The organism is Actinomadura sp. WMMA1423 (assembly GCF_006547145.1).
GTDB lineage: Bacteria > Actinomycetota > Actinomycetes > Streptosporangiales > Streptosporangiaceae > Spirillospora.
In genome coordinates this window covers 3031771-3086776 of record NZ_CP041244.1, presented here as the reverse complement: position 1 = coordinate 3086776, position 55006 = coordinate 3031771, and the positions used below count along the sequence as shown (strand labels likewise).

Genomic DNA, 55006 nt, shown 5'->3' with positions numbered 1-55006 from the left:
CCGGAGCTCCGGGGTGTCGTCGTGCCGGTGCACCGAGGCGGCGTGCTCGGCGGCCGCGCGGACGACCTCGTCCTCCTCGCCGCTGATGGTGAGCGTGCAGCCCGACTCGCTCGGCATGTCCCTGCAGTCGGCGACCTTGCGCATGCTTCCCCCTCGCCGGCCCGGCGCCCGCACGCGAGGTCACGCGCGGCGCTCCGTCCGGCTGTCGTTCCCGCCGCACCGTCACATCCTTACAATCCACTCTAACCGGTGCATATCCCCACGTCAGGGGGAAGATGTCCGACACGCGGTGTACGGTGACGCCTCCAGCGACGAGAGGGATGTGCCGATGGACTGGGTCGAGTCCGGAGGGGGGCCGCTGCTGGCCGCGCCCGCGTCGCAGCTCGCCCGCTGGGAGGGCTCCACCGACGACGAGGGCCCCGTCGAGAGCTGGGGCGACTACGGGCGCGCGTGCGCGGTCGAGGGCTACATCGGGCTGGTCGGCGTCGGGGCCGGGCAGGGCCTCGTCCTCGGCGACGAGCCCGCCACGACGACCTACCTGCCCGACGAACGCCTCTTCGTGCGCTGGGCGGCGGCCGACTCCGAGGCCGAGCTGGTCGAGGCGGCCAGGAAGGCCGTCCACGACGTCGCGTGGGAGGAGGAGCTCGGCTGGGACGTCGACGGCCCCGTCGTCCTGTTCGACTCGGCCTGGCCCGGCGCGACCCCCGAGCCCGGCAACCACCTGAACATCGACCTGGCCCCCGGCAGCTACCGCGTGCGTGCCGCCTACGCGCGCGACGAGCGCACCTGGATGATCCTCGTGCACCTCCACCCGGTGCCCTAGCCGGCCATCGCCGCCAGGCGGCGGGCGAGCCTCGCCGCGGCCTCCCGCAGCTCCGCGGGCTCCAGCACCTCCGCCTCGAAGCCCAGCCTGACGACCTGCACGGCGAGCCAGTCCAGGTCCGCCCCGCCGACGACGAGGACGCACCAGCCGTCGCGGTCGTCCTCGACCCGCCCGACCTGGGGCGGGATCAGCTCCCGCACCTCGCCCGCCCGGGCGTGCACCCGGATCCGCGCGAGATGCCGGTACGGCGCCTCGGTCACGGCGCTCTGCACGTAGGCGACCGGGTCCGGATGCTCCCTCGGCCGGAACCGCCAGGTCGTCGCCACCGCCGCGCGCATCCGGTCCAGCCGGAAGGTGCGCCAGTCGCCGCGGTCGACGTCCCACGCCATCAGGTACCAGCGGCGCCCGGTGGCGACCATCCGCACGGGCTCGACCGTGCGCTCGGCCTCCCCGCCGCCGCGTCCGGGGTAGCCGAACCGGACCCGCACCCCGTCGCGGCAGGCCCGCGCGAGCGTCACCAGCAGCTCCGCGTCGATCTCGACCCCCGGCCCGACGAGGGTCTCGGTGGCGCCGTGCACCGCCCGCACCTCGGCGCGCAGCCGGGGCGGCATGACCTGGTCGAGCTTGGCCAGCGCCCGCAGCGCCGCCTCGCCCGCCCCGGCGACCGTGCCGCCCGACGCCATCCGCAGCGACACCGCCGTCGCGATCGCCTCCTCGTCGTCGAGGAGCAGCGGCGGCAACCGGGTGCCCGCCCCCAGCCGGTAGCCGCCGCCCACGCCCGCCGTCGCGTGCACCGGGTACCCGAGCGCGCGCAGCCGCTCCACGTCGCGCCGCACCGAGCGGTCGGTGACGCCCAGCTCGGCGGCGAGCGCGGCGGCGGTCCAGGACGTCCTGCGCTGGAGCAGCGCCAGCAGCCGCAGCACCCGCTCGGTCGTCCCCTCGACGCTCACGCGTGCATCGTCCCATGAAACACGGACCGAACCTGTCCGCTATTGCCGCGACACTGCCCCCATGACCGAGACGTGGAACCCACTGCTCCGGGACCAGATCACCTGGCACTGGGACAACCAGCTTCGTCCGCGCCTCAGCGGACTCACCGACGAGGAGTACTTCTGGGAACCGGCGCCCGGGTGCTGGAGCGTGCGCCCGCGCGGCACCGGCACCGCCCCCGTGCGGGCCGGCTCCGGCGCTATGACCCTCGACTTCGCGATGCCGCCACCCGACCCGGCCCCGCTCACCACGATCGCGTGGCGGCTCGCGCACGTGATCGTCGGCGTGCTGGCCATGCGCAATGCCTCCCACTTCGACCACCCGCCCACCGACTACGAGTCGTTCGAGTACGCCGGGACGGCGAAGGAGGCGCTGGCCCAGCTCGACGCGGAGTACGCGAAGTGGCTGGCCGGGGTCGAATCGCTCGGCGAATCCGGCCTCGCCCGCCCGTGCGGGGAGGCCGAGGGCCCGTACGCCGAGCATCCTCTGGCAGCGTTGGTGCTGCACATCAACCGGGAGCTGATCCACCACCTGTCCGAGGTGTGCCTGCTCCGCGACCTCTACACGCACACCCGACGGGAGGCGAGCTGACATGGCCCGCGACGTACAGATCACCTTCGACTGCGCCGACCCGGCCGCGCTGGCCGCCTTCTGGGCCGAGGCCCTCGGCTACCAGGTGCAGGACCCGCCCGCCGGCTTCGCGTCATGGGACGAGGCCCTGGAGGCGATGGGCGTCCCACCGGAGAACCGCAACGACGCCTCGGCCGTGGTCGACCCCGAGGGCGCCGGACCTCGGATCTTCTTCCAGCGCGTCCCGGAGGGCAAGCAGGTCAAGAACCGCGTGCACCTCGACGTCCGAGGCGCCCCCGGCCTGGAGGGCGACGCGAGGATGGCCGCCCTGGAGACCGAAGCCGAGCGCCTGGCGGCCCGCGGCGCCACCCGCGTCCAGCGCCACGACCCGAAGCCCCCGCTCGACGCCGGCCACATCCTGATGACCGACCCCGAAGGCAACGAGTTCTGCCTCGACTGACCCCCTAGGGGAGGGCCAGGCGTCGAAGAATCCCTGGGAAGGCCGACTCGACTCCGGCGCCGCCGCAGGACGCGCGCCGTCAGCCGCAAAGGGGACCTGCGCAAATAATGAAGGCCCGGCATCGCCGGGCCTTCATTGCTGCTATCGAACCCCGAACTTCTCAGGGCTCGACTCTCGCCGGCCGTAGAGGCCGGCTGTTGTGCGATGGCGGGGCCTGTACCGCCCCACCATCGCGAGACATTCAGGCTGTCACGCTTTGTACCACGAGCCCCAGGGCTTCGCGTCCCCGCAGCTGCAGACCGCTCGCGTCCGCTCCATCGTCTGGAGCCCGTCTGTGTGGTTCGGGACGATCTTCCTATCGATCTCGATGGTGCTGTACCGGTGGACGTGCTGCTGCTCGTTCTTGGCCATGTACCACCCCTAGGTCTTTCGTTCGAACGCTCGCCGAGCGAGGTAGCCCAGTCTTTGGTGACTGCGCCAATGACGATTATGTGGATCTGCATTCATAGTGCAAGTCCAATAGAGGGTGACGAATGCCATAAGCCAGATATTTATCACCTAATGGCAAGCAAAGGCGCTTAATGAGAAAGAACCACTCTTTTGTTAACTTGGAATATAAAATACATTGTTTGAGGTGATTGTCGCCAAGGCAGGGCTGTAATGGCCCCGGCTCGCCGTTGTCCGTCTGCGGCGCCCATGGGACGGCGGTGGAGTGGTGATCAAGGCGGTCGGCCCCTGGGTGCCGCCGGCGCACGGTGCGCGATCAACTGCCTCCGCGCCGTGGACCGTCCGCTGACCACGTCTCCCAGGGGGCGGCGATCGGCCTCGGAATGCTGGCCGCCCATGGATGAGGCATCGCATCGGGATCTTCTGTGGCGTCTTAACCGGTAATATCGGCCATTCGGTGGCACAGGGGGCAACTGACCCGGTCATGCCGACAAAGTGCACCATTCCGGGACGACGGGAGCGGGAGTGTGTCGCCATTGGACGCCAGGGTTCGGGTCCGGATGACCGCGCGGTCGATCGACGAGCCGAACCGCACGTCGAGCAACCTCGAGCTGTTATTCGACCTCACGTTCGTCGTCGCGGTCGCGGCCGTCACGGCCCAGTTCTCCCACCACATCGCCGACGGACGCGGTCTCGCCGGGCTCGTTCCGTTTCTGCAGATCTTCTTCGCCGTGTGGTGGGCCTGGATGAACTTCACCTGGTTCGCGTCGGCCTACGACACCGACGACGTCGCCTACCGGCTGCTGACCATGGTGCAGATGGGCGGGGTCCTGGTCCTCGCCGCGGGTGTCCCGGCCGCGGCCGAGCACCCCGACTACCGTGCCGTCGGGGTCGGCTACCTCATCATGCGGGTCGCCCTGGTCGCGCAGTGGCTGCGGGTCGCCGTCGAGGACCCGCCGGGTCGCCGCGCCGCGCTGCGGTATGCCGCCGGCATCGGCGTCGCGCAGGCCGGCTGGCTCGTCTGGCTCGCCACGGCGCAGGCGGGCGGCTTGGCGGCGTCGCCCCAGCTGGCGTTCTTCGTCGGTCTGGCCGCACTGGAGCTGGCAGTGCCTCGGTGGGCGGAACGCCCGGCCTCCATCAACTGGCACCCGCACCACATCGCCGAACGCTACGGCCTGTTCACGCTCATCCTTTTCGGAGAGAGCGTCTACGCCGCGACCAACGGGGTGAGGGGAGCGTTCGAGAGGGCCGAGGCGATGGGGCCCCTCATCGTCGTCGCGGGAGGCGGCCTCATCCTGCTGTTCGCTCTCTGGTGGCTCTACTTCCTCGCTCCCGCGGGGGAAGGGCTCAGCGAGCGTCGTCACCTTTCCTTCCTGTGGGGATACGGGCATTACGGCGTCTTCGCCAGCCTTGCCGCCCTCGGTGCCGGACTCGAGGCCGCGGTCGAGCAGATCGGCGACCACGTTCGGGCCGCGCCCGTCGGCGTCTGCTACGCCGTCGCGATCCCGGCCGCGCTGTGCGTCGTGCTCCTTTGGACGATCTATACGCCGATCCTGGGCGAGCCCCTCTTCCATCCCGCCGTGGTGGTGTGCGGCGTCATCGTCGTCCTGATCCTGCCCCCGGCGGCCTCCCGGACCGGAGCGCCCGCGGTCGTCGCGGCGATCGCGACCGTCTGCGTCCTGACGGCCATCCTCGCGATCGTCTTGAGCGGCCGCAGATCCCCGCAGCGGGAAGGCAGGACGGTGCTCAAGACCGAGGACGGGATCCGGTAGGCCGGGAACGGCTGCCTTGGCGGACGAGGCCGAGCGCCTGGGCCGGCGCAAGGGCGGCATGATTGGGGGATGCGGTCTTGGTGGGGTTGGGGGGATTCGGGTAGTGCGGTCGTGGGGGCGGAGCGGGCGGCGCTCGTAGGGCGGGTGGCCTCGCTGTTGCCGGGGGCCGAGCTCGTCGACCATCCGCCTCCCCCGGTCGGTGAGCTGGGGGTGGGGGCGCCGCGGGTCGCGGCGCCCTCGGCGATCGCCGATCTCTGCTCGGACGAACCCGTCGATCGGCTCGGGCACGCGCGAGGCAAGGCGTTCCGGGACGTCGTCCGCAACCTCATGGGCGAGGTGGGACGGGTCCCCGACCTGGTGGTCCGGCCTCGGGCCGAGCGGGATGTGGCCGACGTGCTGGACTGGTGCACCCGCGCCGGGATCGCCGTCATCCCCTACGGCGGCGGCAGCTCGGTCGTCGGGGGCGTCGAGCCGCGGCTGGACGGGGAACACGCCGGAGTGGTCAGCCTCGACCTCGGACGGCTCGCCGACGTGGTCGAGGTCGACGCCGCGGCCAGGGCCGCCCGGATCCAGGCGGGAATCCACGGCCCCGCGCTGGAGGACCGGCTGCGGCCGCACGGGCTGACCCTGCGGCACTTCCCGCAGTCGTTCGAGTTCTCCACCCTCGGCGGATGGCTGGCCACCCGCGCGGGCGGCCACTACGCCACCGTGCTCACCCACATCGACGACCTGGTGGAATCCCTGCGCGTGGTGACGCCGGCCGGGGTGAGCGAGTCCCTCCGGTCGCCCGGGTCGGGTGCGGGCCCGTCCCCCGACCGGCTCTTCCTGGGCTCCGAGGGGACGCTCGGGGTCATCACCGAGGCGTGGATGCGGCTCCAGGAGCGGCCGCGGTGGCGCGCGGGGGCGTCGGTGCTGTTCGCCCGGTACGAGGAGGCCGTGGGCGCGACGCGGGCGCTGGCGCAGTCCGGGCTGAATCCGGCCAACTGCCGTCTCCTGGACCCGATGGAGGCGCTGCTCAACGCGGGCGCCGACTCACCGGGCGGCGTGCTCGTGCTGGGCTTCGAGTCCGCCGACCACCCGGTGGACGCGGCCCTGGAGCGGGCGCTGGAGCTGTGCCGCGACCACGGGGGAGAGCCGCAGCCGCGTGCGGCGCGGGACGCGGCCGAGACCTGGCGCGCGGCGTTCCTGCGCATGCCCTACCAGCGCGACGCCCTCGCCGCCCACGGGATGATCGTGGAGACGTTCGAGACCGCCTGCACCTGGGGCGCGTTCGCCGAGCTGCGCGAGGCGGTCATGGCGGCGGCGCGGGAGGCGATGCGGGCCGCCGGCGCCGAAGGCGTGGTGACGTGCCGGTTCACCCACGTCTATCCGGACGGCCCCGCCCCCTACTTCGGCGTCTACGCGAGCGGCCGGTGGGGCTCCACCGTGGCCCAGTGGGACGAGATCAAGGCGGCCGTCTCCGAGGTGCTGTCGGACCGCGGGGCCACGATCACCCACCACCACGCCGTGGGACGCGACCACCGCCCCTGGTACGACCGGCAGCGCCCGGACCCGTTCGCCGCGGCCCTGCGCGCCGTCAAGTCCACCCTGGACCCCGGCGGCGTCCTGAACCCCGGAGTCCTGATCGACCCCTCCTGAACGGCGGCACGGCGCGGCCGCCACCAGCGGCGCGCTGGTCGCCCTCCTGAGCGCGCAAGGAGCCTTAGGCCGGCTCGCCGACGTCGCGGGCGATCCACGCCGGTGTGTCGAAGCGGACCGGCTGCGCGCCCGCCAGGGCTCTGAGGTGGTCTTCGAGCCGCTCCAGCTCGGCCGCGCCGATCCGCTGCGCCCACTGGTCGCGGAGCTCCTCGAAGATCGCCTCACCCTGGCGCAGCACGTCGAAGCCGAGTTCGGTCACCCGAAGGCGCTTGCGGCGGGCGTCGCGCGGGTCGGTGTCGCGGGTGACGTACCCGCGCTCCTGCAGGACGGCGATGGTCCTCGCGGCCGACTGCTTGGTGATCGACAGGCGGCGGGCCAGCTCCGAGGCGCTGTCGGCGCCGGCGGCGATGGCCCGTATGGCGAAGTCGTGAACAGGACGCACGTCCTCGTGGCCGCGGTCGGCCAGCTCGGCGGTGGCGGCGTCCACGAGCGTGCGGAAGCCCCCGAGCAGCAGCAGCGCGAGATCAGCGCCGGAACGAGACATGCGAGAAGGATATGACCGTGGACAAAAGACAGCCTGCCTGTCTATATTGGACAGCCAGGCTGTCGAAATGAGGAGAGACATGGCCACCGCACCAGCGGGCCTCACCGTCCCCGAGATCACCCACCACCGCGCCCACGTCAACGGGGCGACCCTGCACTACGCCGCCGCCGGGACCACCGGGTCCCCGGTCCTGCTGGTCCACGGGTTCCCCGAGACCTGGAGGGCCTTTCGCAAGCTCATCCCCCTGCTCGCCGGCGGCCACCGGGTCTTCGCCGTGGACCTGCGCGGCTTCGGTGACTCCGACACCGCGCCGGGCGACTACGACAGCAGGACCTCGGCCGAGGACCTGCACCAGCTGATCGCGCACCTCGGCCTCGGCCCGGTCCATCTGACCGGGCAGGACATCAGCGGCGCGGCAGCCTTCCGGTTGGCCGCCACCCACCCGGAGGACGTGCTCAGCCTCACCGCGATCGAGACGGGCCTCCCCGGCTTCGGCTGGGAGATGCTGGCCGACGTCGCTCACGGCGGCGCCTGGCACATCGGTCTCCTCGCCGCGCCGGGCATTCCCGAGATGCTTCTGGCCGGCCGCGAGCGCGAGTTCCTCGCGCAGTACGCGTTCCCGTCCATGACCGCCGTCGCGGGCGCGGTCACCGATGCCGACATCGACGACTTCGCCCGCGCCTACGCGCGCCCGGACGGCTGGCGCGGCGCGACCGGCATCTACCGGTCGCTGCTTCGAGAAGGGCCCGAGCTCAAGGCGCTCGCCGAGTCCCCCGGGCTGAACGTGCCCGTGCTCGCGATCGGGGCCGGCGGCGGCGCGTTCACGGCCAGGAGCATGTCCCAGGTCGCGTCGGCAGGGGTCAGCTCCGTCCAGCTCGAAGGCGTCGGCCACTACGCCGCGTTGGAGGCCCCCGAAGAGCTGGCGAAGGCCGTCCTCGACTTCGTCGACGACATCGACGCCGCCTAGAAGACTGCTGAAGATCTTGGGGTTTTGGTCCCGCCGCGGATGCGGCGGGGCCAGTGTGTTGTGGTGTGGTGATGGGTGAGTGGGCCGGGGAGACGGTCGGTCCGGATGTGTGGGAGACGTGCCGGGAGCTGATCCCAGCGGGGAGCGTGTTCGCGTTCCTGGCCGAGCACCGTGGCGCGTTGTTCCCGGCGGTGATGTTCGCGGACATGTATCCGTCGGCGAACGGGCGGCCGTCGATGCCGCCGCAGATCCTGGCCGCGGCGATCACTTTGCAGGCCCTGCACGGGCTGTCGGATTCTGAGACGGTGCAGGAGTTGCGGTGTGACCTGCGCTGGAAGGCCGCGTGCGGGCTGGGCCTGCACGACACCGCGTTCGATGCGTCGCTGCTGGCCTACTTCCGCCGTCGGCTGGCACGCTCGGCCCGGCCCGACCGGATCTTCGAGGCCGTGCGGGAGGTGGTGCGGGCGACCGGGGTGCTCACCGGCAGGCATCGCCGTGCGCTGGACTCCACGGTGCTGGACGATGCGGTCGCCACCCAGGACACCGTCACCCAGTTGATCGCCGCCGTCCGCTCAGTGATCCGCCATGTCCCCGGGGCGGCCGAGGTGGCCGCGGCGGCGTGCACCGCCCACGACTACACCGACCCGGGCAAACCGCGCATCGCCTGGAACGACGAGCAGGCCCGCGCCGAGCTGGTGGACGCCCTGGTCACCGACGCGCTCAGGTTGCTGGGGCACCTGCCCGAGCAGGAACTGGGCGAGCGGGCCGCGAACGCGGTGGGCCTGCTGGCCCTGGTCGCCGGGCAGGACGTCGAACCGGCCGAAGGGTCCGACGGCCGCGACGGGCGCTGGCGCATCACCGACGGCACCGCCCCGGACCGGGTGATCTCGACCGTCGACCCCCAAGCCCGGCACGTCCACAAGACCCGCAGCCACCGCCAGGACGGCTTCAAAGCCCACCTGGCCGTCGAGCCCGAAACCGGCCTGTTCACCGCGGTGGCCCTGCGGCCCGGCGCCGGGGCCGCCCACCACGAGGCCCTCGTCGGCCTGGACCTGCTCGCCGGCGAGGACACCCCGGTGCAGGTGTTCGGCGACACCGCCTACTCCACCGGCCAGGCCCGCCACGCCCTCACCGCCGCCGGGCACCGGCTGTTCATCAAGCCCGCCCCGCTGCGGCCCGCCGTCCCCGGCGGCTTCACCCTCGACGACTTCGCCATCGACACCACCAACGGCACCGTGACCTGCCCCGCCGGGCACACCGCCCCCTTATCGGACCCCGGCGGACGCCACCACCAGCGCAAAGCCGTGTTCGGGAACCGGTGCACCGGATGCCCCCTGCGCGAGCGGTGCACCAACGCCAAGGCAGGCCGGATCCTGACCATCCGCCCCCACCACGACCTCCAAGCCGCCGCCCGCCGCCAATCGGCCCACGACCCGGCCTGGCAAGCCGACTACCGCCGCTGGAGACCACCGGTCGAACGCGCCGTCGCCTGGCTCGTCCACCACGGCAACCGCCGCCTCCGCCACCGCGGCACCATCAAAGCCGACGCCTGGCTCCACACCCGAGCCGCCGTCCTCAACCTCCGCCGACTCATCAACCTCGGACTCACCCGAACCAACGGCACCTGGCACCTGTCCACGGCCGAAGCATGACCACACAGGGGCTGTCCGGCCCACGGCCGGACAGCCCCTCACAAGATCTTCAGCAGTCTTCTAGGGCGCGAGCGCCGACCGGACGGGGCGGGAGCGCGGTTCACCGGTCTGGACCGGGCGCCGCCCGGGTCCCCGAGGAGGTAAGTGCTTAGATACTCCCGTGACCGTCAGACCCTCGTTCGATCCGCTCATCGCGGCGGAGGACCGCGCCCTGCTGGAGGCGCGGCCTGAGTTGCTGCACCCCGCCGCCGGAGTGCGGCCATCGGGGCCGGTCGGTGGGCGGACCCCCCGGGATGTGCTCTTCAGCCTTTGGAATGCCCCACTGTGGGCCTTTTTGCCCCTCGTCGTCGCTCCGTTCTACGGGCGCAAGGCGCTGATCGCCGGAGCGATCGGGCAGGTCGTGGCGGGCGCGGTGCTGGTCCTCGCGCCCGGCGGCGTCTTCGTCCTGTCGGGAGCGGCCGTGGTCGCGTTCGGTGTGCTGCTGGCCCGGTGCGGGCAGGGCCGTGCCGGTTCCCTCGCGCGGCGGCTCCACGGCTCCTACGTGGTGCCGGGCGACCTCGACACCGCCACCGCCGCTCTGCTCGGGCGGGTCCAGCGGGCGATCCAGGTGGTGCTGACCGCCGAGGTCACCAAGGAGGGCCTGCTCGACGATCTGCGGAACACCGTCACGTTGCCGGCGCAGGAGTGGGAGGTCGCCCAGACCCTGCGGGAGATCAGCCGCTTGTCGGAGGAGCAGCGAACGGCGCGCCTGGCCGGGCAGAATGCCGAGCTCGCCCAGATGATGGCCCCGCAGGCCAAAGCGCTGAAGCTGGCCACGGCCTCGGTCACCGAGCGCATCGAGGCGATCGAGCGGTACGCCGAGCAGGTGACGGCCGCCGATCGGGCACTCCTGCAGTGGAAGACCCTGCAGCGCTTGGCCGACAGCAGCGACGCCTATGGCGAACTGCTCGCGCGGACCGTCCGGGACGAGCTGGCGGTCGCGGAGATCGACGGGCTCACCGACGAGGCGAAGAGGCTCGAGGAGGCGCTGCGGCGCAGCGTGGAGAAGGCGCGCAGGACCGGGCTCACGCTGCTGCCCGGCGGGCTGGCGGAGGCGGGCTGATGACGCGTCGGCGCGAGAGCGGCAAGAGCGGCGAGGCCGGGGCGCTCCCGGCGCTGTCTCCGGGCGGGGAGGAGCTGTTCGGCCGGATCCCGGTCTGGTTGAACGCCCTCGGCGGGCTGGTCCTGATCGTCCTGCTCTGCCTGCTGCTCTTCGCCTGATCACATTTCCCGGATCGCCGCCCGGAGCGGCTCGCCGGTGATCTTCCACCAGGCCCCGGCGAGGATCAGCGTGCCGACGAGCGCGAGCGCGACCCGCCAGCCGGGCAGGCCGCCGTTCTCGAGGATGGGGCCGCGGGCGTGCGGGTCGAACACCCGGTCGACGTGGAGCTTGCCCCAGAGGCCGAACTTGGACGAGATCGCGCTGGTCCCGCCGATGCCGAACCCGGCCTGGAAGACGACTCCGATGGCGCCCATCCCCGCGGCGCAGAGGCCGAAGGCCCCCTGGCCGACCGCGACGGCCCCGATGGCGAGCTGCCCTATGGCGACGACGCCCCGCGCGAATTGACCGACAGCGATGACACCGGTGGCGATCTGACCGATGGCGATGATCCCGCTGGCTTCCTGCCCGACGGCGAACACACCGACGGCTCGGGGCCCGACCGCGAGAACCGCCGGGGTGCCGTCCCCCATTGCCACGAGCTGCATGCGGCGAGCATAAGGGGTCTCTTACCCGAGCCGGGAGGTATGGGCAGTTCAAGGGGGCCGGCGTGCAGCCTCCCGCGAGACCGGGCGGCTCACTTGCGCTCCACCCACTACCACGCCGTGGGACGCGACCACCGCCCCTGGTACGACCGGCAGCGCCCGGACCCGTTCGCCGCGGCCCTGCGCGCCGTCAAGTCCACCCTGGACCCGGGGGCCGTCCTCAACCCCGGCGTCCTGATCGACCCCTCCTGAACGATCCCGTCAGCGGAAGTCGGAGGCGTGGTCCTCGGCCCACTGGCGGAAGGTGCGGGCGGGACGGCCCAGGAGGCGCTCGACGGTGTCGGTCACGCGTTCCGGCTCGTCCACGAAGCCCTCCCAGGCCTTCAGGCGGGACTGGACGAAGGCGGCGTCGCCCCACGCGGCGGTCAGCTGCTCGCGGGCGATGTCCGGAGGCAGGTCCTCCCAGCGCACCTCGCGGCCGACGACCTCCCCGATGACGCGGACCTGCTCCCGGTGGGTGATCGATTCGGGGCCGGTGACGACGTGGGCGGCGGCGTCGTGGCCGGGGGTGGTGAGGGCGTGGACCACGACGTCCGCGATGTCCCGTTCGTGGATCAACGAGCGCGCGGCGTCCCCGTACGGCCAGCGGACGACGCCCCGCCTGACCTGGTCGGCCCACGCGAGGGTGTTCGCGGCGAAGTCGATCGCCCGCACGAACGTCCAGGCGAGCCCCGATCCGCGGATCAGCCGCTCGATCTCCTGGTGGAAGGACGCGGCGGGCTCGCCCTCCGCGAGGTCGGGCACGTCCGTGGACAGGTAGGCGACGTGCCGGGCATGGCGCGCGATCGCGTCCACGACGCGGGGGTCCACCGGCAGGCCGGGCCACATCAGGTAGACGGCGTCCACGCCGCGGGCGGCGCGCTCCAGCGTCTCCGGGGAGCCGAGGTCGCCCCTGACGGCCTCGATCCCTTCGGGCACGGCCGCGGTGTCGCGGACGAGGGCGCGGACCGTGTGCCCCGCCTCGGTCAATGAAGCGGCGACGTGCCGGCCCACCCGTCCGGTCGCGCCGGTCACCAGGAAGATGCTCACGGGCCCCGACCGTAGAACCTCAACCGCGCTCGAGGTCAAGACGGCCGCGCGCGGACGCGGCTCGCGGAGGTCCCCGGTCGGCCTATCGTGGACGATCATGACGGCTGGAAGCTGGACGCTGGGCGGAGACCTCGAGGTCGCGCGGATCGGGTACGGCGCGATGAAGCTGACCGGATGGCCGAAGGGGGACCCGCCCGGCAGGGAGACCGCGCTGGGCGTCCTGCGCCGGGCCGTGGAGCTCGGGGTGAACCACATCGACACCTCGCACTACTACTCGCGCGGCGGGGTGGCGGCCAACGAGCTGATCCGGGAGGCCCTGCACCCCTATCCGGACGACCTCGTGATCGTCACCAAGGTCGGTGCGCTGGTGGAGGGCCCCGACCTCGCGCTTTCCGCCGAGCGGAAGAACGGCCTCACCCCGGACGGCCTGCGCCGCGGTGTGGAGGCGAACCTGCGCTCGCTGGGAGTCGACCGCCTGGACGTGGTGAACCTGCGGATGGGCGACCTGGACCGCGACGAGGCACCCCTGGCCGGCCCCCTGGAGACGCTGCTCGCGCTCCGGGAGGAGGGCCTCATCCGCCACCTCGGAGTCTCCAACGTCACTGCGGCGGAGTTCGCCGAGGCCCGCGGGATCGCGCCGATCGCCTGCGTCCAGAACCTCTACAACGTCTCCCGGCGGGACGACGACGCGCTCGTGGACGCCTGCGCGGAGGCGGGGATCGCCTACGTCCCCTTCTTCCCGGTCGGCGGGTTCGCCCCGGTCACGGCCGAGCACCTGGACGCCGTCGCCGCCCGCCACGGCGCGACCGTCCCCCAGGTGGCCCTGGCATGGCTCCTCGCCCGCTCGCCGAACATCCTCCTGATCCCCGGCACGGGTTCACCGGCCCACCTGGAGGAGAACATCGCCGCCGGCGACCTCACCCTGACCGAGCAGGACCTCGCCGAACTCGGCTGACGGAGCGGCCGCGTCCGGGCGCCGCTAGTTGAGGGTGCGCTCGGTGTAGGCCCAGTGGGCGCGCAGGGCGGCGGCGGTGGTCTCCGGCGCGTCCCAGGCGGGGGAGTGGGCGGCGCCGGGGATGACGACCTTGGACGCGTTGAGGCGGTCCGCCATGGCGGCCTGGACGCGGGGGTCCCAGGCGTCGTCGTCCTCGCCGTAGAGGACGAGGACGCGCAGGCCCGTGTCGGCGCAGTGCTTGGCCAGCTCGTCGACGCGGTCGGGGGCGGTGAGGATCTCGTCGGCCATGCGCGCGAGGCCCTTCTCGGAGTTGCCGAGCGTGCGGGCCTTGAGGAAGGCGACGATCTCGCGCTGGATGCCGCGTCCGAGGTAGTCGGGTTCGAGGCTGAGCTCCCAGATCTGCGTCATGCCGAGCTCGGGGATGGCGTCGCGCAGGGCTCGGGCCCTGGCGGCGGCCTGGCCGGTGACGGCGTCCGGGCCGGAGCTCATCACGGTGAAGGACGCGGGGCGGGCCCCGGCGAGGACGGCCTCGCGGCACACCAGGCCGCCGAAGGAGTGGCCGACCAGGTGGACGGGGTCGGGGCCGAGCGCCGCCATGACGGCCGAGATGTCGGCCCCGAGGGCCGCGCGGGTGTAGGCGCTCTCGTCGTCGGGGCCGATGGTCTCGTACTGGCCGCGCATGTCGATCGCGACGACGCGGCGCCCGGAGGCGGCCAGGGTCTGCAGGACGGCGAGGAAGTCCTCCTTGCTGCCGGTGAGACCGGGCACGAGGAGGGCGGGGCAGCGGTCGGGCACGCCCGATCCCGGAAGGGCCTCCAGCGCGGCGAACGGGCCGCGGGAGGTCTCGACGGTCGTCCGGCGAACACCGGGGGGCAGACTCACGAACCGGGGCGTACTCACGGTGGAAACCTTAGTCAATGGGCGGCTGGGTGCTTCGGTAAGAAATCTTCGGTGGTAGCGTCGCCAGCGTGGTCGCCATGCCTGCCATCTCCGCGCACCGCCGTGACGAGGCGGGCCTGACGGGTCTCGGCGAGGCCGCGGCCTCGGGCGCCGAGTACGTCGAGATCGACATCAGGCGGACCGGGGACGGCCGGCTCGTCGTCCACCACGACCCCGAGGTCGGCGGCCGGCGGCTGAGCCGGCTCAGCTACGAGCGGGTCCAGGAGCTCGCGGTGCGGCCCGTCCCGCTGGTCGCCGACGCCATGAAGATCATCGCCGGCCGGGCCAAGGGCCATCTGGACCTCAAGGAGCGCGGCTGCGAGCACGAGACCGTCGCGCTCGCGATGGAGGCCTTCGGCGCGGAGGACTTCGTGGTGACGACCCGCGAGGTCACGTCCCTCATGGAGATCAAGAAGAGCTTCCCTGGGACGCGCACGGCCCTGTCGGTCGGGCGCAACCTGTGGGAGCGGGGCGCCGCGCACGACTTCGCGCCGCTGCGGCTGATCCGGCGGGCGGGCGCCGACATGGTCGCGCTCAACCACCGGCTCGCCCGGGTCGGCGTGCTGCGCCAGTGCGGGCGCGCCGGGATCCCCGCGATGATCTGGACGGTCAACGCCGAGCCCGTCATGCGCCGGTTCCTCGGAGATCCGCGCGTCGCCGTCCTCGTCACCGACCATCCGGGCCTCGCCCTCAGGATGCGCGAGGGAGAAGGCCCGGAAGGAACGCGAGCCGCGAGACCTGGGTGAGTCTCGCGGCCTGGTGCTCCGCCGCCGGTCAGGCGGTCTGGGACGCCTCGGCGGTCCCGCCCGCGGCCGCGGCCGGCTTGCCGGCGCGGGTGCGGCGGCGGGGTCGGCTGCGCTTGCGCTCGGTGGCGACCGCGTCGACGACGTTGTCGTCGGCGGCGGTCTCGGACTCCGCGGCCCCCGCCTCCACGGGCTGGCCGGCCCGCGTGCGGGTGCGGTTGCGCTTGCGGCGCCGCGGCCGGGGACGTTCCCGGTCGTGGTCCCGGTCGCGCTCGCGCTCGCGGCCGCGGTCGTGGCTGCGGACCTTGCCGGTCTCGCCGATGTCCTCCAGCTCCTCGGCGTCGAGCCCGGCGAGGCCGCCCCGCTTGTCGGCGGGCAGCGTCCCCTTCGTGCCCTCGGGGATGCCGAGCGCCTCGAAGTAGTGCGGGGACGTCGAGTAGGTCTCCTCCAGGGCGGCGAACGGCAGGTCGAGCGTGCCGTTGATCAGCTTCCACCGGGGGAGGTCGGACCAGTCGACGAGCGTGACGGCGACGCCCTCCTTGCCCGCACGGCCGGTCCGGCCGATGCGGTGCACGTAGGTGTCGGCGCTGTCGGGGCACTCGTAGTTCACGACGTGGGTGACGTCGTCGACGTCGAGGCCGCGGGCCGCCACGTCGGTGGCCACCAGCACGCTGATCTTGCCGTTGCGGAACGCGCGCAGCGCCCGCTCGCGCTGGCTCTGCCCGAGGTCGCCGTGCACGGCGGCGGCGTCGAAGCCGCGCTGCGCGAGGTCGGCGGCCACGCGGTCGCACGCCCGCTTCGTCTGGCAGAAGACCATGGTGAGCCCGCGCCCCTCGGCCTGCAGCAGGCGGGCCAGCATCTCCGGCTTGTCCATCTGGTGGGCCTGGAAGACGTGCTGGACGACCTGCGGCGTCGCGTCCGACTCGGTGTGCGACTCGGCGCGGACGTTGGTCGGGCGGGTCAGGTACCGGCGCGACAGCGCGGCGATCTCGCCCGGCATCGTCGCCGAGAAGAGCATGGTCTGGCGCTGCGCCGGGATCCGGTCGATGATGCGCTCGATGTCGGGCAGGAAGCCCAGGTCGAGCATGCGGTCGGCCTCGTCCAGCACCAGCACGCCGACCTTGGAGAGGTCGAGGTACTTCTGCTTGACGAGGTCGAGGAGCCGGCCCGGGGTGCCGACGACGACGTCGACGCCCTCGCGCAGCGCCTCGATCTGGGGCTCGTAGGCGCGCCCGCCGTAGACCGACAGGACGCGGGTGCCGAGCTTGCCGCCGGCGACCAGGAGGTCGTCGGTGACCTGGAGGGCCAGCTCGCGGGTCGGGGCGACGACGAGCGCGCGCGGCTCGCGGTTGCCGTGCTCGATGCGCTGCAGCAGCGCGGCGCCGAACGCCAGGGTCTTGCCGGTGCCCGTGCGGGCCTGGCCGATGATGTCGTGGCCGCCCAGCGCGATCGGCAGGGCGAGCTCCTGGATGGGGAACGCCTCCACGATGCCTTCGGCTTCGAGGGCGTCTGCTATCTCGGGGACGACCCCGAGTTCACGAAAGGTAGTCAGGGCTTTCAGCCTCCAATATGCGGGGTCTCCGCTCCCGGGTGCGGCGCGGCTCGACGGCGTGAAGCCGCCCGGCCGGCGTTGCCCGCCGTTCCTGTGGCCGCGCGCTCGCGCGGGAGGGACCAGCCGTTGATCAAATTCTTCGGCGACCGCATTCAGGGGTTGAAAGCAGTCACTCACCGTGGCTGCGTGCGGTCACACTCCGCGACGCAGTGTACCGACCGTTAGTCGCTTACACCAATAGCCGGTCACCGTGCCCAACGTTTCCACGCTTTCATCTATTCCGTCCCCGGCCCGCCAGGCGTTATGCGCCCCGCGGGGACGGGGGCCGCGGGCCCGATCGGGGCGCGGCGCGCCGACGGCCACATCCGGACATCCGGAAACTACGGAAGCCCCCGCCCTGGGGGAGGCGGGGGCTTCCATCGGGGTGGCGCGGGTCAGTGGGTCCGGTGCCCGGTCCGCCAGCCGCGGCCGCGGCCGCGACCGTGGCCGCGGGAGTTCATCGCGGTCAGCGCCGCGACGCCCACGGCGGCGATCACCACCGCGAAGACGAGGGCGACGAGGGTGCCCGCTCCGAGGGCGTCCGCGACGACGCCGCCGAGGATCGCGCCGACGATCCCGACGAGGATCGTCAGCAGGATGCCGATCGGGTTCTTGCCGGGGACGACGAGCCGTGCGACGGCTCCGATGACGGCACCGACCACGATGAACCAAAGGATCGTCGTGAGCATATCGATCAACCTTTCCATTCGGTGGGCCGGTGGCCCGAGTCGGTGATCGATATGCCCCTCCCACCGGGTTGAAACAAAACCCAGGTCAAGAGGAGTGGGAAGTGCGTAAAGCCCAGGTACCGCGGGCGTCGAGCGGCCGGCGGGCGGGCGTGCTGCGGGCTCGGCTGCGGTGCCTGCCCGGGTGCGGTGCCTGCCCGGGGGCGGGGCTCGCTCAGTGACGATGCCCGCTCAGGTGTACTGCGTTCCGAATCCGACGCTGCGCTGCTCGTCCTCGGAGATCTCCAGGTAGCCGACGCGGGCCCCCGGGAGGACGACCCGGCCGGCGCGGCGGTCCTTCAGCACCAGCACGCCGTGCGGGTCGGCGAGCGCCGCCCCCAGCGCGTCCTGGACCTCGTCGGCCGTCTGGTCGGTGTCGACCACGAGCTCCCTGGCCACGTTCTGGACCCCGATGCGAACCTGCACGCGATGCCTCCGTCGTCCGGCGCGTCCCGCCGACCGCCGGCGGGCTCGCCTCCGATGGTCGCACGTAGATCGCCGGACGCGCCGACGGCCGGTTGTGCCGAGGGTGAACTTTCCCCGATCCCGGTGGGGGTCAGCCCTGGTCGGTGGTGCGCGGGAAGCCGGAGATGCCGCGCCAGGCCAGCCGCGCGATGATCTTCTCGGCGGTGTCCTTGGGGATCGCCCGGTGCTGGGAGAGCCAGAAGCGGGCGCTGACCTCGGCCATGCCGACCAGGCCCATGCCGAGCAGGTGCGCCTCCTCGGCCGGGGCGTTGGTGTCCTCGGCGATGACCTGCGCGATCATCTCGGCGCACTGCTGGTTGGCGCGGTCGACGCGGGCCCGGACGGGCGCGACGTTGCGCAGGTCGGACTCGAAGACCAGCCGGTACGCCTCGCCGTCGCCCGCCACGAAGTCGTAGAAGGCCTGCATGCTCGCCTGCACGCGCAGCTTGTTGTCCGTGGTGGACTCCAGCGCCTCGCGGACGATCTTCACAAGGGCCTCGGCGTGCTCGTCGAGCAGCGCCAGGTACAGCTCCAGCTTGCCCGGGAAGTGCTGGTAGAGCACCGGTTTGCTGACGCCCGCACGCTCGGCGATCTCGTCCATCGCCGCCGCGTGGTACCCCTGCGCGACGAACACCTCCTGGGCCGCGCCGAGCAGTTGCTTGCGGCGAGCCAGTCGCGGCAGCCTCGTGCCACGGGGGCGGGCGTCCGGGGTCGCGGTCACCACACTCTCCGATCACGCAATCGTGGGGACGGATGGGGGTCGTCCGTCACCGGGAAACAATCTCATCATCCTACGCGCGAGTAACTCGGTTGGTCACGGGCCACGCCCGCCGTCGTTCCTTCGCGCAGGTCAGTGTATTCCCGGCGGAGGCCGCGACGGTCGTGCCCCGGCCTTTCCGTCAGCCTTCCTGCCTGTGCCGGGGGCCAGGCGGTCAGCGGTAGTCGTCCTCGTCCAGCCGCACCTCGAGCCGCTGCTCGGCGGCGTCGGCCTCGTTGGCGTCGTCGGGCATCGGGCCCCGCTCGACGCCGTCCTCCTCGTCGAGGACGGCGCGCTGCTCGGCGGCGTCGGCCTCGTCGGCGTCGTCGGGAGCGGGCTGTGCCAGGTCGTCGGTCTCGCTCATCAGGGGTCCTCCTCAGGGTCCGCGGCCGTCTCGAGTTCACGGCCGTCCCGGGCTAGGGCGCCTTCTCGCGCTCGCCTCCTTCGCGGCTCCACCGCCGGCCCGGGGTTCACAGCCGTCCGGCCAGTTCCCGCAGCGGGGCCTCGACCGACTCGCCGTGGGTCGGGAACGCGTGGACGACGTCGGCGAGCAGGCTCAGCGGCGTCTCCGCCCGGATGGCCAGCGCGATCTCACTCATCCACTCCTCGGCCCCCAGGCCGGCGGCGGCGGCCCCGACCAGCAGCCCGCGGGCGCGGTCCGCGTACAACTCCACCCGGCCGCGCTCGTCGGCCTCGACCGCCGCCCGGGCCGTCGAGGCGAGGTCGTACCCGGCGGTGAGGAGGTCTATTCCGAGTTCCTCCGCCTGCCTGGGGGAGACCCCCACGGAGTAGACGGTGGGCGTCGTGTAGACGACGCGGGGGATGGCGCGGTAGTCGGCCTTCCGGCGGCGCCCGAGCAGGTTCGACAGCGCCACCTGCGCCTGGTAGCGGGCGGCGTGCGTGGTGCGGGCGATGCCGGTGACGTCGCCCGCCGCCCACACGCTCCCGGCGCGGGACGGGACGCGGCACGTCTCGTCCACGGGGATCCCGCGGCCGGCGGCGAGGTCGATGCCGAGGTTCTCCAGCCCGAGGCCCTGCACGCGGGGACGGCGCCCCGCGGCGACGAGGACGCGGTCGGCGTCGAGGGTGCCGCCGTCCGACAGCCACAGCCGCAGCCCGACGTCCTTGCGCTCCACGTCGGCGACGGCGATGCCGAGCCGCAGGTCGACGCCCATCCGGCGCAGCGCGTCCGCGAGCACCTCGCCCGCGAACGGCGCCTCCGCGGTCAGCAGCCGCCCGGACGCCTCGACGACCGCGACCTGCGACCCGAACGCCGCGTACACCTGTGCCAGCTCGCACCCGACCGGGCCGCCGCCGAGGATCACCAGCCGGCGCGGGAGGTCGGAGACCGACAGGGCCTCGGCGCTCGTCCACAGGGGCACGTCGGCGAGGCCCTCGACGGGCGGGATGACGGGCTCGCTGCCGGTGCACACGACGAGGTCGCCGAATCCGTGCACGGCGCCGTCCACCTCGATCCGGCCGTGGTCGAGGACCTGGCCCCGGCCGCGCAGGACGGCCACCCCCGCCTCGGCCATCCGCGCGACGGCGGCGTCGTCGCCCCGGTGCCCGGCCAGGCCGTCCCGGCGGGCGAGCGCCGACTCCCACGTCTCGCCCCGCCGGGCCGACAGCAGCAGCGACTTGGACGGGACGCACGCGAAGTACGGCGACTCCCCGCCGACGAGGCGGCTCTCGACGAGCGCGACGCCCCGTCCGGCGCGGGCGAGGCCGGTCGCGACCATCTCGCCCGCGGTGCCCCCGCCCAGCACTACGGCGTCGTAGTGGTGGTTGTGCGACAACGTTCGTTCCTTCCACCCGTGGTGTCCCCGCGCACCATGGTGACGGAAGGCCGTCCCGGAGCGTGCCGATTCGAACACATAGGGCATGCGGAACGCGGAAGTCGCTCAGGGCAGCGGCTGGTGGTCCTTCAGAAGGGGTTCCAGGAGGTCGCCGTGCTTGTCCACTCGGGTGAGGACGTCCTCCGGGCCGAAGACGAGATCGGCGGCGTCCCCGCACGACTCCAGCTCGTCCCAGGTGATGGGCGTCGAGACCGAGGGGCGGTTCCCGGCGCGCAGCGAGTAGGGCGCGACGGTCGTCTTGGCGGGGTTGTTCTGGCTCCAGTCGACGAAGATCTTCCCCTTGCGCAGCCGCCTGTCCATCTTCGCCACGACCAGCCGGGGGTTCTCCTCGGCCAGGCGCTGCGCGGCGGCCTTGGCGTACTCCGACGTCCGCTCGGCCTCCCCGGGCTCCTTGATCGGGACGTAGAGGTGCAGTCCCTTCTTGCCGCTCGTCTTCGGGTAGGAGTCGAGGCCGTCCTCGGCGAGCACGTCGCGCAGCAGGGCGGCCACCTCGCACGCCTGCACGACCGTCGCGGGCGGGCCCGGGTCCAGGTCGAAGACCACGAGGTCGGGGGCGTGCACCTTGCCGCGCGGCCCGACCTTCCACTGCGGGACGTGCAGCTCCAGCGCGGCGAGGTTCGCGCACCACACGAGCGTCGCGAGGTCGTCCACGACGACGAAGTCGAGGGTGTCGCGGCCCTTGGAGCTGCCGGGGGTGGGGACCGTCGCCGTCCGGACCCAGTCCGGGGTGTGGGAGGGGGCGTTCTTCTCGAAGAACTTGCCGCCGTCGACCCCGTCCGGCCAGCGGATGCGGGTGGCGGGGCGGTCCTTCAGGTGGGGGAGCATGACCGGGGCGACGCGGGCGTAGTAGTCGATGACCTCGCCCTTGGTGAACTCCGGGTACAGGTTCTTGTCGAGGTTGGAGAGGGAGAGCTGACGGCCGTCCACGTCGACGGCGGTCCTCTTACTGCTCACTCGTGACCTCCAGGGGGTCCTTGTCGTCACGCAGGCCCCGCCAGGACGGGAAGCGGAGGCGGCCGTCCCTGGTGCGGGCGCTGTAGGCGACCTCCCCGACGAGCCGGGGCTCAACCCATTGGGCGTCGCGCGCGAACTCGCGCGGAACGGGCTCGTCGTAGGGGCTGGTAGGACGCCGCAGCGGCCACAGCGTCTCGTACAGCTCGTCCAGCGCGCGGTCGGTGAAGCCGGTGCCGACGTGCCCGACGAAGCCCAGCAGCCCCTTCAGGTCGTACTCGCCGAGCAGCAGCGAGCCCACGCCGCCCTCGCGCCGCCCCTTCCCGGGCTTCCAGCCGCAGACGACGACCTCGCGCGTCATGAAGTTCTTCACCTTGCGCCAGAAGTCGACGCGGCGCCCCGGACGGTACGGCGAGTCGAGGCGCTTGGCGAGCAGGCCCTCCATCCGCTGCTCGCGGGTGAAGGCGAGCAGTTCCTCCACCTGCTCCTGGTCGGCGCCGTGCAGGTACGGGGGCACCTCCACGGGGCCCGAGCCGGCGAGGTCGAGCTCCGCCAGCACCGAGCGGCGGTCGGCGTAGGGCACGTCGTACAGCAGGTGCCCGTCCAGGAAGAGGACGTCGAAGACCACGTAGCGGACGGGCACCTCGCGGATCAGTCGCGGATCGGGGCGCTCGACGTGCATCCGGCGCTGGAGGCGCTCGAAGCTGGGCCGCCCGTCCTGGAAGGCGACGACCTCGCCGTCCAGCACGATGTCGTGGTCGGGCAGCAGGTCGGCGAGTGCGGACAGCTCGGGGTAGCGGCTCGTCACCTCGCCGCCGCGCCGCCCGACGGCCCGGACGCCGTCGGCGGACACGTGCGACAGGACGCGCACGCCATCCCATTTCAGCTCAAGGCCCCACTTCCCGCCGTCGGAGGGGAGGTCCCCGGTAGAGGCCATCATCGGCTCGACGGGCCACGGCATGGTCATAAGGCCGTCTTACCCCGTACCGCCGCACGGGGAAAGGATCACGACGTCCTTCTGGCGCAAATCGAACGGCGTTGCGACGCTAGGGGCAGGAACGTGCTGGGTAAGGACGGGTCATGCGCAGTATCTGGAAGGGCGCTATCTCCTTCGGTCTGGTGACCATACCGGTGAAGCTCTACTCGGCGACCGAGCAGCGGGACGTCGCCTTCCACCAGGTGCACCGGGAGGACGGGGGGCGCATCAAGTACAAGCGGGTGTGCACGGTCGACGGCGAGGAGGTGCCGTACTCCGACATCGCCAAGGGGTACGAGCTGCCGAGCGGCGAGATGGTCATCCTCACCGACGAGGACTTCGCCGACCTGCCGCTGTCGTCCAGCCGCCGGATCGACGTCCTGCAGTTCGTGGAGCGCGAGGAGGTCGACCCGATCTACTTCGCCAAGTCCTACTACCTGGAGCCCGACGCGCAGGGCGCCAAGCCGTACGTGCTGCTGCGGGACGCACTGGAGAGCTCCGGGCAGGTCGCCATCGTCAAGGTGGCGCTGAGACAGCGCGAGTCGCTCGCGACGCTGCGGGTCCGCGAGGGCGTGTTCGTCCTGGAGACCATGCTGTGGCCGGACGAGGTCCGCGCGCCCGAGTTCGCGTTCCTGGAGGAGGACATCGAGGTCCGCAAGCAGGAGCTGTCGATGGCGACGTCGCTGATCGAGTCGATGGAGGGGGAGTTCGACCCGGGCGAGTACACCGACGCCTACCGCGAGGCCCTCCAGTCGGTGATCGACGCCAAGGTCGAGGGCCGGGAGGTGGCGCGTCCCGCCGAGGAGGGCCCGGAGGAGCCCGCCGCGGACCTGCTCAGCGCGCTGCGCGCGAGCGTCGAGGCGGCCAAGAAGAGCCGCGGCGAGAAGGGCGGGAAGGCGGCGTCCGGCAAGGGGGCGGCGGACAAGAAGCCCGCCGCGCGCAAGGCGTCGTCATCGTCGAAATCCGGTGCGAAGAAGGAGCCGGCGAAGAGCCGGAGCCGCAAGTCCGCGTGAACCCCGCGCCGGGTCCGGGCAGTGCGCCCGGCAGGGGCGGTTCAGTTGTCGCGGCGTGCGGAGAGCACCCGGCCGACCGCGGCGGCCGCGCCCGACGGGTCGGCGCACGGCGCGATCCGCTCGCCCCAGCCGTAGCAGTAGGACCAGCCGTCGCCGGACCGCTCGCGGACGGCGATGACGCTCTCGTTCACGCGCGGCAGCCGCGGGTCGGCGACGAGCGCGGACGGGCGGCGGTCGGCGGGGGCGGCGACCTCGACGGCCCAGCCGGCGGAGCGCAGGGCGTCGGTGAGCCGCTCCAGGTGCGTGAGCGCCGTCTCGGCCTCGGTGATGAGCAGCGCGGACATGGTGCCTCCAAGGGAACGTCCCGGCACGGGGAAGGGTTCGGGGTTCCGCCGGGCAGGGGGCCGTCGCGGCACGCGTCACGCGAGGGTGCAGCCGGTGGAATGACGTTCAGTCTTCCCCCGGCCGCGGGAGTCCACAAGCGGTTCGGGTGGATTGGTGGCCGGCACTTTCCGGGGCGCCCGGGTGCCGGCCACCGGTGCCGGGCTCAGCCCACGGGCTCCAGCCGCGGCGGGGCCGGGGCGTCGCCCTCCCGGATCCCGTACCGGCCGTAGAGCCGGGCCAGCGGGCCGGGCGCCCACCAGTTCGCGCGGCCGAGCAGCCGCATCGTGGCGGGCACGAGCAGCGCCCGCACGACCGTCGCGTCCAGCAGGATCGCCACGGCCATCCCCACGCCGGTCATCTTGATGAACGTGATGCCGGACGTCGCGAACGCGCCGATCACGACGATGAACAGCAGCGCGGCGCTGGTGATGATCGCTCCGGTGCGCTGCACGCCGGAGGCGACCGCCGCGGTGTTGGAGCCGGTCAGGTCGTACTGCTCGCGGACCCGCGACAGCAGGAACACCTCGTAGTCCATCGAGATCCCGAACAGCATCGCCAGCATGAGGATCGGCATCGCCGGGGAGATCGCGCCGGTCGCGGTGAAGTCCAGCGGCCCGGACAGGTGGCCGTCCTGGAAGATCAGCACGACCGCGCCGAAGGTGGCCGACAGCGACAGCATGTTCATGACGATCGCCTTCAGCGGCAGCAGCACCGACCCGAACGCCAGGAACAGCAGGAGGAACGTGGCGCCGCCGACGAGCAGGGCCAGCCACGGCAGGGTCGCGCCGATGCTGGCGAGCTGGTCGACCACGTCGGCCGTCTGGCCGCCGACGCGGGCCTGCGCGCCGGGCGGCGGCGGGACGTCGCGCACCCGCTGGACGAGGTCGCGGGCGGCGCCGGAGTTCGGGTCGGGCTCGTAGCGCAGCGCGATCCGCGTCGTCGTGCCCTTGGCGCCGGTCACCGTCGCGGCCGTGACGCCGGGCAGCGCGTCCAGACGGGCCCCGTACGCCTGGACGGCGGCCTGGTCGGACGTTCCGGTGACCACGGCCTCGATCGGGCTGGTGGCGCCCCGGGGGAACCGGGACTCCAGCGTCTCGGCGACGGCCCGCGCGTCCGTGCCGTCCGGCAGGACCTTCGCGTCCACGCCGCCCCAGTTGATGCGCAGGAACGGGGCGCCGAGCACGAGGAGCAGCGCCACGGTCGCGACCATGTAGACGACCGGGCGGCGCATGACGCTGCGCGCGACGCGTCCCCACCAGCCCTCGGTCCGGCCGGCGGACGCCCTGTGCCGCCGGATCGGCAGCGCGTTCACCTTCGGGCCGAGGACGGCCATCAGCGCGGGCAGAACGGTCAGCGCGCCGGCCATGCACACCAGCACGGTGGCGATGCCGCCGTAGCCCATGGAGACCAGGAAGTTCTGTTCGAACAGCAGCAGCCCGGACAGCGACACCGCGACCGTGACGCCGGAGACCGCCACCGTCCGCCCGGCCGTGGCCATCGTGGCGGCCAGCGCGTCCTCGGCGGAGGCGCCGTCCCGGCCGATCTCCTCGCGGAACCGGCTGACCATGAACAGCCCGTAGTCGATCGCGAGGCCGAGCCCGAGGAACGTGGTGATGTTGACCGCGAAGATCGACACGTCGGTGACGTAGGTGAGCGCGTGCAGCGCGGTGAACGAGCCGAGGATGGCCAGGCCGCCGACCAGCAGCGGCAGGCTCGCCGAGACCAGCCCGCCGAAGATCAGCACCAGCAGCACCAGCAGGATCGGCATCGCCATGCCCTCGGCCCGGCCGATGTCGGACGAGACGCGCTCGTTGATCGCCACCCCGGTGCCGACCTGCCCGCCGACCTTCGCGGTGAGGCCGCCGCCGACCTCGGTCAGGTCGTCCTGGATCGCCTTGTAGGCGTCCTCCCGTGCCGCCTCGTCGGAGCCCGCCAGTTGCAGGACGGCGTAGGTCGCCTTACGGTCCTCGCTCACGAACTGCGGCGAGCCGGTCGTCCAGTACGTGCTCGCCTTGGCGACCTTGTCGGACGGCAGCGCCGCCAGCGCCCGCTCCACCGAGCTCCGGAAGGACGGCGTGTCCACCGTCGCCGCGCCCTGGTAGAGGATCACGACGTCCGCCTCGTCCCGCCCGAGGTCGCGCTCGGCGATCCGGGTCGCCGCCGCGCTCTGGCTGCCCGGAGTGTCGAAGCCCCCGGAGGAGGTCAGCGCGCCGAACACGCCCGTCCCCCACACCGCCGCGAACACCAGGGCCGCGCCCGCGACGGCGAGGACCCAGCGCCGGCGCCGGTGGACCCACCTGCCCCATCGATCGAACATGACTGCTTCCCCCAGCCTCGTTACCTTGAGTAATTTCAGTGAACGCCGTAAACTGAGAACAGCGTTAACTTCGCATACGGTGTTAGCTGTCGTCAAGGGTGTTTTTGAGGAATCATGCGAGGGCGGCCGGACGCGGCCGGGCGGAGAGCCGCAGGGCTGCAGAGCATCGGGCACAGGGAGGGGGCGTGGTGGAATCGCGCCGTGATCGCATGCGTGCGGCGACGGTCAGGGAGATCTCCGAGACCGCCCGCCGGATCCTCGTCGAGGAGGGCCCCGACGCGGTGACGCTGCGCGCCATCGCCCGCGAGATGGGCATGACGGCCCCCGCGCTCTACCGCTACTTCGGCAGCCACGGCGAGCTGCTGCGGCACCTGGTCGGCGACCTGTTCATGGAGCTGACCGGCGAGCTGCACGCGGCCGTGAAGGACGTCCCGGCGGGCGACATGAGCGGCAAGTTCATGACGGTGGCCCGCCAGTTCCGGCTCTGGGCGCTGGGGCACCCCCGCGAGTACTCGCTGCTCTTCGGCACGCCCGTGCGCGGCGCCGCGCACCAGGAGGAGGTCGACTTCGCGGAAGAGTGCGCCCGCCGTTTCGGCTGGACGTTCCTGTCCCTCTTCCTGGAGCTCTGGAGGAAGAGCCCGTTCCGGGTGCCGGCCGACGACGAGATCGACCCGGGCCTGCTCGTACAGCTGCGCCGCTACCGCGACGAGGTCCTCGGCGTCGAACTCCCGCTCGGGGTGATCCAGCAGTTCCTCAAGTGCTGGACGAGGCTCCAGGGCGGGGTCAGCCTGGAGGTGTTCGGCCACCTGGAGTTCGCCCTGTCCGACGCCGCCCCCATGTTCGAGCTGATGCTCCGCGAGGTGGCCGGCGAGCTGGGCCTGACCTACGCCCCGCCGGAGAAGTGAGCCGGAACGACGGCGAAGGCCCCCGGAGTGTTCCGGGGGCCTTCGGTTCGCGCGGTCAGTAGGACGGGAGGCTGGGGTCGATCTGGTTGACCCAGGCCAGGACGCCGCCGCCGACGTGGACGGCGTCGCCGAAGCCGGCGCTCTTCACGACGGCGAGGGCCTCGGCGGAGCGGACGCCCGACTTGCAGTGCAGGACGATCTTCTTGTCCTGCGGCAGGCGCTCCAGGGCGGCGCCGTTCAGGAACTCGCCCTTGGGGATGAGCGTGGCGCCCGGGATCGAGACGATCTCGTACTCGTTGGGCTCGCGGACGTCGACGAGGAAGATGTCGTCGTCGCGGTCCTGCATGGCCTTGAGGTCGACCACGGAGATCGTGGAGTCCTTCGCGGCCTCGGCGGCCTCGTCGGACACCGCGCCGCAGAAGGCCTCGTAGTCCTCCAGCAACTCGGTCTGCGTCGGGTTCTTGCCGCACAGCGGGCACTCGGGGTCCTTGCGGACCTTGACCGAGCGGTAGGTCATCTCCAGGGCGTCGTAGATCATCAGCCGGCCGACGAGCGGCTCGCCGATGCCGGTCAGCAGCTTGATGGCCTCGTTCACCTGGATGGAGCCGATGGACGCGCACAAGACGCCGAGCACCCCGCCCTCGGCGCACGACGGGACCATGCCGGGCGGCGGCGGCTCGGGGTAGAGGCAGCGGTAGCAGGGGCCGTGCTCGGCCCAGAACACTGAAGCCTGGCCGTCGAACCGGTAGATCGAGCCCCACACGTACGGCTTGCCGAGCAGGACGGCGGCGTCGTTCACCATGTAGCGGGTGGCGAAGTTGTCGGTGCCGTCCACGATGAGGTCGTAGCCGGAGAAGATGTCCATGACGTTGTCGCGGTCGAGTGCGACGTCGTGCACCACCACGTCGATCAGCGGGTTGATGTCGCGGACGGTCTCCGCGGCCGACTCGACCTTCGGCTTGCCGAGGGACGACTGCCGGTGGATGATCTGCCGCTGCAGGTTGGACTCGTCCACGACGTCGAAGTCGATGACGCCGAGGGTGCCCACGCCGGCGGCTGCCAGGTAGAGCAGGGCGGGTGAGCCGAGGCCGCCCGCGCCGACGACCAGGACCCTGGCGTTCTTGAGGCGCTTCTGCCCGGCCATGCCCACATCGGGGATGATCAGGTGCCGCGAGTAGCGGTTGACCTCGTCGCGGGTGAGCTCCGGGGCGGGCTCGACCAGAGGTGGCAAGGACACGGTGGATGCTCCTGTGCTGACGCTCGACGTAAGGAGGGCGGGACGTCATCGTCCACTCACCGCACAACCTTGCCATGTGCTGCGGCATTCCCGGCAGCCGCCCGCGCGCCGGTTGCCACTGACTCCCTCGGTACCGGAATGGAACGCCATAAAAGGGGCACCGTACGGGCGCGGAGGCCGGCGGACGGGACCGGCCGCGGGTGAGGAGAGGTAGACGGGCATGGGGTTCCTGAAGAAGTTCACCGGAGAGAAGAAGGCCACCGGGGAGCGGGCCGGACGCCGGACCGCCGGGAGGCGGCGCAAGCCGAGCGCGCGCGAGCGGCGGGCGGCGATGCGCACCGAGCAGGCCGAGGCGAAGCTCCTGGAGACCGAGGCGCTCATCCACGAGGAGGCCGAGCGGCTGCGCCGCGAGACCCGGACGTCCGCATAATCCCGGCACATCGGGGGCATAGCCGCTTTATACGACTCTCCGTACCGGAGGAGGAACCATGGGTTTCCTCGACAAGCTGAAGAACAAGGCGCAGCAGGCCAAGGGCCGCGGCAAGGAGGAGGCCGGGCGGCAGTCCGGCGACCCCCACCTCGAGGCCGAGGGCAAGAGCGACCGCACCGCCGGCGGCGCCAAGCAGGTCGGCGAGAAGGTCAAGGACGCCGCCAAGGAAGCGAAGCGGACCGCGGAGTGACGCGCCGGACCGCCGACGCGTAGGGCCCTCGGCCACGCGGCGGCGCCGCCCGGAGCGCTGCGGCGGCTTGGAGTCCCGACCGCGGGAACATTGAGAACGGAGCCCCTTGGACAAGGGGCTCCGTCCGTTTCCCGGCCGGGAGGGAACTGCCTTCATGGGATGACGGGCGAAATGTCGTGAAGCGCAGTTAATCTTGACTGTTGTGGCATTCCTGCCCCCCTCCCAGCAACCGCCCCCGCCGCGGTCCCCGCAGCAGCCCGGCATGCCCGGCGGCTCCCGCCTCCCCGGCCCGCCCGGTGCCTCCGCGCCTCCCTATCCCGGGCCCCCGCCCGCTCCGCCGCGCCCGCTGAGGACGGGCGGTCCGTGGCCGGTGAACGGGCCGACGGGCCGCCACTGGAGCGTCGTGGCGCTGCTCGTCAGCTGCTGCTTCCTCGTCGCCACGGGGGTCTCGTTCTTCGCCGCGTGGACGACCCTGAGGCGCGAGCCCACGAAAGTCGAACTGCAGATCGCGGCCGACAAGGAGGTCGCGCGGCGCTGGGAGGCGTGGCCGGCGCGGCGCGTCTTCCCCGACAGGATCGGCTACCGGCCGGGGGGCGACCACACCGAGTACGCGTCGCGAACGGGGATCGTCCCGGACACCGGCTGCGTGGAGGGCGTGGACGACCAGATCGCGGAGACCATCGGCAGGCACGGCTGCCGGGCCGTCCTGCGCGCGAGCTACGTCGACCAGTTGCAGGGCGTCGTCGTCACCGTCGGCGTGGTCGCGTTCCCCGACCCGTGGAAGGCCGACCGGGCCTACAAGGAGCTGCCCGGCTCGCAGGGCCCCGACGGGTCGGGCACGGTCCGCCCCGCGCTGCGCGCCGCCGCGTTCCCGGGGACGGCGTCCGCCCGCTTCACCGACGACGCCCGGCAGGACCGGACCATCGACCGCGGCGGCCCGTACGTCGTGCTGACGACCTCCGGGCAGGCCGACGGCCGCCCGGCCGCCGCGGTGAAGAAGGCGCGGCCGGGCGAGCCGTTCGCGCTGGCCCCGCAGATCGGGTACGCGATCGCGCGGACGCTGTCGGCCAGGGCGCTGCCCGACTGCGACCGGTCCGAGTGGCGATGCTGACGGGAGCGCGGGCGAGCCGGTCGCGGGCGAGCCGGTCCGCTGTCGGGCTGGCGCGGCGCGGCATGGCGGCCGCCGCGGGCGCGGCGCTGGCCGGGGGCTGGCTGATGCCCGTCCACGCGCACGCCGACGTCGTCCGGGACAGGCAGCGGCCCGTCCTCGACCTCCTCGGCATGAACGCCGCCTGGAAGGTCACCAGGGGCGCGGGCGTGACGGTCGGGGTCGTCGACTCCGGCGTCGACCCCGACCAGCCGGACCTGCGCGGCAAGGTCACCGTCGGCCCCAACATGCTCGCGAAGATCGACGCCGGGACGACGCCCGCGCGGCTGCACGGCACCGGCATGGCGTCGCTGATCGCGGGGCGCGGGCACGGCCCCGCAGGCGGCTCCGGGATCGTCGGGCTGGCCCCGCAGGCGCGCATCCTCGCCGTCCGCGCGATCGGCGAGCCGGAGGACGCGAGCTACGCCCGCTTCCGGGCCGCCGGCAGTTCGGACAGGGCGGTGGCGCGCGGCATCCGCTACGCCGCCGACCACGGCGCCGACGTCATCAACCTGTCGCTCGGCAGCCGCGAGGAGCAGCCCGCCGAGCGCGAGGCCGTCGGCTACGCGGTCGGCAAGGGCGTCGTGGTGGTCTCGGCCGTCGGCAACGACGGCGACGAGGACGGGCTGCTGGACGGCGACGGGTTCGCGCCGTACTCCTACCCCGCGTCCTACCCCGGTGTGATCGCGGTTGCGGCGACGCAGTCCGACCACTCCCGCGCGCCGTTCTCCAACCGCAACTACTCGGTCCTGCTCTCGGCGCCGGGCACGGGACTGGCCGTCGCGGGGCCGGGCGGACGGTACTTCGTCAGCTCCGGCACCAGCGACGCCAGCGCGGTCGTCTCCGGGATCGCCGCGCTGATCCGCGCGAAGCACCCGCGGATGGCGCCCGCGCTGGTCGCGCAGGCGCTGATCCAGAGCACCCGGCACGGCCCGCCCGGCGGCTACGACCCCGAGCTCGGGTTCGGGGAGGTGCACGCGGCCCGCGCCCTCTCGGCGGCGGACTCCCTGGCCTCGGCGCAGCCGGGCCCCGCCAGGGCGAAGCCCGCCGGCCAGCGGTTCGGGGAGCGGGACCCGGAGCCGGTGGAGATCATCGAGCGGCCGATCTGGGTCCGGCCGCTGGTCGCCGTGATCCTGATCCTCGGGATCGGCGGGACGGTCGGGGCGGCCGCGCTCGCGATCACGTTCCGGCGGCGCCACCCCCGGCCGGCGGACGCGTGGCGCGCGCCCTGATCTCCGCCGCCGACGGCGAACCGGAACCGGGAGGCCGGCGACGGGCCGCCCGCAGGACGGCCGCGCTGGTGGCCGCGCCGGCGTGCGCGACCGTCCTCGCCGTCGCGGGCGTGCGGCTTGGCGCCGAGCTGACCCGCGCCCCCACTCCGGCCGAGCGCGCGGCGGCCGCGGCGGCGGAGCTGTCGGGCCGCTACCGGACCTGGCCCGCCGGACGGATCTTCCCCGCGGGCATCCCCTACCGGCTCGGCCAGGCCTCCGCCGAGACGGCCCGCCGGGTGGGGATCGGCCCCGACACCCGCTGCGGGACGGCCGCGGACGACGCGTTGACCCGGAGCCTCACCGCGCGCGGCTGCCGCGCCGCGCTCCGCGCCACCTACCTCGACCAGGCGCAGGGGCTCGCGGTCACGGTCGGCGTGGTCGTGTTCCCGGACGAGCGGACCGCGCGGGAGGCCGTCGCCTGGTTCCCGACCCGCGCCGGCGGCCGGGGGCTGCGCGCGCTGCCGTTCGCGGGCTCGGTGGCCGCCCGCTTCGGGGACGCGGCGCGGCAGGCGTCCACCGCCGCGCAGCGCGGCCCCTACGTGGTCGCGGCGACGGCCGGGTACGCCGACGGGCGCCCCGCGACGCGCGGCGCCCTCACCGACGCGGCCGAGCTCGCGCCGCAGCTCGTCCAGGGCGTCCTGCGGCCGCTGACCGCCCCCGCGACGGTCCGCTGCGACAGGCGGGAGTGGCGGTGCTGAGCCGCGCCGCCGCCGGGGCCGCCGCGCTGGCCCTCGCCATCGCCCCCGCCGCGGCCCCGGCGGGCGCCGCCGAACGCGCGGCGCCCTTGCGGGGCGCCCTCGCCTCCGACCCGGTGCGCGACGCCGTCACGCCCGTCCTGGAGTCGCTGAATGTGCCGCGCGCGTGGACGATGTCCAAGGGCGGCGGCGTGACGGTCGCCGTCCTCGACTCGGGAGTGGACGCCGGCCAGGCCGACCTCGCCGGCTCCGTCGCCACCGGCCCCGACTACACGCTCGGCGCGAACCCGGCCGGCGTCGCCCCGAAGCGGCTGCACGGCACGAACATGGCGTCGATCATCGCCGGCCACGGGCACGGACCGGGCGGGACCCGGGGAGTCGTCGGCGTCGCGCCCGAGGCGCGGCTGCTGTCGCTGCGGGTGATCCTGGAACGCGACGAGCCGGGCTTCGCGAAGTTCACCGGCAGGCGGCGCTACACGGGGACGATCGCCCAGGGCATCCGGTACGCGGTCGACCACGGCGCCGACGTCGTCAACCTGTCGCTCGGCCGCTCCTACCCCACGCCGCGCGAGCGCGAGGCCGTCGCCTACGCGATCGGCCGGAACGTCGTCGTGGTCGCGGCGGCGGGCAACAGCGGAGCCGAGGACGATCCGCGCGGGGTGGACGGCCGGTCCGCCCCGCCGCGCGGCGCCCGCGAACCCGGCGGCGCGGCCCCCAGGTACTTCTACCCGGCGTCGTTCCCCGGTGTGATCTCCGTCGCCGCCGTGGACGCGCAGGGCGAGCACGCCGGGTTCTCCAACCGCAACTCCGGCGTCGTCGTGTCCGCGCCCGGCGTCCAGATCATCGGCGCGGGCCCGGACGGGCGGTACTGGATCGGGGACGGCACGAGCCCCGCGACCGCGTTCGTCTCCGGCGTCGCCGCGCTCATCAGGTCCCGCCACCGCGGCCTCGCCCCCGCTCTGGTCACGCAGGCCATCGTGGCGGGCACCGCGGCCCGCCCGGCGCGCGGCTACGACCGGGGCGTCGGGTTCGGGCGGGTCGACGCCGCCGCGGCGCTCGCCGTGTCCGACACGCTGGCCGGGGCGCGCACGGGCGGCGCCGGCCTGCCGGCCGGGAGGCGGTTCGCGACGGGGCCGGCGCGCCCCGTCCAGGTCGTGCACCGCTCGGGCGGGCTCGTCGCCGCCTACCTGCTGATCTGCGCGCTGTCCCTGCTCGGCCTGGCGGGCTCCGCGGTCCTCCTGCGCGGCGAGCGGGATCCGGGAGAATGAGCGGATGTGGTCCGAACCTGACGAGTACGCCGAAGCGGTACTGGACGCGGTGGAACGGATCCCGCCGGGCCGCGTCCTGTCCTACGGCGACATCGCCGAGATGGTCGGACGCGGCGGCCCGCGCCAGGTCGGGCGCGTGATGTCGCTCTACGGGGGCGCCGTCCCGTGGTGGCGCGTCATCCGCGCCGACGGCCACCCGCCGAGCGGCCACGAGATCGAGGCCCGCGAGAACTACCGCGCCGAGGGCACCCCCCTCCACCCCGACGGCCGCCGAGTCGACATGGCACGTGCCAGGTGGACGGGCTAGGAGTGTTTGTCGCGTTTATCTCCTGCGACATGCGTGCGTATTGGTCAGAACCGTCTCGGTGATCTGTTCCAATGAACTGTTGTGCCGTCAGCTTCCTACCGTCTCGTGCGCCGCGCGGGTCCCGCGCGGAGCGTCCCGCCCGTGCTCGACGAGCAGCAGCGGCGGGTGGTCGAGCATGCCGGCGGGCCGATGCTGGTGCTGGCGGGGCCGGGAACCGGGAAGACGACGACGATCGTGGAGGCGGTCGTCGACCGCATCGAGAACCGCGGCGTCGACCCCGAGCGGGTGCTCGTCCTGACCTTCAGCCGCAAGGCGGCAGGGGAGCTGCGGGAGCGCATCACCGGCCGGCTGCACCGCACGACGCGCACGCCCCTGGCGCTGACCTTCCACAGCTACGCCTACGCGCTGATCCGGCGGGACGCCGTGCTGAACGAGGAGCCGGCCCCCAGGCTGCTGTCCGGCCCTGAGCAGCTGCTCGAAGTCCGGCGGCTGCTGGAGGGCGAGCTCGCCGACGGCGCCCGCGACTGGCCGGAGCGGCTGCGGGCCGCCCTCGCGACGCGCGGGTTCGCCGAGGAGCTCCGCGACTTCGCCCTGCGCGCGGTCGAGCGCCAGTTCGCCGCGGAGGACCTCGTCGCCCTCGGGCGCGTGCGGGGCCGCGACGACTGGGCGGCGATCGGCGGCTTCATGGAGCGGTACGTCGACCGGTTCCTGCTCGACCCCGTCCCGACCTACGACTACGGCGAGCTGATCCACCTGGCCGCGGGCATGCTCGCGGACGAGGAGGTGCGCATCCGGGAGCAGGACGCCTACGACGCCGTGTTCGTGGACGAGTACCAGGACACCGACCCCGCGCAGGAGGCCCTCCTGCACCACCTCGCGGGCGAGGGCCGCGACCTCGTCGTGGTCGGCGACCCGGACCAGTCGATCTACGGGTTCCGGGGCGCCGACGTGCGCGGTATCCAGGAGTTCCCGAACCGCTTCCTCACCCTGGACGGCGGTCCCGCGCCCGTGGTGGCGCTGCGGACGTGCCGCCGGATGGGCCCGGAGATCCTCGAGGCCTCCCGGCGCATCGCGAGGCGCCTGCCCGCCGGGACCGCGGGAGCGGCCGAGCACCGCGCGCTCCGGCCGGTGGACGAGCTGGACGAGGGCGAGGTCCGCGCGGTCATCGCCGACTCCGAGAGCCAGGAGTCCGCGCTGGTCGCCGACGAGCTGCGGCGCGCCCACCTCCTCGACGGCGTGCCCTGGTCGCGTATGGCGGTCCTGGTGCGCAGCGCCGTGCGGCAGGTGCCCGTGCTGCGGCGGGCGCTCGCCCAGGCCGGAGTGCCGGTGGTCGTCGCCGGTGACGAAGTGCCGCTGGTAGGGGAGCCCGCCGTCCGCCCGTTCCTCGTCCTGCTGCGCGCGGCGCTGAAGAAGGGCTTCCTGGACGAGGTCGTCGCGGAGGACCTCCTGACCGGGCCGCTGGGCGGCGCCGACGCGCTCGCCATGCGCCGCCTCAAGCGCGCTCTGCGCGACCTCGAGGAACTCGCGGGCGGGCAGCGTCCGCTGGGCGAGCTTCTGAGCGCGGCGGTGAACGACCCCCGCGAGCTGGTCCTCGTCCACGAGAGGGTCCGCGCGCCCGCCGAGCGGATCGCGAACCTGATCGAGACGGCGCGGCGCAGCGCCCACGACGGCGGCACCGCCGAAGACGTGCTGTGGGCCGTGTGGAAGGAGAGCGGCCAGGCCGACGTGCTGCTGGAGCAGAGCGTCAAGGGCGGGACGCGCGGCGCGGCGGCCGACCGCGACCTCGACGCCGTGGTGGCGCTGTTCGACCACGCCGCGCGGTTCGTCGACCGGCTTCCCCAGGCTGGGCCCGAGCTGTTCGTCGACAACATCGCCTCCCAGGAGATCGCCGGCGACACGCTGGCCGAGCAGGCGCCCGACGGCGAGGCCGTCCGGATCCTCACCGCGCACCGCTCCAAGGGCCTGGAGTGGGACGTGGTCGTCGTCGCCGGAGTCCAGGAGGGCGTCTGGCCCGACGTGCGGCTGCGCGGTTCGCTGCTCGGCGTCGAGGAACTGGTCGAGCACGCGGCCGGGGCCGAGCCGGACGGCGAGGCCGCCGCGGGCGCGTCCATGGCCGCCAAGATGCTCGACGAGGAGCGCCGCCTGTTCTACGTGGCGGTCACGCGCGCCCGCAGGCGCCTCGTGGTGACGGCCGTCGGCGGCGACGACACCGAGGAGCGGCCGTCGCGCTTCCTGAACGAGCTCCTCCCGGGCGCGATCGAGCAGTCGCAGCTCGACGAGAAGACCCGCTGGCTGTCGCTGTCCGCCCTCGTGGCCGACCTGCGCTCCGCCGTCGCCGACCCGGCGCGTCCCGAGCCGCTGCGGCGCGCCGCCGCCGGGCACCTGGCCCGCCTCGCGCGCGCGGGCGTGCGCGGCGCGAAGCCGGAGAACTGGTACGCCATCACCGCGCTGTCGGACTCCGGGCCCGCGTTCGCCGAGGACGAGCCCATCACGATCTCGCCGTCCCAGGTGGAGGCGTTCACCACCTGCGGGCTGCGCTGGCTGCTCGCCTCCGCGGTCGGCGCCCAGGAGGGCGGGCCCAACGAGTACAGCACCATGGGCAAGGTCGTCCACGCCGTCGCCGAGATGGCGGGCGCCGACGACGGCGTCGACGAGCTGCACGTCGCGCGGCGGCTCGACGAGGTCTGGAACGACCTGGAGTTCCGCAGCTCGTGGTACTCGGAGAAGCAGCGCGAGCAGGCCGCGAGGATGGTCGACAGGTTCCTCGCGTGGCACCGCGACAACCCCAACGAGGTCGTCGCGCTGGAGGAGTCGTTCAAGGTCGACCTCGGCCGCGTCGTCATCAAGGGCCGCATCGACCGCGCCGAGCGCGACGAGCAGGGCCGCGCCGTCATCATCGACATCAAGACCTCCTCCACGGCCGTCCCGAAGGACGACCTCGCCCGGCACCCGCAGCTCGGCGTGTACCAGTACGCGGTGATGCTCGGCGCGTTCGAGCGGCACGGGCTGATCGAGCCGGGCGGCGCGAAGCTGATCCAGGTCGGCAAGGCCGCGTTCACGGCGAAGGCGCGCGAGCAGGAGCAGCCCGCGCCCGCCGAGGACGCCGATCCCGAGTGGCCGAAGAAGCTCGTCGAGATCGTCGCCACGGGGATGGCCGGCGACGTCTTCCAGGCCAGGGCGAACGACAAGTGTCGCACCTGTCCCGTACGCTCCTGCTGCCCCGTCCATGACGAGGGCGGGCAGGTGGCGGACTAGCTCGGGGGGAGCGAGGTGATCACGCCGGGAGAACTGGCCCGGCTGCTGGAGATCCCGGCGCCGACCGATGAGCAGGCCCGGGTGATCGAGGCGCCGATGGCGCCGATGGCGGTGATCGCCGGCGCCGGGTCGGGCAAGAGCGAGACGATGGCCGCGCGGGTGGTGTGGCTGGTCGCGAACGGCTTCGTCCGGCCGGAGCGCGTCCTCGGGCTCACCTTCACCCGCAAGGCCGCCGCCGAGCTCGGCGTGCGCGTGCGCAAGCGGCTCGACAGGCTCCGCGAGGTCCTGCCGGGAGACGAGCTCGAGCGGCTGGGCGGCGAGGCCCTGTTCGACGGCGAGCCGATGGTGTCCACGTACCACTCGTACGCGGCGCGCCTCTTCGGCGACCACGCCCTGCGCGAGGCGCTCGAACCCACGATGCGGCTGATCTCGCCGGCCGTCGCCTGGCAGATCTGCTCGCGGGTGGTCGACGCCTACCACGGCCCCATGGACCAGATCGACTGGCAGCCCGACACCGTCACCAAGGCCGTCATGGAGCTGTCCGGCGACCTGGCCGAGCACCTGCGGACGGCCGAGGACGTCCGCAAGGTCGGCGCCTGGCTCGACGAGCGGCTCGCCGCGGTGCGCAAGCCGCTCAAGGCGCAGCGCGACGTCCTCGCCAAGCACGCGGTCCGCGAGCAGCTCATGCCGCTCATCGAGGCGTACGGGCGCGCCAAGGCCGACCGCGAGGTCATCGACCACGGCGACCAGATGGCGCTCGCCGCCCGCATCGCCTACAAGCATCCCGAGGTCGGGATGATCGAGCGGTCCCGGTTCTCCGTCGTCCTGCTCGACGAGTACCAGGACACCAGCCAGGCGCAGCTCGTCCTGCTCAAGTCGCTGTTCGCGGGCGGGCACCCGGTGACGGCCGTCGGCGACCCGTGCCAGTCCATCTACGGGTGGCGCGGCGCGAGCGCCGGGAACCTGCTGCGGTTCGCCTACGACTTCCCCTCCCAGCCCGCCGCGACTCCCGGCGGGCGGCCCGTGGCGGCGCCGGTCGTCCAGCTCAGCCGCTCGTTCCGCAACGGCGAGCAGATCCTGGAGGCGGCGGCCAAGGTCCAGGAGGAGCTGCGCGCCGAGACGAAGGCCGTGCCGCGCCTCATCCCGGGCGCCGGGCGCGAAGGGCGCGGGCGCGTCGAATGCGCCCTGTTCCCCACCGTCGAGGACGAGGCCGACCGCATCGCCGCGCGCATCGCCGGGCTCATGGCCGCCGACCCCGGGACCGCACCGGACGGCGGCCCCCAGACTGAGCCGCTCCACTATTCCGACGTCGCCGTCCTGGCGCGGAAGAGGTCGCAGTTCCCGCTGATCAGGCGGGCCCTGGAGGCGCGCGGCATCCCGGTCGAGGTCGTCGGGCTCGGCGGGCTCCTCACCGTCCCCGAGGTGCAGGACGTCGTCGCCACGCTGCGCGTCATGCACGACCCGACCGCGGGCGCGTCCCTCGCCCGGCTGCTCACCGGCCCGCGCTGGCGCCTCGGCCCCCGCGACCTCGTCGCCCTCGGGCGCCGCGCCCGCGCCCTGGCCCAGGAGGCGGCCCGCGACATCACCCGCCCGGACGCCCAACCCGTCCCCGCTTCCGGCGGGGCGCCCGATGAAGGGGCCACGGAGGGGGCCGGCGGAGGGGGCCCGGAGGGGGCCAATGCGGGGGGCCAGAGGGAGCCCAGCGCAGGGGCCACGGAGGGGATCAGCGCAGGGATCAGTGCGGGGGCCGTGGAGGTGGCCGACCAGGGAGCCGGCGAGGGGGCCAGTGAGGGGGCCAGTGAGGGGGCCAGTGCGGAGGCCGGTGAAGAGGCCGCGGGTGACGATCCGCTGCGGCAGCTCGTCAGCGAGCTGAACCAGGAGACCGGCAGCCTCGTCGACGCGCTCGACGACCTCGGCCCGCCCGGCGCGTACTCGCCCGAGGGGTACGGGCGGCTGCGCCGCCTCCGCGACGAGCTGCGCGGCCTGCGCGGGCAGGTCGGCCTGCCGCTGCCCGACCTCGTCAACGAGGTCGAGCGGACGCTCGGCCTCGACATCGAGGTCGCCGCGCGGTCCGGGCTCGACCCCGTCACCGCCCGCGCCGACCTCGACGCCTTCATCGACGCCGCCGCCACCTTCGCGGGCGACGCCGAAGACCCGACGCTCGGCGCGTTCCTCGCCTACCTCAAGGCCGCCGAGACCGAGGAGTTCGGGCTGGAGGCCGGGCGGGTCGGGGAGACCGACAGCGTCAAGCTCCTCACCGTCCACGCGTCCAAGGGCCTCGAATGGCCGGTCGTCGTCGTCCCGGGCCTGGCGTTCACGCCGCAGAAGAACGGCGGCCCCGCCAAGGGGTCGATCTTCCCTTCGCCGCCGCAGAACGCCACCCGCTGGACGGCGAACCCGCGCGTCCTGCCGTTCATGCTGCGCGGCGACCGCGCCGACCTGCCCGCGCTGACCGGGCTGGAGAAGGACGACCTCACCGCGTTCGAGCAGGCGTGCTCCGAGCGCGACCTGCGCGAGGAGCGGCGGCTCGCCTATGTGGCGGTCACGCGCGCGTCCAGCCTGCTCATCACCACCGGTTACTGGTGGGGGTCGTCGGGGCGCCCGCTCGGCCCGTCGCCGTTCCTGGAGGAGGTGCGCGCGGTCTGCCTCGCGGGGGCCGGGTCCGTCGCGGTCTGGGCCGACCCGCCTGAGGAGGGCGCCGCGAACCCGCTGCTCGCCGACCCCGAGGAGGCGCAGTGGCCCGCCGCCCCCGGTGAGCGCGGCCGGTCCGACCTGACGGCGCGGGCGCGCTACGAGGCGGTCGTCGAGGGCGCCCGCATGGTCGAGGACGAGATGGCCGGCCGCACCCGCCACTGGGCCGGCGACGCCGGGCTGTCGGACGCCGACCGGGGCCGCATGACGGCGTGGGCGCGCGACGTCGAGCTGCTGCTCGCCGAGCGCGACCGGGGGCGCGGCGACGACGGCCTGCTCGTCGAGCTGCCCGCGCACCTTTCGGTGTCGTCGCTGGTGTCGCTGGCGCGCGACCCGGGGGCGCTCGCCCGGCAGATCCGCCGCCCCATGCCGCGCCCGCCCGCTCCCTACGCACGGCGCGGCACCGCGTTCCATGCCTGGCTGGAGGGCCGCTGGGGTCAGCAGCGCCTCCTCGATCCCGACGAGCTGCCGGGCGCCGCCGACGAGGGCGCCGCCGACGACTCGCACCTGGCGATGCTGCGCGAGCGCTTCGAGGGGTCGCAGTGGGCGGCGCGCGAGCCGCTCGACATCGAGGTGCCGTTCGAGACCATCATCGGCGACCGGCTGGTCCGTGGCCGGATGGACGCCGTTTTCCGGACCCGCGACGGCGGATACGAGGTCGTCGACTGGAAGACCGGATCCCCGCCGTCGGGGGAGGAGGCCCGCTTCGCGGCCGTGCAGCTCGCCGCGTACCGGCTGGCGTGGGCCGAGCTCACCGGCGTGGACGTCGCACAGGTCAGCGCGGCCTTCCACTACGTGGCGGCCGACGTGACCGTCCGCCCCGCCGACCTGCTCGACGCCGCCGGCCTCGCCGCCCTGCTGGACGGCGTCCCCGCCGCTTGAGGGTTATGTCACTCGCCTCTGTTCACGGTGCGTGGTTTCGGGGATGATCCGGGCAACCAGTCGAGGAGGCGACGTGACGGTGACCCATGACGAGAAGGTGGTCCGGGAGTTCTCCAAGCAGGCGGCCGGGTTCGCCGACCCGAGGCTGAACACGGCGTTCACCCGCCACCTGGACCGGCTCGTCCGGTTCATGGATCCCGAGCTCGACCTGGAGGACATCGTCCTGGAGGTCGCCGCGGGGACCGGAATGGTGTCCCGCGCGATCGCCCGCCGCGTCCGGCACGTGACGGCACTCGACATCACGCCCGCGATGCTGGCCGAAGGCAAGCGCGACGCCGACCACGCCGGCCTCATGAACGTCACCTTCGCGCACGGCGACGCCACCGCCCTGCCCTACCTCGACCGCTCGTTCACCCTCGTCGTGACCCGCTTCTCGCTGCACCAGGTGGCCGACCCCGAGTCCGTCGTCAGGGAGATGGCCCGTGTCAGCCGCCCGGGCGCCGCGCTGATCATCGCCGACCTCGTCCGCCCCGACGGGCTGGACGGCGACCCCGACCGGATCGAACGCCTCCGCGACCCCTCGCACGGGGAGGCCCTCACCGAGGCGCGGATCGCCGACCTCGTCACCTCGGCGGGCGCGCAGGTGAAGCGCGCCGACCGCTTCGACCACGAGCGCCCGCTGGATCCGTGGCTGGAGTTCTCGCACACCCCCTCCGACGTCGCGGAACAGATCAGGCGGGAGCTGGAGGACGAGCTGGCGGGCGGGCCCGCCACCGGCATGCGCCCGAGCATGGTCGACGGCGTCCTGCACTTCACGCACTCCTACCTCTTCCAGCAGGCCATCGTCGGGTAACGTTTTCGAGCAAACGTTCGACGCGTGTGACGCGTGTGGTCTATGTTGTCGAACATGGGTTCTAGCACCGTGCGCTCCCTCGAACGCGAGCCGGCCGCGCTGGCGATGCGCATCGGCGTGGTCGCGGCCGAGGCCGCCCTCGCCACCTTCGCCCGCAACCTCGACCTCGACGACCTCGAGGACGGCATCGACTTCCAGGGCGCCATCGGGCCCGCCGAATGGCCGGTGTTCTCCCTGGTCATCGACACCCTCGCCGAGGCCGGGCCGGGCGACCGCCGGACCCTGGACGAGCGCCGCGCCGACGCCCTCAACGACCTCGCCCGCATCTGCATGGCCGCCAAGCGGCGCGCCGGCGCCGCCTGACCCCCGAGACGGGGCACGCCCGGGACCTCGCGGCCCTGGGCCCGGGCGTTTCCCTCATCAGCCTTCGGGCGCTGTCCGCTTCACCTTGCCGGTGCTGGTCCGGGGCAGTTCCCGGACGAAACGGATGTCCCGCGGCACCTTGTACCGGGCCAGGCGCCCGCGCACGTACTCCTTGAGCTCGTCCTCGGTGACCGCCGCCCCCTCGGCCTTCACGACGTGCGCGGCGAGCCGCTGCCCGAACCTCTCGTCCTCCACCCCGGTCACCGACACCTCCGCGACGTCCGGATGGCCGCCGAGCAGGTCCTCGACCTCGCCGGGGAACACGTTCTCCCCGCCCGAGACGATCATGTCGTCGGCCCGGCCGTCGATGAACAGCCGGCCCGCCTCGTCGAAGTGCCCGAGGTCGCCGGTCCCGGTCAGCCCGTCGCGCACCTGCTTGCCGCCGCCCCCGGTGTAGCCCGCGAACCGCAGGCCGCCGCCGGTGTGGACCTCCCCGGTCTCGCCCGCGGGCAGCTCCCGCCCGTCCTGCCCGAGCACCTTGATCGTGAGCCGGAACGACGGCCTGCCGACCGTGCCGGGCGCGGCCCGCAGGTCCTCGGGCGTGGCGATCGTGGCCCATCCCGTCTCGGTCGCGCCGTACACGTTGACGAGCACGTCGCCGAACGCGTCCATGAACGCCTCGGACAGGTGCGGATGCAGCGCCGCACCGCCGCACACGACCGCCCGCAGGGTCGGCGTGGGCGGCGGGTCCGCCACGTCCAGGATCCGCTGGAGCATGACGGGGACCGCCACGAGCGCCTCCGCCCGGCAGTCCGCGATCGTCTCCAGCACCTGCCGCGGATCGAAGCGGCGGGACAGGATGAGCGGCATCCCCATCCCGAGCCCGACCGTCGTGTAGGCGAACCCGAGCAGATGGAAGAGCGGCGGAGCGACGACCATCGGCGCCCCCGACCGCACGGGGACGCGCATCATGTGGCTCAGAGCCGCGGGCAGCAGCGAAGAAGCGGACACATCATGCCGCGCCCCCTTGGGCGTCCCCGTGGTCCCCGACGTCATCAGGATGACCCGGCTGGCCCGCTCGCGCTTGACGGACGCGGGCTCCGTCTCCGCGATCAGCGCGTCGACCTCCCCGCCGCCCTCATCGGCCCAGGCGACGACCCGCTTCCCACCGAACCCCGACTCCTCGACGGCCGCCCCGAACTCCTCGTCGTGGACGAGCAGCTCGATCTCCTCGCGCTCAACGACCTGCCCCAGCTGCGTTCCGGAGAAGTCGGTGTTCAGCAGCACGACGTCATTGCCGAGCCGCGACGCCGCGAGAACGGCTTCGACGAACCCCCGGTGATTGCGGCAGAGAACCCCGACCTTCCCGTCACCCACACGCTCGCTCAGCGCGGTGGCGAGCGACGCGGCCCGCCGTTCGAGCTCCGCGTAGGTCAGCGCCCCGCGCTCGTCGACGAGGGCCGTCCGGTCGGGGAAGCGCAGCGCGGCCATGGCCCCGAGCGTCGCGGGGACGGGCCCGAACCGCGCGTAGGGGAACAGCAGCCGCACCGCCCGATCAGGCCGGACGGGCCGCAACGCCCCAGAGTTCCGAACCGCCCGGGTAGCCCTGGCTCCAGCCCTAGCAGCAACCCGCACCCGCCCAAGCACCAGCAAGCCACCTTCCTCACACACCCCGACTCTTCGTCCGTCGTTCGACATACCCGCCTATCACCTAGGCAAAGGCATCCTCCAGCGACGACAAACGACGAGTGTGCTCTGGGCCCTTCATCGAGATGTCGTCAGCACCCTTCAGCGGCTGTCCTGCGCCGCGCGGCGGGCCATGGCGAGGTTGTTGCGGGAGTTCAGGGTGTGGGGGTGGTCGCTGCCCAGTACCCGTTCGCGGTCGGCGAGGGTCTGCTCGTGCAGGGCGATCGCCCGTTCCAGGTCTCCTGCGGCCTGGTAGGCAAGGGCGAGGTTGTTGCGGGAGGTCAGAGTGTTGGGGTGGTCGCTGCCCAGTACCCGCTCGGCGTCGGCGAGGGTCTGCTCGTGCAGGGGGAGCGCCCGTTCGAGATCTCCTGCGGCTCGATAGGCGCCGGCGAGGTTGTGGCGGGATACCAGGGTGTGGGGGTGGTCGCTGCCCAGTACCCGTTCGCGGTCGGCGAGGGTCTGCTCGTGCAGGGCGATCGCCCGTTCCAGGTCTCCTGCGGTCCGATAGGCGCCGGCAAGGTCGTTGCGGGAGGTCAGAGTGTTGGGGTGGTCGCTGCCCAGTACCCGCTCGGCGTCGGCGACGGTCTGCTCGTGCAGGGGGAGCGCCCGTTCGAGATCTCCTGCGGCTCGATAGGCGCCGGCGAGGTTGTGGCGGAAGACCAGGGTGCGGGGGTGGTCGCTGCCCAGTACCCGCTCGGCGTCGGCGAGGGTCTGCTCGTGCAGGGCGATCGCCCGTTCCCGGTCCGCTGTGATCTGGTAAGCGAGGGCCAGATTGTTGCGGGAGATCAGGACGCTCAGTGCCTGGTCGCCGTGGAGGCGGTGGTTGGTGGCCAGGGCACGTTGGAAGTATGCGATGGCGCGGGTCGGTGAGCCTTGGAGCTGTAGGAACGTAGCCGCGCGGTCCAGTAGGTGCCACATGGTGTCGGTGTCGGTGGTCGCCGGGGCGTGGTCGGCCAGGGCATCGATGTGGGGGAGCAGGGTCCGCCACATCGGCCAGCCTGCCGGATCTTCGACATCGAGGGGGCGGGCCTGATGCAGCAGCCGGGTGGCGGTGTCGCGAGCGGCGGCGATGGCGTCGGGTTGACGGTGCGGGTCGGCGGGGTCGGAGGTACGGGCGAGGGCCTGTACCAGCCGGTGCACGGTGACGTCGCCGTCCTCGCCCAAGGTGACCATGTTGTAGGCCGCCAGCACCCCGAGCGCTTGTCGTGGCACTGTCGGAGGGATCGGCGGGTCCGTACCGGGCCGCCGCTTCGGCCAGGGCCGTCGGCGGTCCCGAGGCGGCGTCCGAGCGCTGTCGGTCATGACGGTGGCCAGGTCATCGAGCAAGGCGCAGGGGATGGCCTCGGGGGCGTACCAGGCGAGGACCCGGAGCAGATCCCCGGCGAGGGGAGCGTCGGTGAGCTGGTCGAGTGTGAGGCGCCAGATCCGGGCGATGGTGCGCTGGGCGTCGGCGCCCTGGGCGGTCTGGTCGTACATGACCGCCGGTGAGTCGGCCAGCAGTTCCAGGTAGGCGCGCGGGGACAGCCGGTGCTGGTGCAGGTAGGCGGCGGCCTGCTCGATCGCCAGCGGCAGGCATCCCAGCTCGGTGGCCAGTTCGGCGGCGCCGTCCAGGTCCGCGCCGGGCCGGTCGTGGGCGGCGATCCGGGTGAGCAACTCCACCGCCTGCCCGCTGGTGAGGACGTCCAGCCGCAGTACCTGGGCACCGAACCGATGCCAGCCCTCGCCGAGGCGGCTGGTGACCAGGACGCGGCCGGTGCCCGTCCGGGCCATCACGGGGGCGATGTGCTCGGGGTCGTTGACGTTGTCCAGCACGAGCAGCCAGCCGTCATGGCAGCTCAGCCAGGTCAGCGCCCACTCGGCCAGGGCGTCCAGCGGCAGCGCCTGTTTCAATTCCGGTTGCAGCGCGACGGCCAGCGCGGCCAGTCCCGCCCGCACGGCCTCGCGGGTGTCGGCGGTGATCCACCACACCGGGGAGAACCGGTCGCGGTGCCGATCGCCGTAGCGGGCGGCCAGGGTCGACTTGCCCACTCCGCCGAGACCGTGCACCGCGGCCACTACGACCTCGGCCGACTCGCTCAGGGCCGCGTCCAGCTCCTCCAGTTCGGAACCGCGCCCGACGAACAGGTGTGCATGCGCCGGAACGTTGGCGAGGGCTGGCGCGGCGGTCACCTCGGCGGGCCGTGGCAGGCCCGCCGCCAGCACCACCTGCCCCTCGATGACGTACTGGTCCCGACCGGCTTGGTTGACGGCGCCGTGGCCCGAGGCGATGCCGCTCAGGTGCGGCGGAGGCCCGTCAGCCGGTGGGGTCGGTGGGTTGGTCATGCTGTGGACGGTTACCTGTCGTGGTGGATGTGCTGGTCGCGTCCAGCCTGGTAGATCCGGCCGTGCCCAGTCGCCTTGCCCTGGATCTGGGTGTTGGTCGCGCCGCCTCCGGTGGAGACGATGCCGGAGTTGGTGGCGTTGTCGCCTTCGGGGGACCGGCGGGCCCGCAGGCCCCCGGCCACCGCCAGGACCAGTCCGGTGATGCCGACGACGGCGCCGATCACGCCGATGGTGTCGTCCCAGTGGAAGCCCTTGACCGCGAAGTACACGATCAGCCAGATCGCGGATGCGGCCGCGATGATGCCGCCGGCCCAGGTCAGTGCGCGCCCCGTCATGCTCGCCATCATCGACCCGTCCGCCCGGTGACAACAGGTCATCCGTCACAAACGCCGGAACCGGACAGCGTCCATGCGTGAATACGGTCTGAACCCGTTACGTAGTGACCGGACATTAAGGCGGGCGATGAGTAGGCGACGGTATGTGGCCAGGGGTGTGCCCGGTGGTTACCGGATCTGGGACTCCAAGGCGGGGCGGTGGTGGGGAGATCTCTACGAGCTGTGCCCCGACGACCTGCTGGCGGAGTTGAACGGCGGCGCGGACTACGCGAAGGTCACCGCTCTGCTCAGGAAGTACCGGGCGCTCAAGCGCTGATCCGGCACGGGCCGCCCTGTCTTCAGGCGTGGGTGAGGGCGGTCAGGAACCAGTCGATTTCGCGGCGGGGGTGCTCTGGTGGGGCCCAGCCGTTGACGGTCGACAGGAGGTCCAGGTAGCGCTCGCGGCGGGGGTCGTTGGCGCCGGTCAGGTAGGCGGCCAGGCGGGCGCGCAGGGCCGGAGTGTCGGGGCGTTCCTGGAACTCGGCGTAGGCGGCGACGACGTCGTTGACGGCCTGCGCAGCCTCCGGTGAGTCGGGGGCCACACCTGCGGCCAGCAGTGGGCGGACGGTCTCGGTGACGCGTGCGACCGCGTGCTTGCGCGGCGGGCCCTTGGGGCGGCGGGCGGCCTCGGCGGTGTGGTCGTTGAACAGGTCCCGCATGAGGGTGCGGAAATCGGGGTCGCGGGAGAGTTCGGCCAGCTCGACCCAGGCCGCCAGTTGCTCGGAGGTCGGGTCCTCGGGCAGTTCGGGCGCCATCGACCTGTGCAGGACGCGGGGCATCGGGCCGGTCTCGGGGGCGCCGAAGGAGCTGTTGAGGAAGTCGCCGACGAGGTCTCGGCGTTCGGCGGCGGACAGGCGGGCGAGCCGGTGCATCAGTTCCATCTCCTCGGGGTCGCTGCCGCGCCGGGCGGCGATGGTCAGGACCGCGTGCCGCAGCCGCAGCAGCCGCATCTGGACGGCGACGGCCTCGGCGTGGGCGGCCGCCGCCTCGGCGGCCGGTATCTCGCGGTCGACGATCTTCTGGACGGTGGCCAGGTCGATCCCCAGCTCGCGCAGCGTCCGCACCAGGCTCAGCCGGGCCACGGCGTCCGCCCCGTACCGGCGGTGTCCCGACGCGTTCCTGCGCGCCGGGACGATGCCGCGTTCGGAGTAGAAGCGCACGGCCTTCACGCTGAGCCCGGTGGTCCGGGCGACTTCGCCGATGGAGTAGGTCGCTTCGCCGTCCACGGCCTCACCTTGGCATCTCCCCCAGGGGGAGGTTCAAGCGACGGGCGGGTTGAAGCGGGACGGGACGGGGTCGCTCCACCGCAGCGGCACGGCGCCGGCGATCTCGACGACGTCGGTGGCGGTGAACTCGACGAGCCGTTCGGCGCCCGGTACCGCGGCGGCGTGCGCGGGGTCCCAGTCGGTGCGGGCGGTGCCGGTGAGGTGGAGGACGGCGCCGGTGTCCCAGTCGCAGAAGAGCAGCCCGGCCCGGGGCTGGACCTCCAGGTTGCCCAGCGTGTTGAACATGGCGTTGCCGGTGTAGTCGGGCCAGCGCAGCACGTTCGGCGACACCGCCTCCACGAAGCCGGGGGCGCCGCCGCGGTGGGAGGCGTCGGCGTCGCCGTCGAGATCGGCGGTGGCGATGAAGAAGGTGTCCGCCCCGGCGATCCACTTCTGCTGGTCGGGCGTGAGGGTGCGGGAGCTCTTCGGCGGCGCCGGCGCGGCCGTCGTCCACTCCGGTTTCCGCTTCTGGATGTACTTGGGGCAGTTGGAGTACACCTGGTCGAGGTCGACGCGCAGGCCGTGCCCGGTCGGGGCGGCGCGGCCGTTCATCCGCATCCGGCGGTGCCGGCCCGGTTCGATCGCGAGCATGCCGACCTGCGCGGGCGTCGTGGACAGTTCGTGCAGCGGGTCGTGCGGCGCCGGAAGGGCGTCGATCGCGAGGGTGAGGTCGTCCACGGCGTGCAGGAAGCCGGGCCGTCCGGTGAGCAGGGTGGCCCACAGCCGTCCCCGGCCGTCGGCGGCGCCCAGCACGACCATCGGCTGCTGGAGCAGGAACGCGCGCGCCACGTCGGGGATCCGCGGGCGGACGGCGCGGGCGGAGAACTCGCCCTGCTCCAGCAGGCCGGCACGCCGCTGGGCGGCTCGCTCGCCTCGGTGGCAGACATCGACCGCCACAGCGGCCTCCTTCCGTTCGGGGCGGACGGGCTAGAAGAAGCCGCAGGTGGGGGCCGCGCCGCTGGGCGCGGGGGCGGTGTCGGCGCCGGTGGGCGCGTAGATCTCCAGGCGGGTCCCGTCGGGGTCGGTGAAGAAGACGCCTCCGGAGGAGGCGCCCTCGCCGTGCGGGACGACGCCGTCGTGGGCGAAGCGGGCGTCGAGGTCGCGGAGCACCTGCTCGGCGGCCCGCACCTCCTCGATCGACTCGACCTGGAACGACAGGTGGTGCAGGCCCGCCGAGCGGGGCGCGAAGGGGGAGTCGCTCTGCTGCCACAGGGTCAGCACGAGCCGTCCGTCCCGGCCGAGGAAGGCCCAGCGGCGGCCGCCCTCGTCGCCCTCGGACTGCACCTCGAACCCGAAGACGCGCTGGTAGAAGGGCACCGACCGGTCCAGATCGGTCACGTTCAGCCCCACGTGCCCCGTCCGCAGGGCCTTGATGGCGACCGTCTCCATGACACACCTCGCAAACCCGGGCGTCGCGCCCGGCGTCGATCTAACTGGCTATTCGAAGATAAGAGGTTAGGTGGCGGGCGTCAACCGGCTAAGTCGCGATAGCCGGGTAGAATCGAGGGGTGCAGTCGGAAGATCGATCTCTGCGGCGGTACGCCGCCGACCCCCGCCCGCTGGTCGGGGAGCCGTTGTGCCTGGACCTCCTCAACACCCGGTGGCACGACGACGGCGCTCACCACGACCTGCTCGACTCCACCGAAGGGCTCGCCGTCTGGCTGCGTTCGGCCGGGCTGGACGAGCGCGCGGCGGCCGGCAGGGCGACGCTCGACGCCGCCGTCCGGACCCGCGGGATCCTTCTGCGGCTCGTGGACGAGGGCCCCTCCCCGCGGTCGATGGACGCGCTCAACGAGGTCCTGGAACGCGGCGCGATGCACTACCGGCTCGGGCCCGGCGGGCCGGAAGAGCACGCGCGGACCGGCGACCCCGCGTGGCTGCCGTCCTGGCTGGCCGCCGCCGACTACCTGCGCCTCATGGCCGCCGGTCCCGAACGGGTCAAGCCCTGCGCGCACCCCAACTGCGTGCTGCACTTCCACGACACGACCAAGAACGGCACCCGGCGCTGGTGCTCCATGGCCGTGTGCGGCAACCGGGCCAAGGCGGCCCGGCACTACGAGCGCGCGAAGACCGGACGGTAGGACGCGTAACGCCGCCGGGCGGGCGGTTCAGCGCGCGGCGTCGCCGGTGATCGATTCGATCAGGGCGGCGCGGACGGCCCGGACGGCCGGGGAGCGCCACCGGGACGACGGCTCGGCGAGCCAGAGGCGGTGCCGGGACAGCCCGGCGGGCGGGCGCAGTTCGGCGAGCGTCCCGGAGGCGAGCTCGCCCGCGACCGTGACCGTCGGCAGCAGCGCCAGGCCGAGGCCGGCGGCGGCGCAGCGCTTCGCCGTCTCGATGCCGCCGAAGCGGGGCGGGTTCGCCGCGGGGTCGGCCGCGGCGACGAGGGCGGCGAGTTCGTCGCTGTAGGAGCAGCCCTCCTCCAGGAGGAGGACCCCCGCCCCGGCCAGTTCCGCCGGGGTGAGCGGGCGGTGCCGGGGGAGGCGCGTGGCCGGCGCCGCGACGAGCGAGAGCGGCTGGACGCCGAGGTCGACCAGGTCGGCGCCGGACGCCGCCGGAGAGGGTTCGAGGACGAGGGCCAGGTCGGCCCGGCGGTCGGCGAGCGTGGCCAGGGCCGTCCTCGTGTCGGCGGGGAACAGCGACAGGCTCACGTCCGGCAGCGCCGCCCGCAGGCCGGGTAGGGCGGGCGCGAGCCAGTAGGCGCACACCGACTCCGGCGCCCGGAGCCGCACCGGCCCGGACGGCTCGGTGGCGGCGGCGGTGACCTCGGCCAGCATCCGCTCCTGGAGGTCGAGGATGCCCCTGGCGTGCTCGGCGAGCAGCGAACCGGCGCGGGTGGGGGAGACGCCTCCGGGGCGGCGGTCGAGCAGCGGCGTCCCGGCCAGGCGCTCCAGCGCCTGGACGTGCGCGGTGACCGTGGACTGCACGAAGCCGAGCTCCGCCGAGGCGGCGGTCATCCCGCCGGTGCGCAGGACCGCGAGGAAGGTGGTGAGGAGGCGCGTGTCCATCGAGTTAACCGATGCCTTCCATCAATAACCATCGTTGGACGCGATGCTACCGGCCGAGGAGACTGCTCTCATGAGCGACATCGCACAAGCACTCCGCTACACCGCCTTCGACGTGGACGGCCGGGGCGGCAACCCCGCCGGCGTCGTCCTGGACGCGCGGGGCCTGGACGCCGCGACCATGCAGGAGATCGCCGCCGAGATCGGGTTCTCCGAGACGGCCTTCCTCCTGGACGAGGGAGGCGCGCCCGAGCGGTTCCGGCTCCGCTACTTCAGCCCTCTGGCCGAGGTCGCCTTCTGCGGGCACGCGACGATCGCGACCGCCGTCGCCCTGGCCGAGCGCCGGGGGACCGGGAGCCTGCGCCTGACCACCCTGGCGGGGGAGGTCGGGGTCGAGACGCGCGAGGCCGGCGGCCGTGTCCTCGCCACCCTCACGAGCGTGCCGCCGACCGTCCGGGACCTGGAGGAGGCCGACCTCGCCGCCCTGCTGGACGCGCTGCGCTGGGACGCCGCGGAGCTCGACCCCGCCCTACCGCCGCGCATCGCCAACGCGGGCAACGACCACCCGGTCCTCGCCGCGTCGACGCGCGCGCGGCTCGCCGACCTCGACTACGACATGGACGCCCTCGGCGGGCTCATGGCGCGCCGCGGCTGGACGACCGTCCACCTCGTCTGGCGGGAGAGCGAGACCCTCTTCCACGCGCGCGACCCGTTCCCGCCGGGCGGTGTGGTGGAGGACCCGGCGACCGGCGCCGCCGCGGCGGCCCTCGGCGGCTACCTGCGGGCGCTCGGCCTCGTCGAGCCGCCGGCCCGGATCACCGTCCGCCAGGGAGAGGACATGGGCCGTCCCAGCCGGCTGCTGGTCGACGTCCCCTCCGGCGACACCGGGATCAGCGTGAGCGGGACCGCCGCTCCCATGGGCGGCTGATACGGCGATGATCGAGTAGCGTCGGGCCATGCCGCATCCGACCGCGCCCGTGACCGCAGACGATCTCGACCTCGCCGTGCGAATGGCCGTCGCCACGCTCCGGGAGGCTCCACCGCGGGCGTGGGAGGCGAAGGCCGGGTCCCTCGAATGGGACTGCTGGGAGACGGTCGAGCACCTCAGCGACGACCTGTTCGCCTACGCGGCCCAGCTCGCGCCGAGGACGCCGCCGATGGACGACGAGGTGCCGTTCGTGTGGGAGAGCAGGCGGCCCGGCGGACCGGCCAACGCGATCCACGCGGACCGGGACGCCGGGCCCGCCGGGCTGCTCCAGGTCCTCGACGCGTGCGGCGGGATGCTGTCCGCCGTGGTCCGCTGCACGGCCCCGGACGTCCGCGCGCACCACGTCTTCGGCGCCGCTGACGCCGAGGGGTTCGCCGCCATGGGGATCGTGGAGGCCGTCGTCCACATGTACGACCTGGCGACCGGGCTGGGGCTGCCCTGGGAGCCGCCCGCCGACCTGTGCGCCCGCGTGCTGGGACGCCTGTTCCCGGACGCGCCGCAGGACACCGACCCCTGGAGGACCCTGCTGTGGGCCACCGGCCGCGGCGACATCCCCGGCCGCCCGCGCGTCACGTCCTGGCGCTGGTACGGGGAACCTCGCCGCTGACAGGCGGCGTCTGGTCAGCGCCTGTAGTGGAAGGCCGGTTTCGGGTGCATGAGGAAGTCGTGGTGGGAGATGTTCCAGGCGTAGGCGCCCGCCATGGTGAAGGCGATGACGTCGCCTCGGGACAGGGGCGGGACGGGGACGCCGCGCGCGAAGACGTCCTTCGGGGTGCAGAGCTGGCCCACCAGGGTCGCCGGGCGCCGCGGGCCGGTCGCGGCGGTCAGGACCTTGAACGGCTGGTCGTGGCCCTTCGTCACGGGGGTCCTCAGATGGTGCGTGCCGCCTCTGAGCACGACGTAGGTCTCGCCTCGCGTGGTCTTCACGTCCAGGACGTCGGTGACGTACCAGCCGTGGTAGGCGGTCAACGCCCGTCCAGGCTCGATGCGGACCTTCGCGGGGATGTCGGTAAGGCCCGTCCCGTAGGCCTGCCAGTCGAAGCGGGTTTCAGGGGAGGTGTAGTCCACCGCCATCCCGCCGCCGACGTTCAGTTCGGGCTCGTCCACACCCCGGGCGCGCAGCCAGGGGATCGCCCATTCCGCTATCCGGTGGGCCAGGTCGAGCATGGTCGGCGCGTCCAGGCCGGAGGCCAGGTGGGCGTGGACGCCCCGGAGCGTGAGGTGGGGGTGGTCGGCCAAGAGGCGGGCGCAATGGTCGAGAGCGTCTTCGTCCATGCCGAATGGGCCGCTCATGGTGAGGGCGGCATTCGGCACGTGCGCGGGCAGGTTCGCGCGGAGGAGGACGTCGGCGGGGCCGAGGGCGGCGAGGCGGGCCGGCTCGTTCGGGCTCTCCACGTGGATCCGTTCGGCCTTGAGCGTGCGCGCCAGGGCCAGTTCGTCGTCGGTCTTCCCGGGGCCGCCGAACGCGACGGGTTTGCCGGGGAGCGTCTCGCGGACATGGGCGAGTTCGCCGCCGGACGACACCTCGATGCCGTCCACGTGGGGCGCGACGGTACGGAGGATCTCGGCGTCCGGATTGGCTTTGGCCGCGTAGAAGACCTCCGTGCCGGGGAGCGCGGCGCGTATGCCGCGGACGTGGGCGTCGAGGCCGGGCAGGTCGTAGACGTAGGCCGGGTACCGGTCGAGGTTCAGCGCGAACTCGTTCACAGCGGTCGGGGCGCGGCGAGCGGGTTGGGGACGGGGACGTAGGCGGCGCCGCGGTCGGCCGTCCGGGACCAGCGGGTGCGGAGGTTCGCCTTGGCGGGCAGCGGGACTCCGGCCAGCAGGGCCCTCACCTGCGGATGTCGGTCGTGGGCGGCGAAGTGCTCGCGCGCCGAGCGCCAGAGCGTCCCGTCCAAGGACGGGTGGAGGTCGGCCACGGCGGCGGCCACCTCGCTGAGGTGGTTGACCAGGAGGCAGTAGACGACGCGGTTCCAACCCTGGTCGGGGGCATAGGTGAGGCTCTCGGCCACGCGGGAGGGGAGGTGGGAGAGGTCCCATTGGCCGGCGGTCAGTTTGGTGCCCTCCATGTCGCGGAACACGGCTTGGACGGGCATGCCGTCGGCGTCGACGCAGACGAGGACGTTCTGCAGATGGGGCTCCAGGACGACGCCGTGGTCCAGATAGGCGCCCAGTACGGGCGGTGCGACGCGGGATACGTATGCGTCCCACCATTCATGGGCGCTGTCCGGGGCGGACAGTGCGGGCAGCCCGGCGAGGAGGGCGTTGCAGGGATCGGTCAGGGCGCCTGCAAGGAGAGGTGTGCCGGGAAGGCTGGCGACACCCTGGCGCAGGATCACGCCCAGGCCCTCATATAGGCGTCGATCGGGGAGGGCGACGCTTCGGTAGGCGGGCTCCCTGAGGAACGTGGCGTCCAGCTTCTCCAGGATGGGCGGCAGTAGCCCGTTCAGGGTCATCGCCCCGGTCAGCTCGTACCAGGCGTTCTTGCGGACGCAGTTGGTGATGCGCACATCCAGGCTGAACTTGCAGAACACGTCGGCGTCCGGGATGTACGCGGTACGGACGGACGACGTGGGCACCGCCTCCAGTTCGGAGGGGCCGAGGTTGAGCAGCGACCCGTTCGCCAGGGCCTTCCGCAGGACGGGGTTGTCCGCCAGCAACGAGAACTGCCACGGATGGACGGGAAGCAGCCGACGTCCAGGGGGCACCGGGGGGCCGTGCTCCTCCAGGGACGTGAAGGCGTCCACGTCCCCCTCCTCCGCGACGAGGTGCTCGGGGACGGCGAGCCACAGCGGACGGAATCGGGCCCTCGTCTCAGGCGCGTAGGGGAGCCATTCCTGCGGCGAACCCTGGCGTGCCTTGGGAGACGGGTGGAAGCGATGCCCCGCCACAAGGGACTGCTCTGAATCGATGTAGTCGTCACCGGAGGCTCCGCCTCTGGCGGCGAGGATGGCGGCGAGCGCGGCGTGGCTGTCGTCGACCTGGGCGAGGAACTCCGGATTCGGGTGGCCCGTCGCGAGTTCCAGTTCGCCCGCGACGAGGTTCGCCAGCCTGTTCCAGGAGGCCGGTATCCACTCGTCCTCGCGGTGCTCCTCGTAGGGCGGCGCCAAGCGGGGGGCGGCGGCCAGGGGGCGGGCCAGGCCCGCGCGCAGCACCACCCCCGCGCGGGGGAGCCGGAACATGAGGCGGCCGCCGTCCGGCCAGACCTGCTGCTCGGGTGCGCACACCTCCCGGATCAGGCAGTTGAGCAGCGCGGTCGAGGTGGCGTCGTCGGCCGTGACGGCCGGTCCTGTCAGCAGCACGTCGTGTCCCGTAGGTAGTTGGGCCCCGGCGGGCCGTAGTGCTTGTTGATGTCGGCCGCGCCGGTCCTCGCCTTGTCGACGAGGGTCCCGGCGGTGACCATGGCCTTGCCGGGCAGCGTGCCGGCGTCGAGCGTGCGGGAGCG

The 55006-nt window shown here is 73.1% G+C and carries 57 protein-coding genes (2 of these 57 running past the window's edge); 29 read left to right on the top strand and 28 right to left on the bottom strand.

The genetic code is table 11. The features are described from left to right. A protein-coding gene (locus tag FKD65_RS14360; protein ID WP_141577979.1) for a DUF1059 domain-containing protein crosses the window boundary here: on the bottom strand, positions 1 to 144 show its 5' portion. Its footprint begins 51 nt before the window's first position; only the first 144 of its 195 coding nucleotides appear in the window; it begins with the start codon at positions 142 to 144; the stop codon falls past the left edge of the window. A 184-nt stretch (positions 145 to 328) separates the two neighbouring features. On the opposite strand from FKD65_RS14360, the gene FKD65_RS14355 reads away from it, so the two are divergent. Further along, a complete protein-coding gene (locus FKD65_RS14355) occupies positions 329 to 823 on the top strand; it encodes an Imm21 family immunity protein (RefSeq protein ID WP_141577978.1) in 495 nt (164 codons plus the stop codon). On the opposite strand, the gene FKD65_RS14350 is transcribed toward FKD65_RS14355, so the two are convergent. Beyond that, positions 820 to 1773, bottom strand: a complete 954-nt coding sequence (locus FKD65_RS14350) for a YafY family protein (RefSeq protein ID WP_141577977.1) — start codon at positions 1771 to 1773, stop codon at positions 820 to 822. The genes FKD65_RS14355 and FKD65_RS14350 overlap by 4 nt on opposite strands. Positions 1774 to 1834: 61 nt before the next feature. Between FKD65_RS14350 and FKD65_RS14345 the strand changes: the two genes are divergently transcribed. Together FKD65_RS14345 and FKD65_RS14340 are read left to right on the top strand one after the other, a co-directional pair. After that, entirely contained in the window at positions 1835 to 2404 is a 570-nt protein-coding gene (locus FKD65_RS14345) for a DinB family protein (protein ID WP_141577976.1), read from the top strand. Position 2405: 1 nt separating this feature from the next. Further along, positions 2406 to 2843, top strand: coding sequence for a VOC family protein (locus tag FKD65_RS14340; protein ID WP_141577975.1), 438 nt, complete (start codon positions 2406 to 2408; stop codon positions 2841 to 2843). Between the two features lie 249 nt (positions 2844 to 3092). Here the strand turns inward: FKD65_RS14340 and FKD65_RS44200 are convergent, their stop codons facing one another. Continuing rightward, positions 3093 to 3254, bottom strand: coding sequence for a hypothetical protein (locus FKD65_RS44200; RefSeq protein WP_168221038.1), 162 nt, complete (start codon positions 3252 to 3254; stop codon positions 3093 to 3095). A gap of 596 nt (positions 3255 to 3850) precedes the next feature. Between FKD65_RS44200 and FKD65_RS14335 the strand changes: the two genes are divergently transcribed. Together FKD65_RS14335 and FKD65_RS14330 are read left to right on the top strand one after the other, a co-directional pair. After that, positions 3851 to 5062, top strand: a complete 1212-nt coding sequence (locus FKD65_RS14335) for a low temperature requirement protein A (protein WP_141577974.1) — start codon at positions 3851 to 3853, stop codon at positions 5060 to 5062. A 144-nt stretch (positions 5063 to 5206) separates the two neighbouring features. Beyond that, positions 5207 to 6700: an FAD-binding oxidoreductase gene (locus FKD65_RS14330; RefSeq protein ID WP_240810143.1), complete on the top strand. Its 1494-nt coding sequence runs from the start codon at positions 5207 to 5209 to the stop codon at positions 6698 to 6700. Between the two features lie 64 nt (positions 6701 to 6764). Here FKD65_RS14330 and FKD65_RS14325 read toward each other — a convergent pair whose 3' ends face one another. Next, positions 6765 to 7244 (bottom strand): MarR family winged helix-turn-helix transcriptional regulator, encoded by a 480-nt coding sequence (locus FKD65_RS14325; RefSeq protein ID WP_141577972.1) that lies wholly within the window; start codon positions 7242 to 7244, stop codon positions 6765 to 6767. Between the two features lie 79 nt (positions 7245 to 7323). Here FKD65_RS14325 and FKD65_RS14320 point away from each other — a divergent pair, with 79 nt between their 5' ends. The 4 genes from FKD65_RS14320 to FKD65_RS44195 all read left to right on the top strand — a co-directional run bounded on the left by FKD65_RS14320 (position 7324) and on the right by FKD65_RS44195 (position 11123). Further along, positions 7324 to 8211, top strand: coding sequence for an alpha/beta fold hydrolase (locus tag FKD65_RS14320; protein WP_141577971.1), 888 nt, complete (start codon positions 7324 to 7326; stop codon positions 8209 to 8211). A 71-nt stretch (positions 8212 to 8282) separates the two neighbouring features. Further along, positions 8283 to 9863, top strand: a complete 1581-nt coding sequence (locus tag FKD65_RS14315; RefSeq protein WP_141576383.1) for an IS1182 family transposase — start codon at positions 8283 to 8285, stop codon at positions 9861 to 9863. A gap of 160 nt (positions 9864 to 10023) precedes the next feature. Then, positions 10024 to 10965: a hypothetical protein gene (locus FKD65_RS14310; RefSeq protein ID WP_141577970.1), complete on the top strand. Its 942-nt coding sequence runs from the start codon at positions 10024 to 10026 to the stop codon at positions 10963 to 10965. Beyond that, complete coding sequence (locus FKD65_RS44195) at positions 10965 to 11123, top strand: hypothetical protein (protein WP_168221037.1); 159 nt, start codon at positions 10965 to 10967, stop codon at positions 11121 to 11123. The genes FKD65_RS14310 and FKD65_RS44195 overlap by 1 nt, the downstream gene beginning before the upstream one ends. Here FKD65_RS44195 and FKD65_RS14305 read toward each other — a convergent pair whose 3' ends face one another. Further along, entirely contained in the window at positions 11124 to 11609 is a 486-nt protein-coding gene (locus FKD65_RS14305; RefSeq protein WP_141577969.1) for a hypothetical protein, read from the bottom strand. A gap of 93 nt (positions 11610 to 11702) precedes the next feature. Between FKD65_RS14305 and FKD65_RS14300 the strand changes: the two genes are divergently transcribed. Next, positions 11703 to 11858, top strand: coding sequence for an FAD-linked oxidase C-terminal domain-containing protein (locus FKD65_RS14300; protein ID WP_205718662.1), 156 nt, complete (start codon positions 11703 to 11705; stop codon positions 11856 to 11858). Positions 11859 to 11867: 9 nt separating this feature from the next. On the opposite strand, the gene FKD65_RS14295 is transcribed toward FKD65_RS14300, so the two are convergent. Continuing rightward, entirely contained in the window at positions 11868 to 12695 is an 828-nt protein-coding gene (locus tag FKD65_RS14295) for an NmrA family NAD(P)-binding protein (RefSeq protein WP_240810142.1), read from the bottom strand. Between the two features lie 97 nt (positions 12696 to 12792). Between FKD65_RS14295 and FKD65_RS14290 the strand changes: the two genes are divergently transcribed. Then, complete coding sequence (locus FKD65_RS14290) at positions 12793 to 13650, top strand: oxidoreductase (RefSeq protein WP_141577967.1); 858 nt, start codon at positions 12793 to 12795, stop codon at positions 13648 to 13650. 24 nt (positions 13651 to 13674) lie between these two features. On the opposite strand, the gene FKD65_RS14285 is transcribed toward FKD65_RS14290, so the two are convergent. Beyond that, entirely contained in the window at positions 13675 to 14550 is an 876-nt protein-coding gene (locus tag FKD65_RS14285) for an alpha/beta fold hydrolase (RefSeq protein WP_141577966.1), read from the bottom strand. A gap of 77 nt (positions 14551 to 14627) precedes the next feature. On the opposite strand from FKD65_RS14285, the gene FKD65_RS14280 reads away from it, so the two are divergent. After that, on the top strand, positions 14628 to 15335 hold the full coding sequence (locus tag FKD65_RS14280) for a glycerophosphodiester phosphodiesterase (RefSeq protein ID WP_205718841.1): 708 nt from the start codon (positions 14628 to 14630) through the stop codon (positions 15333 to 15335). Between the two features lie 28 nt (positions 15336 to 15363). Here FKD65_RS14280 and FKD65_RS14275 read toward each other — a convergent pair whose 3' ends face one another. From FKD65_RS14275 to ligD (FKD65_RS14240), 8 genes are all read right to left on the bottom strand, one after another. Then, positions 15364 to 16818, bottom strand: coding sequence for a DEAD/DEAH box helicase (locus FKD65_RS14275; RefSeq protein WP_240810141.1), 1455 nt, complete (start codon positions 16816 to 16818; stop codon positions 15364 to 15366). Between the two features lie 500 nt (positions 16819 to 17318). After that, positions 17319 to 17612: a GlsB/YeaQ/YmgE family stress response membrane protein gene (locus FKD65_RS14270; RefSeq protein ID WP_141577964.1), complete on the bottom strand. Its 294-nt coding sequence runs from the start codon at positions 17610 to 17612 to the stop codon at positions 17319 to 17321. A 228-nt stretch (positions 17613 to 17840) separates the two neighbouring features. After that, positions 17841 to 18074: a DUF3107 domain-containing protein gene (locus tag FKD65_RS14265; protein ID WP_141577963.1), complete on the bottom strand. Its 234-nt coding sequence runs from the start codon at positions 18072 to 18074 to the stop codon at positions 17841 to 17843. 130 nt (positions 18075 to 18204) lie between these two features. Beyond that, the gene (locus tag FKD65_RS14260; protein WP_141577962.1) at positions 18205 to 18834 is read right to left on the bottom strand and encodes a TetR/AcrR family transcriptional regulator; all 630 of its coding nucleotides are present in this window, start codon (positions 18832 to 18834) and stop codon (positions 18205 to 18207) included. A gap of 211 nt (positions 18835 to 19045) precedes the next feature. Next, a complete protein-coding gene (locus tag FKD65_RS14255) occupies positions 19046 to 19234 on the bottom strand; it encodes a hypothetical protein (protein ID WP_141577961.1) in 189 nt (62 codons plus the stop codon). Positions 19235 to 19340: 106 nt separating this feature from the next. Next, positions 19341 to 20666 carry an NAD(P)/FAD-dependent oxidoreductase gene (locus FKD65_RS14250; protein ID WP_240810140.1) on the bottom strand — a complete coding sequence of 442 codons (1326 nt, stop codon included), beginning with the start codon at positions 20664 to 20666 and terminating at the stop codon, positions 19341 to 19343. Positions 20667 to 20771: 105 nt separating this feature from the next. Then, positions 20772 to 21680 (bottom strand): non-homologous end-joining DNA ligase, encoded by a 909-nt coding sequence (gene ligD, locus FKD65_RS14245; RefSeq protein WP_141577959.1) that lies wholly within the window; start codon positions 21678 to 21680, stop codon positions 20772 to 20774. Continuing rightward, entirely contained in the window at positions 21670 to 22644 is a 975-nt protein-coding gene (ligD, locus tag FKD65_RS14240; RefSeq protein WP_141577958.1) for a non-homologous end-joining DNA ligase, read from the bottom strand. The genes ligD (FKD65_RS14245) and ligD (FKD65_RS14240) overlap by 11 nt, the downstream gene beginning before the upstream one ends. A 113-nt stretch (positions 22645 to 22757) precedes the next feature. Between ligD (FKD65_RS14240) and FKD65_RS14235 the strand changes: the two genes are divergently transcribed. Continuing rightward, complete coding sequence (locus tag FKD65_RS14235) at positions 22758 to 23666, top strand: Ku protein (protein WP_141577957.1); 909 nt, start codon at positions 22758 to 22760, stop codon at positions 23664 to 23666. Between the two features lie 41 nt (positions 23667 to 23707). Here the strand turns inward: FKD65_RS14235 and FKD65_RS14230 are convergent, their stop codons facing one another. Together FKD65_RS14230 and FKD65_RS14225 are read right to left on the bottom strand one after the other, a co-directional pair. Continuing rightward, a complete protein-coding gene (locus FKD65_RS14230) occupies positions 23708 to 24010 on the bottom strand; it encodes a hypothetical protein (protein WP_141577956.1) in 303 nt (100 codons plus the stop codon). A gap of 203 nt (positions 24011 to 24213) precedes the next feature. Beyond that, positions 24214 to 26367, bottom strand: a complete 2154-nt coding sequence (locus tag FKD65_RS14225) for an MMPL family transporter (RefSeq protein WP_141577955.1) — start codon at positions 26365 to 26367, stop codon at positions 24214 to 24216. 209 nt (positions 26368 to 26576) lie between these two features. Here FKD65_RS14225 and FKD65_RS14220 point away from each other — a divergent pair, with 209 nt between their 5' ends. Continuing rightward, positions 26577 to 27272 (top strand): TetR/AcrR family transcriptional regulator, encoded by a 696-nt coding sequence (locus FKD65_RS14220; RefSeq protein WP_168221036.1) that lies wholly within the window; start codon positions 26577 to 26579, stop codon positions 27270 to 27272. A 55-nt stretch (positions 27273 to 27327) separates the two neighbouring features. Here FKD65_RS14220 and moeZ read toward each other — a convergent pair whose 3' ends face one another. Continuing rightward, positions 27328 to 28509: an adenylyltransferase/sulfurtransferase MoeZ gene (moeZ, locus tag FKD65_RS14215; protein ID WP_141577954.1), complete on the bottom strand. Its 1182-nt coding sequence runs from the start codon at positions 28507 to 28509 to the stop codon at positions 27328 to 27330. Between the two features lie 220 nt (positions 28510 to 28729). Between moeZ and FKD65_RS14210 the strand changes: the two genes are divergently transcribed. The 11 genes from FKD65_RS14210 (at position 28730) to FKD65_RS14160 (ending at position 41921) form a co-directional block, all read left to right on the top strand. Continuing rightward, positions 28730 to 28939, top strand: coding sequence for a hypothetical protein (locus tag FKD65_RS14210; RefSeq protein ID WP_141577953.1), 210 nt, complete (start codon positions 28730 to 28732; stop codon positions 28937 to 28939). Between the two features lie 58 nt (positions 28940 to 28997). Next, complete coding sequence (locus tag FKD65_RS14205) at positions 28998 to 29189, top strand: CsbD family protein (RefSeq protein ID WP_141577952.1); 192 nt, start codon at positions 28998 to 29000, stop codon at positions 29187 to 29189. Positions 29190 to 29391: 202 nt separating this feature from the next. Further along, entirely contained in the window at positions 29392 to 30300 is a 909-nt protein-coding gene (locus FKD65_RS14200) for a hypothetical protein (RefSeq protein WP_168220883.1), read from the top strand. Then, positions 30294 to 31568, top strand: a complete 1275-nt coding sequence (locus FKD65_RS14195) for a S8 family serine peptidase (RefSeq protein ID WP_240810139.1) — start codon at positions 30294 to 30296, stop codon at positions 31566 to 31568. Before FKD65_RS14200 ends, FKD65_RS14195 begins: the two co-directional genes overlap by 7 nt. Then, positions 31553 to 32305, top strand: a complete 753-nt coding sequence (locus FKD65_RS14190) for a hypothetical protein (RefSeq protein ID WP_240810138.1) — start codon at positions 31553 to 31555, stop codon at positions 32303 to 32305. The genes FKD65_RS14195 and FKD65_RS14190 overlap by 16 nt, the downstream gene beginning before the upstream one ends. Then, positions 32299 to 33570, top strand: coding sequence for a S8 family serine peptidase (locus FKD65_RS14185; protein WP_240810137.1), 1272 nt, complete (start codon positions 32299 to 32301; stop codon positions 33568 to 33570). The genes FKD65_RS14190 and FKD65_RS14185 overlap by 7 nt, the downstream gene beginning before the upstream one ends. 4 nt (positions 33571 to 33574) lie before the next feature. Then, on the top strand, positions 33575 to 33877 hold the full coding sequence (locus FKD65_RS14180; protein ID WP_141577950.1) for an MGMT family protein: 303 nt from the start codon (positions 33575 to 33577) through the stop codon (positions 33875 to 33877). 81 nt (positions 33878 to 33958) lie between these two features. Then, positions 33959 to 37132: an ATP-dependent DNA helicase gene (locus FKD65_RS14175; protein ID WP_141577949.1), complete on the top strand. Its 3174-nt coding sequence runs from the start codon at positions 33959 to 33961 to the stop codon at positions 37130 to 37132. Between the two features lie 15 nt (positions 37133 to 37147). After that, the gene (locus FKD65_RS14170) at positions 37148 to 40705 is read left to right on the top strand and encodes an ATP-dependent DNA helicase (RefSeq protein WP_141577948.1); all 3558 of its coding nucleotides are present in this window, start codon (positions 37148 to 37150) and stop codon (positions 40703 to 40705) included. Between the two features lie 73 nt (positions 40706 to 40778). Continuing rightward, positions 40779 to 41558 (top strand): class I SAM-dependent methyltransferase, encoded by a 780-nt coding sequence (locus FKD65_RS14165; protein WP_141577947.1) that lies wholly within the window; start codon positions 40779 to 40781, stop codon positions 41556 to 41558. A 54-nt stretch (positions 41559 to 41612) separates the two neighbouring features. Next, on the top strand, positions 41613 to 41921 hold the full coding sequence (locus FKD65_RS14160) for a hypothetical protein (protein WP_141577946.1): 309 nt from the start codon (positions 41613 to 41615) through the stop codon (positions 41919 to 41921). Between the two features lie 57 nt (positions 41922 to 41978). Here FKD65_RS14160 and FKD65_RS14155 read toward each other — a convergent pair whose 3' ends face one another. The 3 genes from FKD65_RS14155 to FKD65_RS14145 all read right to left on the bottom strand — a co-directional run bounded on the left by FKD65_RS14155 (position 41979) and on the right by FKD65_RS14145 (position 46264). Then, a complete protein-coding gene (locus FKD65_RS14155; protein ID WP_240810136.1) occupies positions 41979 to 43469 on the bottom strand; it encodes an AMP-binding protein in 1491 nt (496 codons plus the stop codon). Positions 43470 to 43709: 240 nt separating this feature from the next. After that, the gene (locus FKD65_RS14150; protein WP_141577944.1) at positions 43710 to 45929 is read right to left on the bottom strand and encodes a tetratricopeptide repeat protein; all 2220 of its coding nucleotides are present in this window, start codon (positions 45927 to 45929) and stop codon (positions 43710 to 43712) included. A gap of 11 nt (positions 45930 to 45940) precedes the next feature. Next, positions 45941 to 46264: a hypothetical protein gene (locus FKD65_RS14145; protein ID WP_141577943.1), complete on the bottom strand. Its 324-nt coding sequence runs from the start codon at positions 46262 to 46264 to the stop codon at positions 45941 to 45943. A gap of 145 nt (positions 46265 to 46409) precedes the next feature. Here FKD65_RS14145 and FKD65_RS14140 point away from each other — a divergent pair, with 145 nt between their 5' ends. Further along, positions 46410 to 46580 carry a hypothetical protein gene (locus FKD65_RS14140; RefSeq protein ID WP_141577942.1) on the top strand — a complete coding sequence of 57 codons (171 nt, stop codon included), beginning with the start codon at positions 46410 to 46412 and terminating at the stop codon, positions 46578 to 46580. Between the two features lie 22 nt (positions 46581 to 46602). Here FKD65_RS14140 and FKD65_RS14135 read toward each other — a convergent pair whose 3' ends face one another. From FKD65_RS14135 to FKD65_RS14125, 3 genes are read right to left on the bottom strand one after another with little or no spacing between them, the layout of a single operon-like run. Then, complete coding sequence (locus FKD65_RS14135; protein WP_141577941.1) at positions 46603 to 47529, bottom strand: MerR family transcriptional regulator; 927 nt, start codon at positions 47527 to 47529, stop codon at positions 46603 to 46605. Between the two features lie 33 nt (positions 47530 to 47562). Beyond that, positions 47563 to 48465 (bottom strand): pyridoxamine 5'-phosphate oxidase family protein, encoded by a 903-nt coding sequence (locus FKD65_RS14130; protein WP_141577940.1) that lies wholly within the window; start codon positions 48463 to 48465, stop codon positions 47563 to 47565. A 30-nt stretch (positions 48466 to 48495) separates the two neighbouring features. Next, entirely contained in the window at positions 48496 to 48957 is a 462-nt protein-coding gene (locus FKD65_RS14125) for a VOC family protein (RefSeq protein WP_141577939.1), read from the bottom strand. Between the two features lie 119 nt (positions 48958 to 49076). Between FKD65_RS14125 and FKD65_RS14120 the strand changes: the two genes are divergently transcribed. Further along, positions 49077 to 49649, top strand: coding sequence for a CGNR zinc finger domain-containing protein (locus FKD65_RS14120; protein WP_240810135.1), 573 nt, complete (start codon positions 49077 to 49079; stop codon positions 49647 to 49649). Positions 49650 to 49676: 27 nt separating this feature from the next. Here the strand turns inward: FKD65_RS14120 and FKD65_RS14115 are convergent, their stop codons facing one another. Further along, a complete protein-coding gene (locus tag FKD65_RS14115) occupies positions 49677 to 50576 on the bottom strand; it encodes a LysR family transcriptional regulator (protein WP_141577938.1) in 900 nt (299 codons plus the stop codon). Between the two features lie 70 nt (positions 50577 to 50646). Between FKD65_RS14115 and FKD65_RS14110 the strand changes: the two genes are divergently transcribed. After that, entirely contained in the window at positions 50647 to 51501 is an 855-nt protein-coding gene (locus FKD65_RS14110) for a PhzF family phenazine biosynthesis protein (protein ID WP_141577937.1), read from the top strand. A gap of 28 nt (positions 51502 to 51529) precedes the next feature. Continuing rightward, positions 51530 to 52168: a hypothetical protein gene (locus FKD65_RS14105; protein WP_141577936.1), complete on the top strand. Its 639-nt coding sequence runs from the start codon at positions 51530 to 51532 to the stop codon at positions 52166 to 52168. Positions 52169 to 52182: 14 nt separating this feature from the next. Here FKD65_RS14105 and FKD65_RS14100 read toward each other — a convergent pair whose 3' ends face one another. The 3 genes in view from FKD65_RS14100 to FKD65_RS14090 are tightly spaced (each overlapping or abutting the next) and all read right to left on the bottom strand, a layout consistent with a single transcriptional unit that may run on beyond the window. Further along, complete coding sequence (locus tag FKD65_RS14100; protein WP_205718660.1) at positions 52183 to 53268, bottom strand: alanine racemase; 1086 nt, start codon at positions 53266 to 53268, stop codon at positions 52183 to 52185. Continuing rightward, positions 53265 to 54863 (bottom strand): IucA/IucC family siderophore biosynthesis protein, encoded by a 1599-nt coding sequence (locus FKD65_RS44900; protein WP_141577934.1) that lies wholly within the window; start codon positions 54861 to 54863, stop codon positions 53265 to 53267. The genes FKD65_RS14100 and FKD65_RS44900 overlap by 4 nt, the downstream gene beginning before the upstream one ends. Next, positions 54854 to 55006 carry the final stretch of an IucA/IucC family protein gene (locus FKD65_RS14090; RefSeq protein WP_240810134.1) on the bottom strand. 1245 nt of this gene lie beyond the right edge of the window, so the window shows 153 of its 1398 coding nt (coding positions 1246-1398); its start codon lies beyond the right edge, outside the window; the stop codon is at positions 54854 to 54856. The genes FKD65_RS44900 and FKD65_RS14090 overlap by 10 nt, the downstream gene beginning before the upstream one ends.

Coding starts and splice junctions, on each gene's coding strand:
- FKD65_RS14355 (WP_141577978.1), top strand. CDS start 329: ATGGACTGGGTCGAGTCCGGAGGGGGGCCGCTGCTGGCCGCGCCCGCG.
- FKD65_RS14345 (WP_141577976.1), top strand. CDS start 1,835: ATGACCGAGACGTGGAACCCACTGCTCCGGGACCAGATCACCTGGCAC.
- FKD65_RS14340 (WP_141577975.1), top strand. CDS start 2,406: ATGGCCCGCGACGTACAGATCACCTTCGACTGCGCCGACCCGGCCGCG.
- FKD65_RS44200 (WP_168221038.1), bottom strand. CDS start 3,254: ATGGCCAAGAACGAGCAGCAGCACGTCCACCGGTACAGCACCATCGAG.
- FKD65_RS14335 (WP_141577974.1), top strand. CDS start 3,851: ATGACCGCGCGGTCGATCGACGAGCCGAACCGCACGTCGAGCAACCTC.
- FKD65_RS14325 (WP_141577972.1), bottom strand. CDS start 7,244: ATGTCTCGTTCCGGCGCTGATCTCGCGCTGCTGCTGCTCGGGGGCTTC.
- FKD65_RS14320 (WP_141577971.1), top strand. CDS start 7,324: ATGGCCACCGCACCAGCGGGCCTCACCGTCCCCGAGATCACCCACCAC.
- FKD65_RS14315 (WP_141576383.1), top strand. CDS start 8,283: ATGGGTGAGTGGGCCGGGGAGACGGTCGGTCCGGATGTGTGGGAGACG.
- FKD65_RS44195 (WP_168221037.1), top strand. CDS start 10,965: ATGACGCGTCGGCGCGAGAGCGGCAAGAGCGGCGAGGCCGGGGCGCTC.
- FKD65_RS14305 (WP_141577969.1), bottom strand. CDS start 11,609: ATGCAGCTCGTGGCAATGGGGGACGGCACCCCGGCGGTTCTCGCGGTC.
- FKD65_RS14290 (WP_141577967.1), top strand. CDS start 12,793: ATGACGGCTGGAAGCTGGACGCTGGGCGGAGACCTCGAGGTCGCGCGG.
- FKD65_RS14280 (WP_205718841.1), top strand. CDS start 14,628: ATGCCTGCCATCTCCGCGCACCGCCGTGACGAGGCGGGCCTGACGGGT.
- FKD65_RS14270 (WP_141577964.1), bottom strand. CDS start 17,612: ATGCTCACGACGATCCTTTGGTTCATCGTGGTCGGTGCCGTCATCGGA.
- FKD65_RS14255 (WP_141577961.1), bottom strand. CDS start 19,234: ATGAGCGAGACCGACGACCTGGCACAGCCCGCTCCCGACGACGCCGAC.
- ligD (WP_141577958.1), bottom strand. CDS start 22,644: ATGACCATGCCGTGGCCCGTCGAGCCGATGATGGCCTCTACCGGGGAC.
- FKD65_RS14235 (WP_141577957.1), top strand. CDS start 22,758: ATGCGCAGTATCTGGAAGGGCGCTATCTCCTTCGGTCTGGTGACCATA.
- FKD65_RS14230 (WP_141577956.1), bottom strand. CDS start 24,010: ATGTCCGCGCTGCTCATCACCGAGGCCGAGACGGCGCTCACGCACCTG.
- FKD65_RS14225 (WP_141577955.1), bottom strand. CDS start 26,367: ATGTTCGATCGATGGGGCAGGTGGGTCCACCGGCGCCGGCGCTGGGTC.
- FKD65_RS14220 (WP_168221036.1), top strand. CDS start 26,577: ATGCGTGCGGCGACGGTCAGGGAGATCTCCGAGACCGCCCGCCGGATC.
- FKD65_RS14210 (WP_141577953.1), top strand. CDS start 28,730: ATGGGGTTCCTGAAGAAGTTCACCGGAGAGAAGAAGGCCACCGGGGAG.
- FKD65_RS14205 (WP_141577952.1), top strand. CDS start 28,998: ATGGGTTTCCTCGACAAGCTGAAGAACAAGGCGCAGCAGGCCAAGGGC.
- FKD65_RS14195 (WP_240810139.1), top strand. CDS start 30,294: ATGCTGACGGGAGCGCGGGCGAGCCGGTCGCGGGCGAGCCGGTCCGCT.
- FKD65_RS14180 (WP_141577950.1), top strand. CDS start 33,575: ATGTGGTCCGAACCTGACGAGTACGCCGAAGCGGTACTGGACGCGGTG.
- FKD65_RS14160 (WP_141577946.1), top strand. CDS start 41,613: ATGGGTTCTAGCACCGTGCGCTCCCTCGAACGCGAGCCGGCCGCGCTG.
- FKD65_RS14150 (WP_141577944.1), bottom strand. CDS start 45,929: ATGACCAACCCACCGACCCCACCGGCTGACGGGCCTCCGCCGCACCTG.
- FKD65_RS14145 (WP_141577943.1), bottom strand. CDS start 46,264: ATGACGGGGCGCGCACTGACCTGGGCCGGCGGCATCATCGCGGCCGCA.
- FKD65_RS14125 (WP_141577939.1), bottom strand. CDS start 48,957: ATGGAGACGGTCGCCATCAAGGCCCTGCGGACGGGGCACGTGGGGCTG.
- FKD65_RS14115 (WP_141577938.1), bottom strand. CDS start 50,576: ATGGACACGCGCCTCCTCACCACCTTCCTCGCGGTCCTGCGCACCGGC.
- FKD65_RS14110 (WP_141577937.1), top strand. CDS start 50,647: ATGAGCGACATCGCACAAGCACTCCGCTACACCGCCTTCGACGTGGAC.
- FKD65_RS14105 (WP_141577936.1), top strand. CDS start 51,530: ATGCCGCATCCGACCGCGCCCGTGACCGCAGACGATCTCGACCTCGCC.